Source organism: Actinomadura syzygii (genome assembly GCF_008085905.1).
Taxonomy (GTDB): domain Bacteria; phylum Actinomycetota; class Actinomycetes; order Streptosporangiales; family Streptosporangiaceae; genus Spirillospora; species Spirillospora syzygii.
In genome coordinates this window covers 335588-393030 of sequence record NZ_VSFF01000001.1, presented here as the reverse complement: position 1 = coordinate 393030, position 57443 = coordinate 335588, and the positions used below count along the sequence as shown (strand labels likewise).

At 69.1% G+C, this 57443-nt stretch carries 51 protein-coding genes and 2 tRNA genes (2 of these 53 running past the window's edge); 14 read left to right on the top strand and 39 right to left on the bottom strand.

Annotated elements, in window-relative coordinates:
• A protein-coding gene (locus FXF65_RS02000; protein ID WP_148347873.1) for a carboxylesterase/lipase family protein crosses the window boundary here: on the top strand, positions 1 to 244 show its 3' end. The gene continues 1421 nt to the left of window position 1, outside the view; only the last 244 of its 1665 coding nucleotides appear in the window; its start codon lies off the left edge, out of view; the stop codon is at positions 242 to 244.
• 113 nt (positions 245 to 357) lie between these two features.
• Here the strand turns inward: FXF65_RS02000 and FXF65_RS01995 are convergent, their stop codons facing one another.
• Positions 358 to 897, bottom strand: coding sequence for a methyltransferase family protein (locus FXF65_RS01995; protein WP_148347872.1), 540 nt, complete (start codon positions 895 to 897; stop codon positions 358 to 360).
• A 4-nt stretch (positions 898 to 901) separates the two neighbouring features.
• Positions 902 to 2182: a glycosyltransferase gene (locus FXF65_RS01990; protein WP_148347870.1), complete on the bottom strand. Its 1281-nt coding sequence runs from the start codon at positions 2180 to 2182 to the stop codon at positions 902 to 904.
• A 54-nt stretch (positions 2183 to 2236) separates the two neighbouring features.
• On the opposite strand from FXF65_RS01990, the gene FXF65_RS01985 reads away from it, so the two are divergent.
• Positions 2237 to 2710, top strand: coding sequence for a MarR family winged helix-turn-helix transcriptional regulator (locus tag FXF65_RS01985; RefSeq protein ID WP_187412031.1), 474 nt, complete (start codon positions 2237 to 2239; stop codon positions 2708 to 2710).
• Positions 2711 to 2912: 202 nt separating this feature from the next.
• Here FXF65_RS01985 and FXF65_RS01980 read toward each other — a convergent pair whose 3' ends face one another.
• The 8 genes from FXF65_RS01980 to FXF65_RS01945 all read right to left on the bottom strand — a co-directional run bounded on the left by FXF65_RS01980 (position 2913) and on the right by FXF65_RS01945 (position 10569).
• A complete protein-coding gene (locus tag FXF65_RS01980; RefSeq protein WP_222868321.1) occupies positions 2913 to 3968 on the bottom strand; it encodes a TIGR03118 family protein in 1056 nt (351 codons plus the stop codon).
• Positions 3969 to 5041: 1073 nt separating this feature from the next.
• Positions 5042 to 5371 carry a helix-turn-helix domain-containing protein gene (locus FXF65_RS01975; protein ID WP_148347865.1) on the bottom strand — a complete coding sequence of 110 codons (330 nt, stop codon included), beginning with the start codon at positions 5369 to 5371 and terminating at the stop codon, positions 5042 to 5044.
• On the bottom strand, positions 5368 to 5676 hold the full coding sequence (locus FXF65_RS01970) for a type II toxin-antitoxin system RelE/ParE family toxin (protein WP_342787270.1): 309 nt from the start codon (positions 5674 to 5676) through the stop codon (positions 5368 to 5370). Before FXF65_RS01970 ends, FXF65_RS01975 begins: the two co-directional genes overlap by 4 nt.
• A gap of 818 nt (positions 5677 to 6494) precedes the next feature.
• Complete coding sequence (locus FXF65_RS01965; RefSeq protein ID WP_187412030.1) at positions 6495 to 8690, bottom strand: tetratricopeptide repeat protein; 2196 nt, start codon at positions 8688 to 8690, stop codon at positions 6495 to 6497.
• An 846-nt stretch (positions 8691 to 9536) separates the two neighbouring features.
• Positions 9537 to 9836 (bottom strand): helix-turn-helix domain-containing protein, encoded by a 300-nt coding sequence (locus FXF65_RS01960; RefSeq protein WP_148347860.1) that lies wholly within the window; start codon positions 9834 to 9836, stop codon positions 9537 to 9539.
• Positions 9836 to 10204, bottom strand: a complete 369-nt coding sequence (locus FXF65_RS01955; RefSeq protein WP_148347858.1) for a type II toxin-antitoxin system RelE/ParE family toxin — start codon at positions 10202 to 10204, stop codon at positions 9836 to 9838. The genes FXF65_RS01960 and FXF65_RS01955 overlap by 1 nt, the downstream gene beginning before the upstream one ends.
• Before the next feature lie 193 nt (positions 10205 to 10397).
• Positions 10398 to 10471 (bottom strand) — tRNA-Phe (locus FXF65_RS01950).
• A 20-nt stretch (positions 10472 to 10491) separates the two neighbouring features.
• Positions 10492 to 10569 (bottom strand) — tRNA-Asp (locus tag FXF65_RS01945).
• 252 nt (positions 10570 to 10821) lie between these two features.
• Between FXF65_RS01945 and FXF65_RS01940 the strand changes: the two genes are divergently transcribed.
• The 3 genes from FXF65_RS01940 (at position 10822) to FXF65_RS01930 (ending at position 15333) form a co-directional block, all read left to right on the top strand.
• Entirely contained in the window at positions 10822 to 12246 is a 1425-nt protein-coding gene (locus FXF65_RS01940; protein ID WP_222868320.1) for an amino acid permease, read from the top strand.
• Between the two features lie 112 nt (positions 12247 to 12358).
• Positions 12359 to 14119, top strand: a complete 1761-nt coding sequence (locus FXF65_RS01935; RefSeq protein ID WP_246198301.1) for an adenylate/guanylate cyclase domain-containing protein — start codon at positions 12359 to 12361, stop codon at positions 14117 to 14119.
• Positions 14120 to 14319: 200 nt separating this feature from the next.
• Positions 14320 to 15333 carry a glycerophosphodiester phosphodiesterase gene (locus tag FXF65_RS01930; RefSeq protein ID WP_148347853.1) on the top strand — a complete coding sequence of 338 codons (1014 nt, stop codon included), beginning with the start codon at positions 14320 to 14322 and terminating at the stop codon, positions 15331 to 15333.
• 33 nt (positions 15334 to 15366) lie between these two features.
• On the opposite strand, the gene FXF65_RS01925 is transcribed toward FXF65_RS01930, so the two are convergent.
• A complete protein-coding gene (locus FXF65_RS01925; protein ID WP_148347851.1) occupies positions 15367 to 16269 on the bottom strand; it encodes a LysR family transcriptional regulator in 903 nt (300 codons plus the stop codon).
• Positions 16270 to 16461: 192 nt separating this feature from the next.
• Between FXF65_RS01925 and FXF65_RS01920 the strand changes: the two genes are divergently transcribed.
• A complete protein-coding gene (locus tag FXF65_RS01920; RefSeq protein WP_148348331.1) occupies positions 16462 to 17793 on the top strand; it encodes a sensor histidine kinase in 1332 nt (443 codons plus the stop codon).
• A 100-nt stretch (positions 17794 to 17893) separates the two neighbouring features.
• Here FXF65_RS01920 and FXF65_RS01915 read toward each other — a convergent pair whose 3' ends face one another.
• Positions 17894 to 19636: a cyclic nucleotide-binding domain-containing protein gene (locus FXF65_RS01915; RefSeq protein ID WP_148347849.1), complete on the bottom strand. Its 1743-nt coding sequence runs from the start codon at positions 19634 to 19636 to the stop codon at positions 17894 to 17896.
• A gap of 801 nt (positions 19637 to 20437) precedes the next feature.
• Between FXF65_RS01915 and FXF65_RS01910 the strand changes: the two genes are divergently transcribed.
• Together FXF65_RS01910 and FXF65_RS01905 are read left to right on the top strand one after the other, a co-directional pair.
• Entirely contained in the window at positions 20438 to 21310 is an 873-nt protein-coding gene (locus FXF65_RS01910) for a helix-turn-helix domain-containing protein (RefSeq protein ID WP_148347847.1), read from the top strand.
• A gap of 394 nt (positions 21311 to 21704) precedes the next feature.
• On the top strand, positions 21705 to 21914 hold the full coding sequence (locus FXF65_RS01905) for a DUF397 domain-containing protein (RefSeq protein WP_246198300.1): 210 nt from the start codon (positions 21705 to 21707) through the stop codon (positions 21912 to 21914).
• Between the two features lie 148 nt (positions 21915 to 22062).
• Here the strand turns inward: FXF65_RS01905 and FXF65_RS01900 are convergent, their stop codons facing one another.
• The 9 genes from FXF65_RS01900 to FXF65_RS01860 all read right to left on the bottom strand — a co-directional run bounded on the left by FXF65_RS01900 (position 22063) and on the right by FXF65_RS01860 (position 35198).
• Positions 22063 to 22755: a maleylpyruvate isomerase family mycothiol-dependent enzyme gene (locus FXF65_RS01900; protein WP_148347844.1), complete on the bottom strand. Its 693-nt coding sequence runs from the start codon at positions 22753 to 22755 to the stop codon at positions 22063 to 22065.
• A complete protein-coding gene (locus tag FXF65_RS01895; RefSeq protein WP_246198299.1) occupies positions 22752 to 25706 on the bottom strand; it encodes a right-handed parallel beta-helix repeat-containing protein in 2955 nt (984 codons plus the stop codon). The genes FXF65_RS01900 and FXF65_RS01895 overlap by 4 nt, the downstream gene beginning before the upstream one ends.
• Before the next feature lie 140 nt (positions 25707 to 25846).
• Complete coding sequence (locus FXF65_RS01890) at positions 25847 to 26464, bottom strand: alpha-ketoglutarate-dependent dioxygenase AlkB (protein ID WP_148347840.1); 618 nt, start codon at positions 26462 to 26464, stop codon at positions 25847 to 25849.
• Between the two features lie 52 nt (positions 26465 to 26516).
• Positions 26517 to 27383: a helix-turn-helix domain-containing protein gene (locus FXF65_RS01885; protein WP_246198298.1), complete on the bottom strand. Its 867-nt coding sequence runs from the start codon at positions 27381 to 27383 to the stop codon at positions 26517 to 26519.
• Positions 27384 to 27881: 498 nt separating this feature from the next.
• Positions 27882 to 28946 carry an XRE family transcriptional regulator gene (locus FXF65_RS01880; RefSeq protein ID WP_246198297.1) on the bottom strand — a complete coding sequence of 355 codons (1065 nt, stop codon included), beginning with the start codon at positions 28944 to 28946 and terminating at the stop codon, positions 27882 to 27884.
• A gap of 188 nt (positions 28947 to 29134) precedes the next feature.
• Positions 29135 to 29794, bottom strand: coding sequence for a hypothetical protein (locus FXF65_RS01875; protein ID WP_148347836.1), 660 nt, complete (start codon positions 29792 to 29794; stop codon positions 29135 to 29137).
• Positions 29795 to 29846: 52 nt separating this feature from the next.
• A complete protein-coding gene (locus tag FXF65_RS01870; protein WP_148347834.1) occupies positions 29847 to 30614 on the bottom strand; it encodes a glutamate ABC transporter substrate-binding protein in 768 nt (255 codons plus the stop codon).
• A 577-nt stretch (positions 30615 to 31191) separates the two neighbouring features.
• The gene (locus FXF65_RS01865; protein WP_148347832.1) at positions 31192 to 34284 is read right to left on the bottom strand and encodes a DEAD/DEAH box helicase; all 3093 of its coding nucleotides are present in this window, start codon (positions 34282 to 34284) and stop codon (positions 31192 to 31194) included.
• A gap of 83 nt (positions 34285 to 34367) precedes the next feature.
• A complete protein-coding gene (locus tag FXF65_RS01860) occupies positions 34368 to 35198 on the bottom strand; it encodes a nucleic acid/nucleotide deaminase domain-containing protein (RefSeq protein ID WP_148347830.1) in 831 nt (276 codons plus the stop codon).
• Positions 35199 to 35264: 66 nt separating this feature from the next.
• On the opposite strand from FXF65_RS01860, the gene FXF65_RS01855 reads away from it, so the two are divergent.
• The gene (locus FXF65_RS01855; protein ID WP_246198296.1) at positions 35265 to 35669 is read left to right on the top strand and encodes a YbaB/EbfC family nucleoid-associated protein; all 405 of its coding nucleotides are present in this window, start codon (positions 35265 to 35267) and stop codon (positions 35667 to 35669) included.
• Here the strand turns inward: FXF65_RS01855 and FXF65_RS01850 are convergent.
• From FXF65_RS01850 to FXF65_RS01820, 7 genes are read right to left on the bottom strand one after another with little or no spacing between them, the layout of a single operon-like run.
• Entirely contained in the window at positions 35635 to 37728 is a 2094-nt protein-coding gene (locus FXF65_RS01850) for a hypothetical protein (RefSeq protein ID WP_148347828.1), read from the bottom strand. The genes FXF65_RS01855 and FXF65_RS01850 overlap by 35 nt on opposite strands.
• Positions 37728 to 38573, bottom strand: a complete 846-nt coding sequence (locus tag FXF65_RS01845) for a nucleic acid/nucleotide deaminase domain-containing protein (RefSeq protein ID WP_148347827.1) — start codon at positions 38571 to 38573, stop codon at positions 37728 to 37730. The genes FXF65_RS01850 and FXF65_RS01845 overlap by 1 nt, the downstream gene beginning before the upstream one ends.
• The gene (locus FXF65_RS01840; RefSeq protein WP_148347825.1) at positions 38563 to 40473 is read right to left on the bottom strand and encodes a hypothetical protein; all 1911 of its coding nucleotides are present in this window, start codon (positions 40471 to 40473) and stop codon (positions 38563 to 38565) included. The genes FXF65_RS01845 and FXF65_RS01840 overlap by 11 nt, the downstream gene beginning before the upstream one ends.
• A 27-nt stretch (positions 40474 to 40500) precedes the next feature.
• Positions 40501 to 41145 carry a nucleic acid/nucleotide deaminase domain-containing protein gene (locus FXF65_RS01835; protein WP_148347823.1) on the bottom strand — a complete coding sequence of 215 codons (645 nt, stop codon included), beginning with the start codon at positions 41143 to 41145 and terminating at the stop codon, positions 40501 to 40503.
• Complete coding sequence (locus FXF65_RS01830; protein ID WP_148347821.1) at positions 41138 to 41632, bottom strand: WXG100-like domain-containing protein; 495 nt, start codon at positions 41630 to 41632, stop codon at positions 41138 to 41140. The genes FXF65_RS01835 and FXF65_RS01830 overlap by 8 nt, the downstream gene beginning before the upstream one ends.
• A 3-nt stretch (positions 41633 to 41635) precedes the next feature.
• Positions 41636 to 41962 carry a WXG100 family type VII secretion target gene (locus FXF65_RS01825; protein ID WP_148347819.1) on the bottom strand — a complete coding sequence of 109 codons (327 nt, stop codon included), beginning with the start codon at positions 41960 to 41962 and terminating at the stop codon, positions 41636 to 41638.
• Positions 41959 to 42384 carry a YbaB/EbfC family nucleoid-associated protein gene (locus FXF65_RS01820; protein ID WP_148347817.1) on the bottom strand — a complete coding sequence of 142 codons (426 nt, stop codon included), beginning with the start codon at positions 42382 to 42384 and terminating at the stop codon, positions 41959 to 41961. Before FXF65_RS01820 ends, FXF65_RS01825 begins: the two co-directional genes overlap by 4 nt.
• A gap of 241 nt (positions 42385 to 42625) precedes the next feature.
• Between FXF65_RS01820 and FXF65_RS01815 the strand changes: the two genes are divergently transcribed.
• The 4 genes from FXF65_RS01815 (at position 42626) to FXF65_RS01800 (ending at position 46403) form a co-directional block, all read left to right on the top strand.
• Positions 42626 to 43132 carry a nuclear transport factor 2 family protein gene (locus FXF65_RS01815; RefSeq protein ID WP_148347815.1) on the top strand — a complete coding sequence of 169 codons (507 nt, stop codon included), beginning with the start codon at positions 42626 to 42628 and terminating at the stop codon, positions 43130 to 43132.
• Positions 43133 to 43242: 110 nt separating this feature from the next.
• On the top strand, positions 43243 to 44460 hold the full coding sequence (locus FXF65_RS01810; RefSeq protein WP_148347813.1) for a hypothetical protein: 1218 nt from the start codon (positions 43243 to 43245) through the stop codon (positions 44458 to 44460).
• Entirely contained in the window at positions 44460 to 45248 is a 789-nt protein-coding gene (locus tag FXF65_RS01805) for an SDR family oxidoreductase (protein ID WP_148347811.1), read from the top strand. Before FXF65_RS01810 ends, FXF65_RS01805 begins: the two co-directional genes overlap by 1 nt.
• A gap of 12 nt (positions 45249 to 45260) precedes the next feature.
• Entirely contained in the window at positions 45261 to 46403 is a 1143-nt protein-coding gene (locus FXF65_RS01800) for a sulfotransferase family protein (protein ID WP_148347810.1), read from the top strand.
• Positions 46404 to 46417: 14 nt separating this feature from the next.
• Here the strand turns inward: FXF65_RS01800 and FXF65_RS46170 are convergent, their stop codons facing one another.
• The 3 genes from FXF65_RS46170 to FXF65_RS43430 all read right to left on the bottom strand — a co-directional run bounded on the left by FXF65_RS46170 (position 46418) and on the right by FXF65_RS43430 (position 47416).
• Entirely contained in the window at positions 46418 to 46627 is a 210-nt protein-coding gene (locus FXF65_RS46170; RefSeq protein WP_378233049.1) for a phosphotransferase, read from the bottom strand.
• The gene (locus FXF65_RS01790; protein ID WP_187412029.1) at positions 46545 to 47078 is read right to left on the bottom strand and encodes a phosphotransferase family protein; all 534 of its coding nucleotides are present in this window, start codon (positions 47076 to 47078) and stop codon (positions 46545 to 46547) included. Before FXF65_RS01790 ends, FXF65_RS46170 begins: the two co-directional genes overlap by 83 nt.
• A gap of 74 nt (positions 47079 to 47152) precedes the next feature.
• Positions 47153 to 47416, bottom strand: a complete 264-nt coding sequence (locus tag FXF65_RS43430; protein ID WP_187412084.1) for a hypothetical protein — start codon at positions 47414 to 47416, stop codon at positions 47153 to 47155.
• 190 nt (positions 47417 to 47606) lie between these two features.
• Between FXF65_RS43430 and FXF65_RS01785 the strand changes: the two genes are divergently transcribed.
• Positions 47607 to 48107 carry an STAS domain-containing protein gene (locus tag FXF65_RS01785; RefSeq protein WP_187412028.1) on the top strand — a complete coding sequence of 167 codons (501 nt, stop codon included), beginning with the start codon at positions 47607 to 47609 and terminating at the stop codon, positions 48105 to 48107.
• A 51-nt stretch (positions 48108 to 48158) separates the two neighbouring features.
• On the opposite strand, the gene FXF65_RS01780 is transcribed toward FXF65_RS01785, so the two are convergent.
• From FXF65_RS01780 to FXF65_RS01745, 8 genes are all read right to left on the bottom strand, one after another.
• On the bottom strand, positions 48159 to 51734 hold the full coding sequence (locus FXF65_RS01780; RefSeq protein WP_148347803.1) for a CHAT domain-containing protein: 3576 nt from the start codon (positions 51732 to 51734) through the stop codon (positions 48159 to 48161).
• A gap of 151 nt (positions 51735 to 51885) precedes the next feature.
• Positions 51886 to 52377, bottom strand: a complete 492-nt coding sequence (locus tag FXF65_RS01775; protein WP_222868319.1) for an Ohr family peroxiredoxin — start codon at positions 52375 to 52377, stop codon at positions 51886 to 51888.
• Positions 52378 to 52394: 17 nt separating this feature from the next.
• Positions 52395 to 53132, bottom strand: a complete 738-nt coding sequence (locus FXF65_RS44335) for a sigma-70 family RNA polymerase sigma factor family protein (RefSeq protein ID WP_148347799.1) — start codon at positions 53130 to 53132, stop codon at positions 52395 to 52397.
• On the bottom strand, positions 53129 to 54040 hold the full coding sequence (locus FXF65_RS01765; RefSeq protein ID WP_148347797.1) for an RNA polymerase sigma-70 factor: 912 nt from the start codon (positions 54038 to 54040) through the stop codon (positions 53129 to 53131). Before FXF65_RS01765 ends, FXF65_RS44335 begins: the two co-directional genes overlap by 4 nt.
• The gene (locus FXF65_RS01760) at positions 54030 to 54911 is read right to left on the bottom strand and encodes a sigma-70 family RNA polymerase sigma factor (protein WP_246198295.1); all 882 of its coding nucleotides are present in this window, start codon (positions 54909 to 54911) and stop codon (positions 54030 to 54032) included. Before FXF65_RS01760 ends, FXF65_RS01765 begins: the two co-directional genes overlap by 11 nt.
• Before the next feature lie 5 nt (positions 54912 to 54916).
• The gene (locus FXF65_RS01755) at positions 54917 to 55639 is read right to left on the bottom strand and encodes an alpha/beta fold hydrolase (RefSeq protein WP_148347795.1); all 723 of its coding nucleotides are present in this window, start codon (positions 55637 to 55639) and stop codon (positions 54917 to 54919) included.
• Positions 55636 to 57402 carry a ferritin-like domain-containing protein gene (locus FXF65_RS01750; protein WP_222868318.1) on the bottom strand — a complete coding sequence of 589 codons (1767 nt, stop codon included), beginning with the start codon at positions 57400 to 57402 and terminating at the stop codon, positions 55636 to 55638. Before FXF65_RS01750 ends, FXF65_RS01755 begins: the two co-directional genes overlap by 4 nt.
• A protein-coding gene (locus FXF65_RS01745) for a class I SAM-dependent methyltransferase (protein ID WP_222868317.1) crosses the window boundary here: on the bottom strand, positions 57399 to 57443 show its end. The gene runs 975 nt beyond the window's last position; 45 of the gene's 1020 nt are visible here — the last part of the coding sequence; its start codon lies beyond the right edge, outside the window — the gene reads right to left on this strand; the stop codon is at positions 57399 to 57401. Before FXF65_RS01745 ends, FXF65_RS01750 begins: the two co-directional genes overlap by 4 nt.

The following is a 57443-nucleotide window of genomic DNA, read 5'->3' as shown; positions in this document are numbered from 1 at the left end:
ACTGCAATACCAGTTCGACACCGACTATTTCAACGAAGGCCAACTGAGCCCCGCCCAGCGGCGCCTGGCCGCCCAGATGACGGATTACTGGACGAGGTTCGCCCGCACAGGCGACCCCAACGGCAAGGGCGCGCCAACCTGGCAGGAGGGAAACATCACCCAGGTCCTCGCGCCCGGCAAGGGAGGCATCCAGCGAATCGATTTCGCAAAAGAGCACAAGTACGCCTTCTGGAAGGCCCTTTGACCAGGGGAGCGGCGTAAACGGTCGATGCTTCACCCCGCGGCCGACGGCAGACCGACTGCCGTCGGCCGTACCGAACGAACCCGTCCGAGAACAGGTGCACATCGTGGGTGATTTCAGTCTGCGGCAGGGTGACCGGGGTGGCCGGGGTGATCGTCCGGGTGGAATGGGCGGAGCCTGGGCAGCCAGCCTGGTACGGCTTGGGCGTACTGCTCGTATTGGGTGCCAAAACGGGCCCGGAGCGCGCGCTGCTCGTACAAATGCACGAAGGCGACCATGACGGCGGTCGCGGTGGCGAGATACCACAGGAGTATGCCGCGCTGGAGGATGAGCGTCTGTCCGGCGATCGTGGTGATGACCGCCAGGTACATGGGGTTGCGTACATGCCGATAGAGCCCGCCGACGACCAAATGTCGGGTCGGGGCGATAGGGGCGGGCGTGCCGAGTCCTTCGGTCACGAACCGGACGAAGGCGTGGACGAGTACGAGACTGCCCGCCGTGACCAGGACGATCCCGATGATGCCCAGCGGCACCGGCCACAGGAGATGGTGTCGCGGTCGCCAGCCGGTCAGCCACAAGGGCGTCAGGCCGGCCACGACACCCGGGGCGGCGGCGAAGAACAGGGCGCTGCCCAGCGTTGCGGACGGTGTGCGCATGCGGTCACCGTCCCTGAATCGGGGAGGGTGCCGTGGCGAGTTGCAAAATGGCTTCGGCGGCGCGTGCGGGGCCGTCGACGTCATCGTAGAGCCGCTGGATTCGCTGCGCCGCTTGCCGGTAGCGGTCGTCGGCGAGCATCAGCCGTGCCAGTGTGGCCAGCTTGGCGGTTCCGGCGTGACGTGGCGGGATCCGGTGGGCGGCGCCGTGGCGTTCCAACAATGCGACGTTGAGGTCCTGCTCGGAATGGAGTGGGATGCCCAGGGCAGGCGTCCCGGAGGCCATCGCGGTCTGCATGCTGCCCTGCCCGCCGGTCACGACCGCGAGGTCCACATGGGGCATGACCAGGTGGCTGGGCAGGACGGACTCGACCATCACCCGGTCGGAGGCGAGGTCTGCCAGGTCGTGGACGGTCGCCGCGACCAGGATGCGCGCGTCCACCCCGGCCAGAGCACCGATGACATCGCGGATCAGCTCAGGTCCGGTCGAAGTGAGCGCGACGTAGATGACCGGACCGGGCAGGTGGAGGGACGAGGCGACCCGCTCTGGTACCGGGATATCAAGATGGGCGTACAGCGGGCCGGTGTAGCGCAGCGTGGTGCCTTGCCGATAACGGGACCTGCCGCGCGGGCGCCAGGCCGCCATATCCGGCGCGGAAATCCCCACGACTTGCGGGATCTCCGGAACCAGCGTCAGGTCACCCAACAACAGCGCGAGCAGGCTGGGCACACCCTCGACGCCCAACTCGGCGGCGATCCGGTTGAAGCCCGCGCAGTGGTACCGCAGTCGCGGGATCGCGCAGTTAATGGCCCAGCGTGGCAGCGTCCCACCGAGCAGCCGCGGCAAACTACCCGGGGCGGGCACCAGGCCGCGCTCGAATACCGGGGGCACGAAACTGCCCGCGTGCTCGGTGACGAGCGGTATGCCGGCCAGCCGCGTTGAAAGCAACGCGGTCAACGTGAAGCCGGTCACCGCTACGGTGACGCGGTTAGCGCTGAAGTAGTCCGCCTCGGCGAGCACGTAAGACCGCAGCTCATCGTCGGTGTACATGCTCTGGTCGACGGGTCCGAGCCCTACGGCGGAACGGACGAACGCGGCGCTGCGCTCGGCGTTCATCGGCTGCCCGACCAAGTCGTACTCGACGCCCGCCGCCCGCAGCGCGCTCTCGTGCACGCCGCCGTGCGTGGCGATCCGGACCGCCGCACCGCGCTCGCGCAGCGCCCGGTGGATCTCCAGCATCCGCGTGGTCTCTGACAGGTACGCGCAGTTGGGAAGCAGACAGATCACGGCTCTCCGACCTCCGCAATATATTGGATGACGCAATCAGGTAATATATTGCACATGGACGTGCCAGGGAAGTCCGTGTTCGACATCGGGCCCGACTCGGACCTTGAGCCGTCGGTGCGCGCCTTCCGGATACTGCTGCTGGCGGGACAGCGGCTGCACCGTCTGATGGACCAGCGGCTACGCGCCGACGGGCTCACCACTCAGCAGGCCGCGCTGCTCACCGTGGTGACCGCGCTCGGGCAACCGTCTCTCAGCGAGGCCGCCGACGCCATGGGCACCACCCACCAGAACGCCGCCCAACTGGTAGCGGCCCTGACCCGCAAAGAGTTCCTGCGCGTCGAACCCGACCCGTCCGACCGCCGCCGCCGTCGCCTCATCGCCACCGAGACCAACGACCAGTACTGGCGCGGCCGCGACGCCGCAGACCACAACGCGGTCGCCGACTGGTTCTCCACCCTGACCGACACCGAACTCCAGACCCTCAACACCCTGGTCGAACGCCTACTCAAGTCCCTACCGGCCAACTGAAGACAACACCCCACGCGGTCGCACACCGCGCATTCCCATGCCGCGGACCGGCCACCCGATGACAGCTTGAGAGACCAGTGCCGTTGGAGACCGACGTCGCCGTCACTGATCCCCCCGTCGTCCCGACCTTCGGACCGCTGGACGGGCCGCTCGAAAGTGGGGACGGACCAGCGGCCGGTTCGGCCGCTGGTCGCGCCCGTGTTCAGTGCAGGCGGGCCTTGCGCAGCAGGCCGACGAGGCCGTGCGTCTCGTCGTTCGGGCCGGACGAGAACCAGACGGCGTCGGTGCCACCGGTCGTCTGCGTCCCGCGCAGAAGCGCCCACAGGCCGTCGATCTCGATCGGGCGGCCGCTCGGCCCGCGCAGCGCGCCCCGCCAACGGCCATGCGGGGTGAAGGCGTTGATCCGGCCGTCACCGAAGTTGCCGACGAGGACTTCCCCGGCGAAGTCCCCGAACGATCGGGGCGCGATCACCAGCCCCCACGGCGCGTTCAGCGGACCGCGCGAGGCGAAGCGGTGATGGGAGCGGCCGAACTGCCGGTACTTCACGACGAAGCCGAGCCCGGGGCCGGGGACGTCGTCCTCGGCGTCCGCGTCCTGCTTGGCGTAGGTGACGAACACGGAGTCGCCGAGGACGGCGACGTTGAACGGTGCGAAGCCCCGTGGGATCGACGGGTCGTCGAAGCTCCCACTGGGCAGCCTGAGGCGCCGGAACTTACCGTCGAAGACATCGATACGTCTGTTGTGGAAGTCGGTCGCCAGCAGGAACGCTCCATGGCGGGTGCGCAGCAGCGCCAGTCCCTTGTAGATGGCGCCGGGCGCCCCCGCCACGCGGACCGCGGTGGTCCCCGTGTTGCGGTTCCATGCGGTGATCGCGCCGCTCTCACTGCTGAAGATGAAGATGGCCGGCGCGCCGTTCACCGCGAAGTCGGCGGTGTCGTTGAAGACCTCTCCGGTGGGCGCGCCGCCCTCGACGGTGACCTCCAGCGCCTGCTTCGTCACGCCACCCGCGCCGCCGGCGTACACGGTGGCGACACCGGTGCCGTTGTTGGCGGCCCACAACGGCCCGGTCGGGCTAAGCGCCAGACCCCACGGGTTGACGAGCTTGGGATCCTGAAGACGCGCCCGCCCCGGAATGTCGGAGACCAGATCGGTCTGTGTGAACCGGGTGCGCCAGCCCGATCCGTCGGCGCGGTCCGGGGTCCCGGCGGACGCGGGACCGGTCGGGGCCATTCCTGCCAGCAGGGCAAGAGCGGCCATGAGAATACCTATGGTTTTTCGCATTCAGATCTCCACTGAATCGATCAGCCGGTCTGGACGGACCGCGGCGATCATTACCCCGGCCATGTTCGGCGAACCCGCCTGCCACCCCACGCGACGAAACCCTGACCAACAACAACGGCCGCTTTACGTTCGGACCGATCGGCACACCCGGGCCCGGACACCCAACCTCATGAGGCGGAACAACCACCTCGGCCCACCCAGACACCCAACCCGCGAGCTGGCTGCAGGAAGTCAGGGCAAGAAACCCGGAGCACAGGCCCGTCCAAGGTCAGAGCACCGGAAGCCCCGCGGTAGCGATCGCACCGCTTTCGCCCGCCCAACCACGTACGGCGACCGTCCCGGGCCCTAGTAATCGTGTCGGCATATGGGATCGGCCGCGAGCCAGGAGATTGATGACCGCCCCTCAACGGCGGCGTCAGACCCCTACACCTTTACATCAAACCGCCCCAAATTAGATTGGCTGGACACCGCGACCCGCTCTCGGCCATGAATCTCATGAGCTAGATCAGCCTCATGCAAAAGGTGCATGCCTCGGCAGCATTCCATCCTCGGCATCCACTAATGCGACCTTGTCAAGGAATGCCCAGCCTGAATATCGCCGATAAAGCGTGTGAGGGTCAGCACGCCTCCACCGTCCCCGATGCCGGACAACGCAGCCTGTGTGATGCCTGCGAGCTCGACCACCTCTGCATGGGTGGTTCCCGGCGGCGCCCGCAGACCATGTCGCCGAGCGGATGCCGTCGCGCAATGCTTTGGTGTGATCTTCATCGAGCATGGGGCCCTGGTCGGGGGCGAGCCAGCTTCGGTGGGCTCCCGAGCGTCCGCTGCGGTCCAACGTCCGTCGCAGTCAAGATGAAAGCCCCGGGCCACATGGCTCCGGGGCTTTTGCGCTGTTCAGGAGGTGGGTAGGGGCGGGGTCGAACCGCCGACCTTCGTTTTCAGAAGTGGCAACCGCCCTGCGGGTACCCCGTCAACCGAGGTCAAACGGTGCCCGATGTGCGCCCGTGGTGCTGCTTGGTTGGTGTCGGTGCCGTCAGCGGGCGGTGCTGTCAGGCGACCTTGATGGAGTGGGGGCCGACGCTGATGGTGATGTCCACGTGTCCGCCGAGGGCGGTGGCGTAGGCGCGAAGAGTCTCCAGCTCCATGGCTTCGAGGTTGCCGTTCTCGATCTGTGAGACGCGAGATTGGCTGACGCCGAGAATCTGGGCGACTTCGGCTTGTGTCTTGCCGATGGCTTTGCGGAGTTCCTTGAGGTGGTGGCCTGCGACGTAGGCGTCCAGCTCGGCGCGTGCCTGGGCCTGACGTTCGGGAGCGGCCAGTTCGGGGTTGCGACGGTGTGCTTCGGCCTTGATGTCCTGCCAGCGGCGTCCGGTGCTCATCGCCCCGCCTCCTTGTCCTTCGCTGCCCGGTACTCGGTGTAACGGGCTTCGGCCAGCGGGATCGCGTCGTCGTACCAGCGGGACCACTGCCCAGCCTTGTCTCCGGCTACCAGGAAGATCGCGGCGCGGTCCGGATCGAAGACGAACAGCATGCGGATCTCCGATCTCCCTCGGCTGCCAGGGCGCAGTTCCTTGAGGTTGCGCAGCCCGCTGTGTCCCAGAGTGTCGACGAGCGGCCGTCCCAGTGTCGGCCCAACCTCAGCCAGCCTGTCGATGGCTTGCTCGATCAACGCTTCGGTGTCCACTTCGGACTCACACAACGTTGAGGAACCAGCTCTCGACCGGTTCGAGAAGGACGGCGTCCCAGGACACCTCATCAATATAACCTTTAACTCATACTGAGGGTCGACTGTCCGCTTCTTGACGATGGATGTTGCCGTCGAACACAACGGCCCCGGGCCATGTGGCTCCGGGGTGTTTCGACTGGTCAGATGGTGTGGGCAGGGGCGGGGTCGAACCGCCGACCGTCCGCTTTTCAGAAGTAACAACCACACTGCCGTCGTTTCGTCCGCCGAGGTGGGACGGTGCCTGACAAGCACCCGTTATGCCGATGATGGCCGGCATTGCCGTCAACGTTGCCGTCATCCTCAGCACCCTCTACCAGGTAAAAGGTGCTCTGGACATGCGGAATCTCAGGGCAGAGCCAAAATGAATTATGGCCGTCTCCGCTGAGATGCCGATGGGGTGTGCCGCGTCCTAGCCCTCCGTTTGTCTACGAGCCTGGCGTCTTCGTGAGCGGAGCTCTTCGCCGGGTCGCGTCTTAGGTGACCCTTAGCAATGGCTGGCAACTCAGGCAAGCCTCGATGTTCCCGTCGATCGTGGCCCCCTGGTTCGAAGGCGCTTGGCTATCTGAGGATGCTGACTCGGTGACCGGTTCTTTGGCCAGGCAAACCAACTGATGCCCTGGACTCTCCAGGCTCAGCTTCTGCTGTGCGATGCTGCGATTCCCGATTCCAAGGACTGCTAGATCTGGCTGGCCGGATGCCGCTTCAGTTCGCCCGCATCGCATTCACTTTCTATTTCGTGCATCATGGTCCCGCGGTGAATTTTCTACCAAACGGATCTACTCTTGTTCAGCCTTTTTTTGCCAATATGCAAGGGCGTTGCGAATAGAGGCGACGTCGCGCTTGGGACCGGGGAGCTTCATCACCTCGGTCAGCAACTCTTCGAAAGCGGCGGCCGCCCCTATCGCATCTCCTGCTTCACCCCGCCAGCCTGCCAGACAATATCGAGTGGTTATGGTTTTGATATGTGCGGGGCCCAGGACTCGCATCTCGTCAGCTAACAAGCTTGCGAAAGTGGCGGCAGCTCCGGTCGCATCCCGTGACACTCCCCGCCAATGTGCCAGGTTGTGGCGAGTATCAAAGGTGTCGGGATGGTCGGGCCCCAAAACCCGCAGTCGATCGGCTAACAAATCCTTAAATGAGGCAACGGCCCTCGCCGTGTCACCTGTCTGGCCGATCAAAACCGCCATGCTGTGGCGGACCGCCAGGGTATTGGGATCATTGGGGCCCAGCACCCGGTCTATTTCGATCAGTAAATCTTCAGTAGCAGCTAGCCCACCCACCGCATCACCCGCCAGCCCACGCCACTGTGCCAGGACCCCACGGCTCGTAAGAGTGTCGCGATGGTCGGGACCTAACAGGCGCTCCATATCAACCAGTATCTCCTCCAATGCAGCAACAGCGCTCGCCACATCGCCACTTCTCCCCATCAAATCCGCCAGGTTGTGGCGAACGGACAGGAAATGGTGGTCGTCAGGATCCAACACTCGCCGCATATCGACTAGCAGCTCCTCGAATGCAACTGTAGCGCTCGCCATATCACCCGCTTTCCCCTGCCAATATGCCAACGCGTGGCGAAGAGACAAGGTGCCTATGTCGTTGGCGCCTAGGTGCCGGGTAGCAGAAAGGAGGAGGTCGGTGTGAGCGGTAACGGCGGCGGCGACCTGACCTCTCTTACCCAAACTGCTAGCAGCGTACCCAAGTACGTTGTAGGCGCCGATGGTGGAACTCCAGAGAACGCTGTCGGTATTCTGATGGAGAGCAGCTGTGTTTGCGCGCAGGACCTGGCCAAGTTGGTCACGCTCCACAGAGGGCCACACCGACAACAAGGAATAGGCGGCGACGTCGACTATGTTGGCGAATAGTTTGGAGCCGAAGCCGACCTGCGCAGCTATATTGTCGCGAGTGGCGCGCTGTACCAATTGGTGAACGCGGACCTCGCGATAGGTCGATGTGCGATCGTGATCGATCAGGCAGTGGCGGTGCAGCACCCGCAGCGCCTCATCAACTAATTCGCCGCTCATGCTATTTGTCTGCGGAATGTGGGGCATGTAGTCGGCCAGGTACTCCAGGGCAGGAGGGCTTGCCAAGACAAACTGAGGAATGGCGCCAGAATCCAGGACGCTGAGAAGATAGAGAACTGGCCGGGCCAGCCCGGCTGGTTCAGCCCTATTGGCTTGATCAATGGACAATTCCCAGGTGGCCGCAACGATTCGCTCGTGATCATCAGGCAGGAACATTTCGCTCGGCAACGCACCGGACAGCAGTCGAGTCGCTAGCAGTCGACGGTATGTTGCAAAGTCGATGTCAGCGTTGCAGATATACGTGGCGGCTTGTGCCAACGCTAGCGGCAGATAGCCCAAATCTCGTGCGAGAGCGCTGACCTGAACAGTGTCGATAGCTTGCTCTTCGAGCTTCGCCGACAGATACGAGCAGGCCTCCTTCTCAGTAAAGGTGCCGATCTCGACCATGCTCCGCTCAACGGCCGCAAGAGCGGAGTCGCGGAGCCGGGTGGTGACCACTACCTGCCCAACGGCCAGTGAGGTGGCGGCCGCTGGCCACAAGCCCCGCAGGGCACCTGGGCTGCGCACATCGTCCAGCACCACCAGCCATCGTTGTGTCGTGGTCTCCGTCCACGTCATGAACTCCCGCGCCGCCCGTTCAGGATCGTCGCGGTCCGCCAACGGCAGGCGAAGGCGCAGTGCAGCATCCGCATAGGTAGATATCACGTCGTCGCGGGTTGCGGCATTTACCCATAACAGAACTTCTACCCCCCGTTGCAAGGCGCTGCGGGCGTGGGCAGCAGCCAGCTGAGTCTTCCCGACCCCGCCCATCCCCACCAGCACGTAGGTCGCGGCTTGTGTCAGGGCCACCGGGCCGTTCTCATCCGGCGTTGCGTTCAGCCGGATGGCCGCTTGCCGATCCTGATAACAATCCGCTGGTCGCGGAACAACTCCGACCCGGACTTGCTCCACGACCGCCTGCGACCGTGCAGGATGAGCCGCGGTCGATCGGCCACCCCTTCGCCTCTGCCGTTCGGCCCTAGCTCGCCGCCACGCCATATCCCACCAACCATCAGGCTCCGTCACATACTCCGGTGTCTCATGGTTCGCTCGGTCGCGCAGAAACCTCACCAGCCACCGCGCGGTCCTGACCTCCGAGGGAACGTTCTTGCCGTTTAGCCAGTCACTCCACGACGAAGACGTCACCTTAATCAGCGGAACCTGGGCAGCGCCCAGCCGCCCTATTGTCGCGCTGGTCGGTTTGCCCGCTGCCGTATACAGCGCTCGCAAAGCCCGCGCCCACGTGTCGGTCGCGTCCAGCGGCTCACCCACGGATCTGTACCTCCTGCATCTGCGGTGATCCGGACCAGAGTTGTCGGGAAAGGCCTGATTCGTGCCTCCGCCCGAACTCATCAGCCTGCCTTGCTTCACCACCAGCATGGGATGAAATCGGAAACCTTCCAGCCCGGCCCCATCAACGGCGAACGGACGTGTCACCGAATCTTGGCCTCGCTTTCGGCAACCGCGGGGCCGACCGTAGGCCGCTGGCGACAGCTGGGGCATGCCTGGGACAGACAAGAACGGCCTCTGACCATGAACAGGCCAGTCAGGGGCCGTTCTGCTGTTTGGTGAGGTGGGCGGGGGGTAAAACCGCCGACCTTCTGCTCTACAACTATGGCAACGCTCCCGCTGGGGGAGCGTTGGTCAAGGTTGGACGGTTGGCGACGTGCGCTGATGACGGGCTGGTTCCCGCTGCTGCAGGCAGCTGACCTGGCCTGCGACACCGGGTCGACTCGGAGCCGCCCGAGGTTCTTGGGGTCAGGCTGCTACGTGTTCTCCAACGGTGATGGTGAATGTGGTGTGCATGGCCTTGGCGATTCGGTCCAGCATCGCCAGGGTCGGCACGCCTCCACCGCCCTCGATACGGGACAACGCAGGCTGTGTGATGCCTGCGAGTTCGGCTACCTCTGCTTGGGTGAGTCCCAGTTCCCGGCGGCGCTCGCGGACCATGTCGCCGAGCCGGAGGTCAAGGCCAGCCAGGTCGTACTCGGGGTGGATGGGTGCTCCTTCGCGCAGTCGCCGCTCACGGTCGAGCTTCCACTTGCTGTGCCCGGCCATCACTCGCTCCTCTCATAGACATGGTCTGGCGGTCCTGCGTGGGACGTCTCGCAGACCCGTCGTGCGTTCACCGCTCGCTCCACGTCCCGTGGTTGCGCGTCGTTGCGGACCTTTTGGAAAACCGTTAGTAACACGATCAAGCGGTCGGGGCCGGTCGGTAGCCAGTAGGTGATCCGCCAGGCGGTGTCCTCCAGATGGAAGCGCAGTTCGCGGACGCCGTCGCGTAGTGCTTTGGTGTGGTCTCCATCGAGCATGTCACCTCGGTCGACCAGGTAGTCGTCCACGTTGCGCATGACGCGCTGATACTGAGCGAACGTCAAGGTGTCCAGCCACGTGGCGACCTCAGGCTCCATCTCGATCTCGAACATATGGTTGATGATATATGCCATCGACGGTAAGTCTTGAAACTGAGTCTGTCCAGTCTTGAATCCTTGGGGACCTGGTCGAGGGCGAGCTAGATCCTGTGAGCTTCCGACCGTCCGCCGTGGTCCATCGTCTGTTGCCGTCAAGACGAAAACCCCGGACCGTGTGGCTCCGGGGTCTTTGTGGTGGTCAGTGAGGTGGGCAGGGGCGGGGTCGAACCGCCGACCTTCCGCTTTTCAGGCGGACGCTCGTACCGACTGAGCTACCTGCCCAGGACGTGCGAACGCACGTCTGGCGGTCCTGACGGGATTTGAACCCGCGGCCTCCACCTTGACAGGGTGGCGAGCACTCCTAGCTGCTCCACAGGACCTTGCGTTTCCGAGCCTGGCTGGCCTCGAAGGGGTGTCTTGACGACGTCCGAGAGCATACGCGATGGCCCAACGGTGCGCCAACTCGTTATCGCCGGAGAGGCGTAACGGTGAGATACCGGGCAGATACCGGTTGGCGGGGTGTGTTTCGTGTTGTGGCGTGGACTCCTAGTCTGTCCGGGTTGCGCGCAGCGGCGCGTGACCGGAGGGTTGCGCCGCTCCCGAGGGGCGGCCGGAGATGTGAGGGAGGCCGCGTGGTCGCAAAGCTCCCAGACCAGAGCGCGGAAGGCTACCAGCGAGGGCTCGGGACCCGGCAGATCCAGATGCTCGCGATCGGCGGGACGATCGGGACCGGGTTGTTCCTCGGGGCCGGGGAGAACATCGCCAAGGCCGGGCCCAGCCTGATCCTGACGTACGCGGTGGCCGGGCTCGCGCTGTTCTTCGTCATGCGGGCGCTCGGCGAGTTGCTGACGTACCGGCGGGCGGAAGGGGGGTTCGCGGGTTACGCCCGGGAGTTCCTCGGTCCGTTCTGGGGTTATGCCACGACCTGGACTTACTGGATCATCTGGGTGACGACCGGGATGGCGGAGCTGACGGCGGCCGGCACCTACATCCAGAAGTGGTGGCCGGGCGTCGAGCAGTGGCAGACGGCGCTGGTAGCGCTGCTGGTCCTGTTCGTGGTGAACCTGATCTCGGTGAAGCTGTTCGGCGAGCTGGAGTTCTGGTTCGCCATGATCAAGGTCGCCGCGATCGTGATGATGATCCTGGTCGGGCTCGGGGTGCTGGTCTTCGGGTTCAGCGACGCCGGGGACACGGCCGCGGTGAGCAACCTGTGGTCGCACGGCGGCGTGTTCCCCGAGGGCGGCAGCGCGACGATCATGACGTTGCAGATGGTGATGTTCGCCTATCTGGGTGTCGAGCTGGTCGGGGTGACGGCGAGCGAGGCGAAGGACCCGGAGAAGAACATCCCGCGGGCGATCAACGCGCTGCCGCTCCGGTTCGCGCTGTTCTACCTCGGGTCGCTGCTGGTCATCCTGGCCGTCGTGCCGTGGACGGCGTTCAAGGGCGGCGCGAGCCCGTTCGTCCTGGCGTTCGACAAGATCGGCATTCCGGGCGGCGGGGACATCGTCAACTTCGTGGTGCTGACGGCGGCGCTGTCGTCCTGCAACGCGGGCGGGCTGTACTCGACGTCCCGGATGCTGCGGACGGCGGGCGTGAACGGCGACGGTCCGAAGGCGCTCGGACGCCTGAACGGGCGGGGCGTCCCGGTGCTGACGGTGGTGATCTCGACGCTGGTCATGGGCATCGGCGTCGTGGTCAACGCGGTGGTGCCGGAGAAGGCGTTCGAGTACATCACCTCGGTGTCGACCGGCGGCGCGATCGCGGTGTGGACGGTCATCCTGGTCGCGCACATGGTCTACCGGCGGCGGGCGGCGTCCGGGGCGCTGCCGAAGGCGCCGTACCGGATGCCGTGGGCGCCGTACACCAACTGGGCCGTGCTGGCGTTCTTCGTGTTCGTCACCGTGACGATCGCGTGGGAGCACGACACGCGGATCGCACTGTACGTGATGGCCGCGTGGGTGGCGCTCATCCTGGCCGCGTGGCCGTTCGTCCGGCGGGCCTCGCAGGCGGCCCCGGAGGTCGAGGTCGCCGTGGCAGAGGAGGGCTCGCACGCCTGAGCGCGTGGCGAAATGCCCCGACGGTGATCACCGCCGGGGCATTTCGCGTCGTGGGATGATCCGTGCTGAGCGGTTCCATCCCCCCGGAGGCGCGCAGGTGACCAGCCGAAGCATGCTCGAGATCCGCGTGCGGTGGGTGCTGCTCGTGGTCGTGGGCGTGGCCAACGCGGTCGGGTCGCTGGTCGTGCTGCTGTTCGCGACGTTCGTCGTCCCGGACCCGCCGCTGGACGACCGCGACCACGCGCATCTCGTGAACGCGGCGGCGTTCTTCGGATATCCGGTGGTGGCGGTGCCGGTGGCGCTGTTGCTCGGGTTGCGGCTGTGGCGGCCGGTGGTCCGGCTCGTCCGGGACGGCGGGACGCCCGACCGGCGGCAGCGGCGCGCCGTCCTGCTGGGGCCGCTGCGGCTGACCCAGCTCATCGGCGCGCTGTGGACGGTCGGCGCCCTCGGCTGGGCGGTGCTCGACCTCCTCCTGTTCACCGGACGGCTGGCGATCAAGACCGGCCTGACCTGCCTGCTCGGCGCGGCGACCACCTGCACGATCGTCTACCTGCTGTCGGAGCGGCTGCTGCGTCCGGCGGCGGCGCTGGTGCTCGCCGCGGAGCGGCCGCGGGCGGTCCGGCTGCCGGGGGTGACGACGCGGGTGATGCTGGCCTGGACGCTCGGGACGGCGATCCCGGTGTCCGGGCTGATCTGCGTCGCCGTCGCCGCGCTCGCCGCGCCGGACATCAACGTCACCCAGCTCGCGATCACGATCCTCGGCGTGGGCGGCGCGGCGCTGGCCGCGGGCGGCTGCGTCACCTACATGGCGACGCGGGCGATCGCCGATCCGATCAGGGCCGTCCGGACGGGGATGGCGCGGGTCGAGCGGGGCGACCTCGACACCGAGGTCGACGTGTACGACGCGAGCGAGGTCGGGCAGTTGCAGGCCGGGTTCAACCACATGGTCGCCGGGCTCCGCGACCACGAGCGGCTCCGCGACCTGTTCGGACGCCACGTCGGCGAGGAGGTCGCCGACCTGGCGCTGGAGCACGGCGACATCACGCTCGGCGGCGAGACCCGCGAGGTCGCCGTCCTGTTCGTCGACCTGACCGGGTCCACGCGGCTCGCCGACACGCGGAGCCCGAACGAGGTCGTCGGCCTGCTCAACCGGTTCTTCGGCGTCGTGGTGAGCGTGGTCGCGCGGCACGGCGGCTGGATCAACAAGTTCGAGGGGGACGCGGCGCTCGCCATCTTCGGCGCGCCCACCCGGCTGGAGGACTCGGCGGGCGCGGCGCTCGGCGCGGCCCGCGAGCTGGCGCTGCGGCTGCGCGCCGAGGTCCCGACGCTGGACGCGGGGATCGGCGTGTCCGCCGGACCGGTCGTCGCCGGGTACATCGGCGCGGAGGAGCGGTTCGAGTACACGGTGATCGGCGACCCGGTGAACGAGGCGGCCCGGCTGTGCGACCTCGCGAAGGGCGAGGACGCGCGGGTGCTGGCCTCGGCGGCCGTCCTGGAGCTGGCGCATCTTTGCGAGTCGGGCAGGTGGGAGCTCGGCCGGTCGGAGACCTTGCGCGGACGGAGCCGTCCGACGCGGCTGGGGACGCCCCTGATGTCCCGGTCGTCACGGATGCCTCGGTCGGCTGGTACGCCTCGGTCGTCGTGGGCGCCTCGCCCGCGCCGGATGTCCCGGTCGAGGCGGGCCGTCCCGGCTCCGGCCTCGTCCCCGGAATCGGCTACCGACGCGGCTACCGAGGCGAAACGTGCGGAACGCCGGGTCAGCGTGCCGCGGGCGCTGCGGCGAAGCCGGAAGGTGCTCTTCGGAGTCCTTCTTCTGGCGAGGTCGGCGAAGGAGAGCCGTCCCGAGGACGACGCCGCCGACGGCGGGGCGTAGCGCGAACCCGGGACGGCGGCGGGGCCGTACATGGCCATGGCGGGTTCCTGATCCGGCCAAGACGCCGTGTCCGGGCGGAGTCGCGCGGACACGTTGCGTATCGTCGCCGGTAGTACACGGTCCGCTACCGGCCCGTAACTCCGGCGTCACTGGACGCCCGGATGGTGGGGGCGTCAAGCCCCGGCTCCCGAGAGGTGAAGATGCACCGTCGGAATCGTCTCGCGCTGTTCGCCGTGACCGCCTCGGCGGCGGTCGTCGTCCCGGCGACGCCCGCCACCGCCGGTCCCGTCTCCGTTTCCGCCCCGCTCCGGTCCTCGCCCCAGGGGGCGCCTGAGCCGCCCCCGCCCGGCGCTCCCGAACTGACCCTGCCCGGCGCGCCGGAACCGCGTCCGCGCACGGTGGCCGCGCTCACCGCGCTGTCCGCCGGTGTTACGGACGTTGCGCACCGCGGTGCGTCCGCCTACGCGCCGGAGAACACGCTCGCCGCGTTCCGCCTCGCCAAGGACAAGAAGGCGGACGTGTTCGAGTTCGACGTCCAGGAGTCCAAAGACCACAAGCTCGTCATCATGCACGACACGACCCTGACCCGGACGACCAACGTGGAGCAGGTGTTCCCCGGCCGGAAGTCCTGGAAGGTCTCGGCGTTCACGCTCGCCGAGATCAGGAAGCTGGACGCCGGCTCCTGGTTCGGGAAGAAGTTCAAGGGCGAGCGCGTCCCCACGCTCGACCAGGTGCTGAGCGAGATGGACGGCGGCGGCCTCGGCCTGCTGCTGGAGATCAAGAGCCCGGAGCTGTACCCGGGCATCGAGAAGCGGATCGCCGCGTCGCTGCGGGGCGCGCCGTCCTGGCTGCGGACGGACCCGGCCGAGCGGCGCCTCGTCGTCCAGTCGTTCGACTGGGAGTCGGTGCGCCGGTTCCACGCCGAGCTGCCCAAGGTCCCGACCGGGCTGATCGGCACGCCCAAGACCGCCGACCTGCCGAAACTCGCCGCCTACGCCGACCAGATCAACCCGCCGTACGGCGACCTGACTGCGTCCTACGTGAAGAAGGTCCACGCGGCCAAGATGGACCTCCAGACCTGGACCGTCGACGACCCCGCCGCGATGCGCAAGGCGATCGGGCTCGGCGTCGACGGCGTCATCTCCAACAAGCCGGACGTGCTCCGCCGCGTCCTCCAGGAGTCCGCCCGCAAGACGGCCCGCAAGGCCGCCTGACCCGCGCGACCTGCCAAGCCCGGCGTCAGGGCGTCAGGGCGCCGGGTGGGGGAGCAGGTCGCGGGCGCGTGCGAGGAGGGCCCGCGCGGCAGGTCCGCGCGGGCCTTCGGCGCGCCAGGCGAGCGCGATCCGCCCGGTCAGCCGCGGCCGGACGATCGGCAGCGCGTGCAGCTCGCCCGCCCCGCCCGTCCCGCCCACGGCGGCGGACTCGGGCAGCACGGCGACGCCGAGCCCGTGTGCGGCGAGCTGCGCCAGCACCGGCGGCTCGCCCGCCTCGAACGCGACGCGCGGACGGAGCCCGGCGTCGGCGCACGCCTCGTCCAGGACGGCCCGCACCCCCGTCCCCTGCGGCAGGCAGATGAGGTCGTGCTCGGCGAGCGTCCGCAACGCGACCGTGGACCGCCGCGCCAGCGGATGATCGGACCGGACGGCGGCGTACAGGTCCTGCTCGATGACGGCCCGGATCGCGATGCCGTCCGGCGGGGTCGCGCCGAGGCTGAGGAAGGCGAGGTCGATCCGGCCGTCGCGCAGCCCGGCGGTCAGCGCGGCCGCCTGCTCCTGGACGACGGTGATCTCCACGCCGGGATGGTCGCGGTGGAAGCCGGCGAGGAGTCCGGGCAGGTCAAGGGACCTGATCCAGTCGATGGTGCCGATCGTGACGTGTCCGCGGAGCAGGCCCGTCAGCTCGTCCACCGCCAGCCGCGCGCCCGCGACCGCGGCGAGCGCCGCCCGCGCGTACGGGAGGACGGCCTCCCCGGCCTCGGTCAGCCGGACGGTCCGTCCCGACCGGTCGAACAGCGGCTGCCCGAGCTCCCGTTCGAGCTGCCGGATCTGCGCGCTCACCCCGGGCTGTGCGACGTGCAGCCGGGCCGCGGCCCGGGTGAAGCCCGCCTCTTCCGTCACCGCCACGAAATACTCAAGCTGGCGCAGCTCCATAACCAGAAATGCTAACAGCGGTGTAGTTCAGCGCTGGAGCTTCTGGGACGGCCGCAACCCCGCGCACCATTTCTTTGATCTTTCTTGGGTGCTGCGCTGCTGTTCGGAGGACTGTTTTCGATCTGGGCGGTGATTACCTCACCAGCGGGAGGTCGGGTGTACGGACGGCGCATATGGTCCATACGGGTGCGGATGACCGTGATGGCCGGGACGGTCGCCGCCCTGATCTGCGCCATCCTCAGCACCCTGGTCATCGTCGGGTTGCACGGCCGGGCGGGCGACTACAGGCGCAACCAGGCGATCACCGCGGCGGTCCGGATCGCCTACGAGGTGCGGCGCGAGCCGCTGACGGGGCCGCTCAAGGTGCCGGACGGGGTCATCGTGCAGCTCCTCGACGGCGACCGCCGGGTGATCGCCGGGACGCGCCGGGATCTGGGCGGCTCGCCCATCGCCGGGTTCCGTCCGGCGGAGGCGAACATCTACAGCACCCGCGTCCTCTGCCCGCCGCGCGGGCTGAGGGGCTGCATGTGGGTGTTCGCGTACCGCGTCTACCAGCCGGGCGGGGACTGGTTCATCTACGCGGCCATCCCCAACACCCCCTGGTATGTCAGCGGGGCGCTCCTGCTCGTCGTGATCTGCGTCTCGCTGCTGGTCGTCCTGCTGGTGAGCCTGCGCGCCTGGGGGACGGTCGACCAGACCCTGGCCCCGGTGGACGCGATCCGCCGCGAGCTGGCGGAGATCACCGCGAGCGAGTCGGGCCGCCGTGTGACCGTGCCGGAGAACCGGGACGAGATCAGGCGCCTCGCCGAGGCCGCGAACGCGACCCTCGACCGGCTCGACAGCGCCCTGGAGCGGCAGCGGAGCTTCACCTCGGACGCCTCCCACGACCTGCGCAGCCCGATCGCCGCCGCGCGCGCCCAGCTCGAGGAGGCGCTGCTCGCCCCGGACGACGTCGAATGGCCGACGGTGGCGCGGGCCGTCCTGCAGAGCCTGGAACGGCTCCAGGCGATCGTGACGGACCTGCTGCAGCTCGCCCGCCTCGACGCCGCCGCCTGGCACGGGACGGAGACGATCGACCTCGCCGCGCTCGTCACGATCGAGGTGGCACGGTCCGACCGGACGAAGCGGATCGTCCCGCACCTGCAGGACGGCGTGACGGTGCACGGCGACCGGCTCCGGCTCGTCCGGCTGCTGACGAACCTGCTGGACAACGCCGAGCGGCACGCCGAGTCCCGGATCGACATCACGGTGTGGCGGGAGGACTCGGTGGCCGTCCTGGAGGTCCTCGACGACGGGACGGGCATCCAGGAGAAGAACCGCGACCTCGTCTTCCAGCGGTTCGCGCGGCTCGCGGACAGCAAGGAGCGCGACCCGGCGGGCACCGGGCTCGGCCTGCCCATCGCCCGCGAGATCGCGAAGATGCACGGCGGGACGCTCACCATCGAGGACAGCGACTCGGGCGCCCGGTTCGTCCTCCGCATCCCACGCGGCCAGGACGACGGCCCGGGCGCCGTGGGCCCTTGAGAAGCGGAAAACCCCGCGTCGCGGGGGCACGCGGGGCATCTGGTCGGGGCCGAGGGCGGCCCGTGCGGGGGGACGGGCCGACGTCAGGCCGGGGACGGGTTCACACGGCGGACTGCGCGCGCACTCCGCACAGATGGATCCACCCTTCGGTCTTGAGCTTCTTCACCCTGCAGCTGATGGGCTCGTACTCGGCGCGGTTCACGTAGCCGGGGCCGTGGGCGATGACGGACTCGTAGACGAAGGTGGAGGCGATGAAGCCGAGGTCGGCTCCGGACGCGGCGAGGCGGTCCTTGAGCGGACGCGCGTCGAGCAGCCGGGCGGTGCGGATCAGCGCCCAGCCCGACACGCCGGGCGGATCGGGCATGACGGGCCCGACGTGCACCGCGACCCGCAACTGGAACCGGACCGGCGCGCTCGCCTTCTCGTTGTGCCGGCGCAGCCGCCGCGCCAGCGACGCGATCACGGCGTCGACGACGGCGGCGGTCGGAACCTCGGGCGGGACGACGATCAGCGCGCCGTCGCCGCGGTCCTCCAGGTGGCAGACGCCCCAGGGCACCCCGGCCTCCTCGAACGCCTCGCGCAGCAGCGTATACATGGCACGCCGCATGTCGAGACGGTCGCGGTCGTTGCGGTGGGACTCGCTGAAGCCCGCGATGTCGGTGTAGGCGATGGTGCAGTTCCGGCCCGTCCAGGAGGGTCCGGCTTGGGGGGACGGGGTGAGGACCATGGGCTGGGTCGCCTTGTCCTCGTCGTCATCCTCGTCTTCGTACGGGATGCTCGAAGCCGGGACGAGGTGCGCTCCCTGACCATTCTGGTGCGCTGGGGGTAGGGCCATGGGCACGGTCGCATAGGAATGCTGCTGCCCGTACAGGCTCGGCGGGCCGTCGTTCTCGGCCTCGGGCTGCGCCGCGTAACTGCTCTGTTCTCCTTGGCTGTTCTGGCCTGCGTAACCGTTCTGTCCCGCGTATCCGGGTTGGACGGTGTATCCGGCCGCCGTTTCGTAGCCGTGCAGTGTGCCGGGCGCGTACTGCATCCCGGACCCGTTCTGGGGACCGCCGTACCCGTACTGGGCGGCGGGCCCGTACGGCGGCGGCGCCGTCCGCCTCCGGCCGGACTGCTCGGTCAGCCGGTCGTACAGCTCCCTTTCGAGGACGTCGACCACCCGCGGATGGTCGCTCAGGTACGCGGCGAAGGGCAGCGTCGTCATCCGCAGGCCGCGGACGGTCCCCATGGCGACGATCGTGGCCGACCGGCGCCGCATCAGCAGCGCGGCGCGCTCGCCGATGATGTCGCCCGGACGGCGGAACGCGATGATGCGCTCGTGGCCGTCCCGGTTCACCGAGACCCTGACCGACCCGGCCTGGATCACGACGGCCTGGTCGGCGGCCTGGCCCTCCGCCCACAGGATCGTGCCGACCGGGTAGACGACCTCTTGGGCGATGGCGAGCAGCGCGTCCTGCTCGGTCTCGGTCAGAGCGCCCCAGAAACCCTGGAGCGGAGGCATCAGGCCCGGCCGGACGGCCGACGCGCCGCCCGCCGGAACCGGCGGCCCGGCCCGGCGTGCGACAACCTGACTCCCGGTCCCAGGCCAGACATGCGCCTGCTCCCGGCCGGGCTGCCCTCCTTCGAGATGACTCGTGCTCGGCTGGCCAGGGCCCGGACGTGCGGTCCGGGGGTGTGCGGCTCCGGTGCGGGTGCCGCCTGGGGTGGGGGTCTGGTGGTCGGTGGCGTCCGCCTGGTGCTCGGCGGGGCTCGCCGGTCGGACGGAGTGCCGGTCGGCGGCGGCGTCGAGTTCGGACGGGACGATCTGGTCCGGGTCGTGATGGCGGGTGTGCTCGTCCATCACCGCACCCGACTGGCGTCCGGCCGGGGGGCGGACGCCGGGTTCGCGGGGCGGCCGGCGCCCGCAGGGCGGATGGAGCTCGAAGGGCCGATGTTCCTAGTGGGGTGGATGCCAAAGATAGGGGGATGAAACAGTTGTCCTGACATAACGAGAACCCCATGCTTCGAATTGCGCCTCGCACGCCCTCGGATCGGTCGGCCGAATTGTCGGCCGGGGATCGTCCGGAGTGCCGAAGTCGCCTTCACCTACTAGCCCGAAGCGCGTGATCGCGGCTAGACTGGTGAGGTCCGCAGAGAACGTTTTGGCAGGTCAAGCCCAGGTCCTTCTGCGTTTTCACAGGGTGCCGGTAAAGGCCCGCCGCCACGGTCTACGCGGTCCCGAGGAGTCGCTCTCCGCTTTCCCTCCGATCGGCCTGGCTCGCGACCGGTGATCGTCGGAAGGCGGTGGGCGACTCTATTCTCTGTTTCCGGTGATGCCGAAAAGTCGCTGTCGCGTCGCGTGCCTCCCCGTCCGGGCGTCACCCTGAGTGAGAGCCGCCCCGCCCTCTGGTAGCAGCGCGCCCGCTGTCATACCGGAGTCTGGTAGTTTGCTACCTAGCACATTACAACATGGCCTACGGGCATGCAGCAGTCTGGAAGCTTCAGACCGGAGTTATGGGCGATATGACGGGGTCTGTTTCTTGAGTAGGGGCTCGCGGGGGCGACGTCAGGTGGCCTTATGGCGTGACGTACCATGCGAGGTAGCGAGCTGCCAGATTGCACGCGGCCTGGTGGCATCGACTACATAGAGTGAGCGATTGAGATGACCAGTGACCAGGGGCCGATCGTCCAGAGCGCACTTCTGCGGGCCGAACTCGTCCGACTGCGGAAAGAGAAGGGCCTGACGCAGGAGTACGTCGCCGGTGAACTCGAATGGTCCCCGTCGAAGCTCATTCGGGTCGAGGGAGGTAAGAACTCCATCACCCGCACCGATCTGCAGGCATTGCTGAGGGTGTACGGCGTCACCTCGGAGGAACGGCAGGAACGGCTGCAGGCCCTCGCCCGCGGCGCGCGTGAGCCCGCCTGGTGGAACGAGTACAAGGGCGAGCTCAATCCCAGCTTCCTCAACTACGTGGGCTATTCGGCCGGCGCGGCCTACATCCGGCAATTCCACGGCACGGTGGTCCCCGGGCTCATGCAGACACCCGAATACGCGGAGGTGCTGGCCACCGGCAGGGCGTCCGAGCGGGCCCGGGTCCTCGCGGTGAGGCTCCGTATCCAGCGGCAGAAGGAGCTCGCCGAGCGCCGGAACCCGCCGCGGCAGCACTACATCATCGACGAGGCGGTCATCCGCCGCCACGTGGGCATCGGCACCGATCCGGCGATCATGCCCAACCAGCTGAACCGCATCGCCGACGTCGCCGAACGAGACGATCTGGTGACCGTGAGGGTCCTTCCGTTCGCCGTCGGTGCGCATCCCGGGCTCGACGGGCCGTTCAGCCTGCTCGAGTTCGACGGCGACCTCGATGACGTCCTCTACCTGGAGGGTCGGCCCGGCGCCAGCGTGATGCTCTCAGGTGACGACGAGGCGATTCCCGAGTATCGCGATGCCTTCGAAGAACTTCGCGAAACGGCGCTGTCGGCCGACGAGTCGATCACGCTCCTCCGGCAGGCCGCCGAAGACCTGATGGGCTGACCGACCCGAAGCCCGACGGCCCCGCAAGACCGATGGCCCTCCTCGAAACCGAGGCCCTCCTCGAAGACCTGACGGTCCGACTCATCGAGCCGATGGCCTGACTCGACCGCCGTAACTCCGTTTCACCGCGAAATCGTCGTATCACTCCTCCCCGACGCCACCGGAGGTGACAGCCGCGCAAGGCACCTACAAGGCGAGTGGCCCGCATAGCACGCAGCGTGATCTTGTGGTCCCGTGTAGGCGGAATAACAGGAACCGTTTACACTCGTGATCGGGAAATTATCCACAAGGTCGTGGTTTGTTGTGCCCTGCTTGGTGCTCGCCCGGCGGGTGTTCTTGCCCGATCGGATGGCGAGACGGCACCCGCCGACATCGGATGGAGGGTTGCTGGATCGTGAACCTGTCGAAACAAGTGGCGTCGCTGACCTGGCGCAAGGGCAGCCAGAGCGGTGGGGCGAACGAATGCGTCGAGGTGGCGGCCCTCGGCCGAGTGGCCCTGGTCCGTGATTCGCGCGATACCGCGGCGGGCGTCCTGACGCTCGATTCTGCACAGTGGAATGCGCTGGTGTCGGCGATCCGGAGCGGCGAACTGGACGCCCGTTGAGTCCCGCGACGCATTTACGGGACCGTCTTGGAAAACTGTGGACATAAACCGTCGCGCGACGGCTTGACTGTGCACTCCTGACAATCGGCGCCGAAAACGCGCGAATGAGCAGGGGCGCGGCGGAGGCGGCGGAAGGCGGGCCGCCGCCTCAGTAGAGGAACGGGACCGAGATCCCCTCGACGCCAGTGAGGTCGTCGCCGGAGGAGCGTCCCATCAGCCAGGCGAGCAGGGACGCCTCAGTGCCCGCGACGACGCGGGCACCGTCGCCGAGGTCGCATCCCGTGTCGGTGGCGCGTAGCCGCAGGTCGGGCGCGTCGTCCCGGCGGGCGAACGCGGCGACCACGGTGCCGAGCATCCGGGCCGTGAAGTCGGCGGGCCAGTCGCGGGGCGTGAACCCGGCGTCCAGGTCGACGTGGTGGACGAGCACCTCGGTCAGCCGAGCGTCCGACGCCCGCGCGGCGGGATGCCGGATGCCCGACGTCCACTGGACGACCCGATCCCAAGCCTCCTCGGACATCAGCGTGTAGGCGTCGGCGAACCGGCGGGCGCTCTCCCGCACGTCCGCGACGAGGGTGGCGGCGGGACGTCCCGCACCGTCCTCGATCTCGGCGGCGCGGGCCTCCACGCTCGGGTACTCGTAGGACTCGACGCCCGTCCGCGCCCAGGTCAGCAGGCGCGTGCCGCCGTCGGCGTTGCGCGCGACGTGGGTGAGGACGTGCCCGCGCGTCCAGCCGGGCAGCGGGGACGGCGCGCGGCACGCCGCGTCGTCGAGCCGCCCCGCCGTGACGAGCAGGGCCCGCGTCGCGGCCGTGATCGTGGCGAGCGGCTCGACTCTGCTCACGGCGCGATGTCTGCGGGGAGGAGGGTGGAGAGTTGTTCGGTCGTCAGTTCGGTGCCGCCGCCCGCGAGTTGCTCGGTGCGGCGGGCGTGCGCGGTGACCGCCGTCCGGAACAGCTTGTCGACCTCGCGGCCGTTGCCCTCCAGGTACCGCTCGCGATGCGCTTCGAGGTGCGCGACGAGGGCCTCCCGCGTCGGCTCCGGGACGAGGTAGTCCGCCGCCTCCGCCTTGCCGAGGAAGATCGACACGAGCCCGTCGACGTCGTAGGGGCGGAAGGTCAGCGTCCGCGCGAACCGGGAGGCGAGGCCCGGGTTCGCGGCGAGGAAGCCGTCCATCTCCGACGAGTACCCGGCGGCGATCACGATCACCTCGTCGCGGTGGTCCTCCATCAGCTTGACCAGGGTGTCGATCGCCTCCAGCCCGAAGTCGTGCCCGCTGTCGACGGGCCGCGACAGCGAGTACGCCTCGTCCACGAACAGGACGCCGCCGCGCGCCCGCTCGAACACCTCCGCCGTCTTCTGCGCGGTGTGCCCGACGTACTGCCCGACGAGGTCGACCCGCGCCGCCTCGACGACCTGCCCCTGCGCGAGGACGCCGAGCGCCGCCAGCAGCTCCCCGTACAGCCGCGCGACCGTCGTCTTGCCCGTTCCCGGCGGACCGGCGAAGACCAGGTGCCCGGTGAACGGCTCGGCTTCGAGACCGGCCTCGCGGCGGCGGCGGGACGAGGCGAGCAGGTCCAGCAGGTCGCTGATCTCCTGCTTGACCTCGGTGAGCCCGGTCATCCCGATCAGCCGGCCGAGGACGTGCGCGACCTGGTCGGAGTCGCGGGCCTCGCCGAACCGGGCGGCGAGGCCCGTCTCGACGTCGAGGTCCTCGGCGAGGAGCAGGCTCAGCTCGTCGCCGGACGGCAGTTCGGCGAGATCGGCGAGGCGCTGCGCCTGCCGTTCCACCGCCGCCTCGAACACCCGGCGCGCGGCCCGCCCGTTGCCGAACGTCGCGTCCCGCCGGACGGACTTGAAATGGTCGAGGATCGCGTCGCGCGCGTCGTCGGACAGCCGGTAGCCGTCCTTCTCCGCCTGCGTCGCCGTGATCTGGAGGAGCTCGGCGGGGCTGTAGTTCTCGAACTCCACCGTCCGGGAGATCCGCGATTTCAGGCCCGGGTTCGCGCTGAGGAACTCGCGCATCTCCGCCGAGTATCCGGCGGCGATGACGACGACCTCGTCGCGGTGGTCCTCCATGAGCTTGACGAGGGTGTCGATGGCCTCCTGCCCGAAGTCGGTGCCCGACGTCTTGCGGGACAGCGCGTACGCCTCGTCCAGGAACAGCACCCCGCCGCGCGCCCGGTCGAACGCGGCGGACGTCTTCAACGCCGTGCCGCCCACGTTCTCCGACACGAGGTCGGCCCGGCTCACCTCCACGACCTCGCCGTTCTCGACGACGCCTAGCGCCGCGAGGATGCGCCCGTACAGGCGCGCGACGGTCGTCTTGCCCGTGCCCGGCGGTCCGGCGAACACCATGTGGCGGCCGATCGCCGGGCCCGGCGGCAGCCCGGCGAGGCGCCGCTGCTCGGCCACCTTCTGCAGGTTCGTCAGCTTCCTGATCTCGCGTTTCACCCCGGCGAGGCCGACCATCGCGTCCAGTTCGGCGAGCAGCGCGTCGGCCGTGCCTCCTCCGCCGCCGCCGTCCGGGCCCGCGCCCGGCGTGCGGCGCGCGCCCTTCGGCGGGACGGGGCCCGCGCCGGGCGCCGCCTCCGGTTCCCGCACCTGCGCGGTGGGCGGCTCCTCCGGCTCGAAGTCGAAGGCGTCCGGGACGGCGTTCCCCTCGCTCGTCACCCGCTCCATCTGCACGCGCGCCGACGGGGCCGCGAGGACGCCCGACCCGCCGCTGTTCAGGATCGAGCAGTCGCGGAGGAGCACGTCCGAGCCGGGGTCGGCGTTCACCCCGCACGTCGTGCTGCCCGTGACGGTGGTGCGGTCGAACGTCCCGTCGCCGTCCGTGCCCACCAGGACGCCGGTCGTCGCGCGCTCCACCCGGCCGCGCAGGAACGTGGCGCGGGCACGCGCGCCGACGTACACGCCGTTCAGCGCCGCTTCGACGACCTCGCAGTCCTCGAAGGTGGCGGTGGCCTCCTCGACGGCGATGCCGGTGCGGAGCGGCGACTCAGCCCGGACGCGCTTCGCGGTCAGCGTCGCGCCCGCCGTCACCCACACGGCCTCCAGCGCCGCGTCCGCGATCAGGCAGTCCTCGGCGAGCGCGTTCGCGTTGTCGCGGACGACGAGCGAGCACTGCCCGGACCCGTGCAGCGCCGAGTTGCGGACGGCCGCGTCCGCGCGATCGTCCACCAGGACGGCCGCCGCCCCGGCGCCCGTCACCGTGCACTGCTCGATCAGCGGCCTGGAGCCCTCCGTGACCCAGATCCCGCTGCCGCCCGGGTCCTCGATCCGGCAGGACCGGACCGTGACCGCGCTGCCCATCCGGATCGCGACCGCGTTGCCGTCCGGCCCGGAGACGTCGGTGGACTCCATGATCCCGGACGCGGCCGAGTACACGACGGCGCCGTCCTGCACCCGGCAGTTCTTCAGCGCGAGCCGTCCGCCGTTCCACGCCCGCACGGCCACCGCCTCGGACCGGCTCACGAACTGGCACTGCTCGGCGAGGACGCTGCCCTCGGAGACGTCCAGCGCGGCGCCCTCCGCGCTCCAGTTCCGGATGACGAGGCCCTGCAGCGTCACGTTGCCGGTCAGCTCGATCGTGGCGTCCGTGGCGCCGTCCAGCGTGACCGACCCTGGACCGCCGACGGCCGTCAGCACGAAGTCGCCCGAACTGCGGAACCCGGTGTTCGGATACTGGCCGGGCTCGATCAGGATGTGCCGCCCGGCGGGCGTGAACGGCGGGACCGGCGCCTGCAGCGCGTCCAGTACCGTCCGATACGCCCCCGGAGAGGTCTGAGACACGACCAGACGAAGCAACGGGCCTCCTCCCGAATCACCGTTATGGTGCCATGAGGTGACCTGTTCCTGCGGCCCGATGGCGCTCGCTCAACCCCCTTCCGTGTGCCTGCCTGAACTCCTGGCCGGTGGCTTGGTGGTGATGGTCAGCGGACTCCGCGGGGCCTGAACTGCACGCTGATCCGCGGGCCGGTCACGCGAGCGCTCTTCGGGATGGCGTGTTCCCACGTGCGCTGGCAGCTTCCGCCCATCACGATCAGGTCGCCGTGCCCCAGCTCGTGGCGGACGGTCGCGCCGCCGCCGCGAGGCCGGAGGAGCAGGCTCCGGGGAGTTCCCACTGACAGGATCGCGACCATGGTGTCTTCAGTTGCGCCCCTCCCTATCCGGTCGCCGTGCCAGGCGACGCTGTCGCGTCCGTCCCGGTAGAGGCAGAGCCCCGCCGTACGGAACGGTTCGTTCAGTTCGCTTGCGTAGTGGTCGTCCAGCGCGGACTTCGCCTCGTCCAGGACGGGGTCGGGCAGGGGAGCGCCCTCGTCGTAGAAGGCGAGCAGGCGCGGGACGTCCACGACCCGGTCGTACATGTGCCGCCGCTCCGCCCGCCACGGCACGGTCTCCAGCAGCCGCTCGAACAGCGCGTCCGCCCCGGGGATCCAGCCGGGCAGGACGTCGACCCAGGCGCCCCCGGACAGCCGCGTCCGCCGCGCGTCGCTCAGGGGACGTGGACCGCGCTCGTCCGTGTCGTCCAGCAGTGAAGCCTGGAACATGCCACCACTGTACCCGCTGAATCAAACATGTGTTCGATCGGCGGCGCCGGACTCAGAATTCCTTCACCAGCTCCTTGAGGAGCGTGACGCTGCGCGCGGGCGGCGCGGCCCGGATCGCGAGCAGGTCCATGATGTGCTGGTAGCGCTCGGCCTCGCGGCCCTCCGGGTAGCGGGCGCTGGTGAGCTGTTCGAGGTAGACGACGTCGTCCAGCTCGTCCTCCCCGAACCGGATGATCGTGACCGGCCCGCCGAGCGCGAGGTGCCCGCCCGCCGCGAACGGCAGGATCTGGATGTTCACGTTCGGCAGCGCCTCCGCGACGGCGATCAGGTGCTCGACCTGGGCGCGCATCGTCGCCGTCCCGCCGATCGGCCTGCGCAGCGCCGCCTCGTCGATGACCGCCCACAGCCGGACAGGCGTGACCGAGCGAAACAGGATCTTCTGCCGCGTCAACCGCACCGTGAGCCGCCGGTCGAGCCCGTCGTAGCCCGCGTCGAAATGCTCAAGCCCGATGACGGCCCGCGCGTACTCCTGCGTCTGGAGCAGCCCCGGGACGTACTGCACCTCGTAGGAGCGGATCGTCGTCGCCGACTGCTCAAGGCCGACATACTGCTCGAACCAGCTCGGCACGACGTCGCCGTAGCTCTGCCACCAGCCCGGCTTCTTCGCCTCCTGGACGAGTTCGACGAAGCTCTCCCGCTCGTCCTCGTCCTCGATGCCGTAGAGGTCCAGCAGGTCCAGGACGTCGCGGACCTTGAAGCCGTGCCGGCCCAGTTCGAGGCGGCACATCTTGGACTCCGAGCCGCGGATCGCCGCACCGGCCTCGGCCCGCCCGATGCCCCTGTCCTCCCGCATCCGACGCAGCCGCGCGCCGATCTGCATGCGCAGCGCGGTCGGACCGGCCTCCCGATTGTCCAGCACTCTTTCTCCAGTGCTCGTAGGCCACGACGACCCTCGGAGGGTCTCACAGGCATTGCCGGACGCGCAGGAGACCTCGCGTCAGAGATATGTCACTCTCGTCCCGGCTTTACAAATCTCATCATCAGCATGATTGGCAAGAACCCCCATTGCCTGCCCGCCGCCGACCCGCCCCGCACCCTTTCCTGCGTCCGTGTCCTGGCTGACCTCCGTCCCGCTGCGGGCGGACTGGGGTGTCCTTCCCCTTTCCCGTATTTGTGGCCGGGCGCTCCGGGTTGGGCTGGCCTCGTTCGGGGTGGCGGGGGTTCGGTCGGCTGTGTCAGCTGTGGCCGGGGCGCTCCGGGGTGGCGGGCTTGTTCTGGCGCCGTGGGACTCGGGTCCGGCGTGTCAGCTGCGGACGGGACGCTCCGGGTTGGCTGCCGGGCTCGTTCTGGCGCCGTGGGGTTCGGTCGGGGTGCCGTGGGGTTCGGTCGAGGGTCCCGTGGGGTTCGGTCGGCCGTGTCAGTTGTCGTTGGGGACGGTGGTGTGGCGGCGGTGGGGGACGAGTAGGTCCAGGTCGGCTCTGGTCACGTGGGCAAGGGCGGCGACTCGGTCGCGGTCGGTGCCCGCCGTGGCGACGATCTCCAGGGCTCGGGTCAGCATCGTCGGCTGTTCGAGCGGGCGCGCCGGGCCCGGCTCCTGGCGCCGCCAGCCCCGCGAACTCAGCGCGGACATCGCCGTCCGGTACGCGGTCTCCGTCATCACGCCGAGCGTGCGCGCCCGGTAGAGGAGCGCCGCCATGCTGACGCCCCACGCCGCTTTCAACTCGGCGAGCCGTTCCCAGTCGGCCTGAGCCGGCAGTTCATCGCCGATCTCGTCGGCGGGCATGAGGAATTCCGCCGCGAACCGGTGCGCCTGATCTTCGACGATCTTCTCGCCGGGTTCGGCGTCGGCGTGCATCACCAAATGGCCCAGCTCGTGCGCGCCGTCGAAACGGTTACGCCAGTAATCGCCTTTGGCCGGATTGAAGAAGACCATCGGGCGCGGATGGACGCCGACGCTGAACGCGTCCACCCGTTCCGCCGCGTCCGGCAGCACGAGCACGACCACGCCGTGGGCCTCCAGCAGGCGCACCACGTGCGGCACCGGTCCGGGCTCGGCGACCAGCGCCTTGCGCGTCAGCCTGGCCGCCTCGACGGGACCGCTCCCGGCGATCTCGTCCGGCGGGACGACGTACTCCGGCAGCTCCACCTCGGGAAGGTCGACGAGCTCCTCAAGGGCGGCGACGACGTCCGTGGCGATGCGCCCGTAGGCGAGCGCCTGGTCGCGCTCGATCTGGCTGGTCGAGCGCAGCGAGCGGAAATGCGCGCCGTCCAGCGACACCGGGCTCCGTCCGGCGCCGAAGAACGTCACGGGCACGCCCAGCGTGATCGCCAGGCGTCTGACGGTCGGCTCGTCGGGCCGCTGCACCCCGGCCTCGTACCGCCCGATCGCCTTCGGCGTCGTCCCGACGGCCTCCGCGAGCTGGTTCTTGCGCAGTCCCCTGAGCCGCCTGGCGAGCGTCAGCCGCTCGCAGTCGAACAGCACCCGCGCCACCCTTTGCTAACCCGATCTCCGTTGCCGACCCGATCCTGCCGCCAAGCCGACCTGATCGCCAGGCCAACCTCTGCTCCAGGCTGGTCTCATCGCCGGGTCAACCTCATCGCCAGGCTGACGCCGTCGCCAGGCCGACCCCGCCGGTAAGCCCGATCCGGTTCGTCAGGCCGATGCCGTCATCAGGCCGATCTCGTCTCCCTGCGGAGCCGCATGGGGACGTCGTCGGTGTCGTCCTTGCCGTCGGCGTCGTCCCAGAGCGGCATGGTCCGCTCGACGAGCTTACGACGTGGATCAGGTCCGATGGCGTCGTCGATCTCCCGTATCCAGTGCCAGGCCGTACCTCCATCCGCGTTCCACCTGGGACGTCCCAGGAAAAGCTCCATTTCCAGCGGTTCCTCGCTGGCGCTGTGCGCGAGGACCAGCGTGATCACCCCGGGCGTGTCGCGCTGGATCCCGAGCGGCAGCTCCAACTGCGGATCGTCGACGTACCCCTGCCGCGCCACGGCCTGCTTGGTGGGACTGGCCCGGTCCCAGCGGATCGCCCGGACGTTGCCGAACTCATGCCGTTTCAGCAGCACCCGGTAGGGCCCGTACCGCCACCCGGGGGACCCGTTCAGGTCGTCCCGGACGACCGTCTCCGCCAGGTCGCGCTTGAAGACGCGGTCGAGATGGCTCTCCAACAACTCGAACGCGCCGACCCCGTACGTCCGCTCCTTGAACCCCGCCGCCCGGCTCAGCCCCCCGAACAGGACCAGCGTGGCCTCCCGGTGCGCGTCCCGCAGGGCATGCAGGAAGCCCGCCGTGCGGAGTTCGTCCCAAACGACCCTGTCCTCAGCCACGCCGCCACCCTAGGCGGCGCCTCCGACATTCCGAGCCGCCTCCCCCGAGCCCCTACGAGCAGCCCTCGAACTGCGGGACCTCCTCGACGAGCGGGATGCGGCTCTTCCCGAACCACTTGCGCAGGAGCTTGGCGGCCGTCCCGTCCTGGTACATGGTGGTGATGGCCCGGTTGACCTTCTCGCACCTGTCGATCTCGCCCTTGCGCATCCCGACGCCGTAACTTTCGTCGGTGAACGGCTGGTTGAGGATGTGCAGGTCGTTCGCCGCGAATCCGGCCAGCACCAGATCACCGGTGGAAACGGCGTCGACCGCCCCGGCGCGCAACTTCGCCACACAGTCGCTATAGGACGACCCCGGGACGAGCTTCGCCGGAATGCTCAGCCCCGTGACGACCCGAGCCGTCGAAACCGAACCGCTCGCCTGGCACATCCGCCGTCCCGTCAGGTCGCGCACACTGCGAATCGTGGTCTCACCGCTACGCACCATCACGTCCTGATGCGCCACGTAATAGGCGCCACCGAACGTCACCAGCTTCGCCCGATCGGGCGTGATCGAGTACGACGCCAGCACGAGGTCGACGGAATGGTCGTTCAGCTTCTGTTCCCGGTTGTCCGACCGCACTTCCCGGAACCGCACCCGCGACGCCCCGAGTCGACGCGCGATATAGGTCCCGACATCGACCTCGAACCCGCGGAACACCCCTTGCTCCCGGTAACCGAGACCAGGTTGATCGGCCTTGACGCCGACGACGATGACCTCGTCCCCCGAAACCGAAGCCTGCGCCACGGTGCACCCGACCAGCGCGACGCTCAAAACCATGACCCCGAATACGGAACGCACCCGCCATGGCTACAACCACGACGCGATCAACAGATGAACGCCACATGTTCTGCCCGCGACCGCAACATGTCACCTACCAAAAGGCCACACTTCACAGGGCCGAACCCGGCACCGCCATCAGCCCTTACGCCGCTTCTGCTTCTGCCGCTGCTTCCGCTTCTGCTCCCGCTCCCGACTGCTCCGCACAGGCGCGGCCTTCCCCTCCGCCACGTAACTCTCGTGCTGCTGCCACCCCTGTAGCCATTTCCACCCGGCCCCCAACGCGGCCGTAGTCCCCGCAATCATGAACGCGGTCACCTGCCCCTCGTCCAGATGAGCCTCAGGCACAGCCTGCGCCACAACCCCCGCCAACCACCCAGCAGCCACAGCGAACACAGGAGTCAACAAAGCAACCCCCCGCCCCAACCACGACCCTTCCCCATCCGGCCCCTGCTCCTCCGGATTCCCCTCATCCGCCACTACCTACCACCAACTCCCTTGCAGAGCGACGTGTCTACCTCGGCGCGCTAAGCGTGATGGACCAACTACAGACCGGGCATCCGACCTGGCGCAAGTGTCAGCCGGTATTCACTTTGGCGTAGTGAAAGACATCTGCCGGAAGCGGATAGGACAGCTCCCAGACGATGCGCATCGGCCGCTCACTTTCGTGTGAGAGGTACGTCATGGGCCCGGCGTAGTCGTAGGCGTCTTCCTTCTCTTCACGCAGGAACAGGTGGACCGTCGAGCCACGGGCAGCATGGTTGATGTAGCGCCGCCCGGTCTCCGAGTGCTCCCGCGTCCGGCCCTGGGATTCCCACTGGAAGAGCGTCTGGCTGATCGCCCTGTCGTTGTACATCGTGGACGGAGTGAACTGTGCCTCGGTCTTGTTGATCGTGACCAGGAAGACGTCCGCATGCAGGTCAGGGAACCACTGGACGCCAGCGACCATGTAGCCCGAGATCTCCAACCCGAACGCGGCCAGGGCCTCGCCTCGGGTATAGCGACCGTGAAGCCGTAGCGGCATGTCAGAGAGCTCGGGTACGACCGGCGTGAGGCGGTCGATTCTCGCATAGAGCACGTCGATCACTTCGAGAAGCTCTTCGCGGCGCGCGGAGTTGATCCACAACCGAGCCAGATGCTGCTCCACTGCGCTGAGCCCCTTACGGGCATCGAAAGCCGTGTTCAGCATTGACAGCAACAGCTGTTCCCGAAGGCTCGCCTCAGCAAGGCTCGGTGGAGTTGGTCGGCTGAGAAGATCGCGAAGAAAGTTGAGGCGTTCTGGGTCGTTGATGTGGAGCAACCGGCCGATCATTTTGCGTTGGCTCGTGTCGTCCTCCGCAGACAGAATCGGGCGCGGATCGAGATTCGCATCTCGGCGCAGCGCCGCCCATCCGCCTCTGGTGCCGCGGTAGAGATCCTCAACTTCCCGTCCGCTGTGGTCGAGGAAGTCGCCCAGCGACACATCGCCTTGTTCTTTCAGCTCGGAAGTAAGGTCCTTCCAGCGAAGGCTTAGGGTCTGCTTAATGTTGGCCAAAACGATCTTGCTGACTTCGCGATCCAGATCGATGGAGCAGCCAGCGGGCAGGGTGGGGAAACCAGCCTCTATCTCATGCCCTAGCTGCCCACGACGCTTCCCGGTCAGCGCGGTGAACCGTCTATCGAACCGGAACTCCTTGCGCTGCAGACCAACGAAATCTAGAACAGTGAGGACGGGCTTGTTGCTGGTCAGCCTGAGACCCCGACCCAGTTGTTGAAGGAAGACGGTAGCGCTCTCAGTTGGCCTGAGGAACAAGACGGTATTGATGTCAGGAACGTCCACGCCCTCGTTGAACAGGTCGACGGTGAAGACTATCTTGCTCTCGCCGCTGCGGAGTTTCTGTAGGGCGGTGGCGCGCTCCTGAGCCGTCATCTTTGACGTGACGGCCAGGGCGGGGATCCCTCGCTGAGTGAACCGGGAAGCCATGAATTCCGCATGGGCGATGCTCACGCAGAAGCCGACGGCCTTCATCGCTACCAGGTCATCGAGCTTTCTCTCCAAAGCTTCGACGACCATGGAGACGCGGGCATCATGGCGGGTGTAGAGCTCAGTCAGCTCATGAGCGTCGTAGTGACCGCTTCGCCAGGAGACGTGTGAGAGATCTACGTCGTCGTGGATGCCGAAGTAGTGGAATGGCACGAGCATGCCGCGTTCCAGCGCTTCCCACAGGCGAAGCTCGGCAGTGGGACGCCCCCCGTCGAACCAATGCAAAATGTCTTCGCCATCGGCGCGCTCGGGTGTTGCGGTGAGGCCGAGCAAAGCAACAGGGGTGATGTCGTCGAGAAGCTCACCGTAGGAGCGTGCCGCTGCATGGTGGAATTCGTCAACGATCACCATATCGAAACGATCAGGCGCGAGATGAGGAAGCGACCTGAGTGATTGAATGGACGCGAACACATGTCGCCACTGCGAAGGACGGTCCCCGTCCACCAGTAGTTCGCCGAAGGTCGCGTCCTTCAGCACGGTACGGAACATGGCGAGGCTCTGCGCCAAGATCTCCTTGCGATGGGCAACAAAGAGAAGTGACTCCACCTTCCCGGTTTCGCGAAGACGCTTATAGTCAAGAGCGGCCACTATGGTCTTGCCAGTGCCCGTTGCCATGACGACAAGGTTGCGCCAGTGGCCACGGTTCTCCCGTGCCGCCTGGAGCACGTCGAGAACTTCTTGCTGGTAGGGCCGCGGCACAACATCGATGTTGGCTACTTGGAGCGGAAGGTTCCGCTGGTCGCCCCGCTCGCTGGCGAGTGCGGTCGCGAGCCGCTGGTGGTCGCGGTCGGGGTCGTAGAGTTCGAAGGCGGGGTCGTTCCAGTAATCTTCGAAGGTCGCCGCGAACGTATCGACAAGGTGTGGCTGCTCGGCCCGGGCGAGCCGCACATTCCATTCCACCCCGTCCAGCATCGCCGTCCGCGACAGATTGGACGAGCCGACATAGGCGGTATCCAACCCGGAGTTCCGGTGGAACAGCCAAGCCTTGGCGTGTAGTCGGGTGCGGTGCGTCTCGTATGAGACAGCCACGTCGGCACCCATGGAGACGAGCCTTTCGACCGCGCGGAGTTCCGTTGCGCCCATGTAGGTCGTTGTGATGACCCGCAATTTTCCGCCGCGGGAGAGGAAGTCCCGCAGGGCGTCCTCGATGAGTCGAAGGCCGTGCCACTTGACGAAAGCGATGAGGAGATCGACCCGATCGGCGGACGCCAACTCCTTGACGACCTCACGCCCGATCTGCGGCTGCTCGCGCCCGTTGACAAGCAGGGCGCTGGAGGTCAGAGGGACGTCCGGCCGTTCCGGGAAGGCGACGGCACCGTCCGGCAAGCGACCTTCGGCAATGGCGAGCAACACGTCCTGGCTCGAAGCGAGGAGGTCGTCGCCGCTCGCCGCCTCTGGGACCACGGACGCGATCGCATGGCTGATGCGGTTGGCGGCGCCTACCTGGTCGGCGATGTCCGCCTGCTGCCCTCCGGCGATCCTGAGCGCGCGACGGATTTGGGTCGCCAGATGTCGGACGAGCAACTCCTCGGCGTCGACTCTTTTCAAGTCATCGCGATGGACGAGGTCGCTGTCGACTGCCTCCAGACGCCGCTGTAGCTCGGCGGTGACGACCTGCTCATAGATGCCGGGGGCAAGCTCAGCCATGGGCTAACGGTAGAGGAGGCCCCGGACAGAAACGCCGATAACTGGAGAGTCGGCTAGGGGCGGCTAGGGGCGGCTAGGGGCGGTTAGGCGGTGGTGGATTGGATTAGGTCTAGGAGGCCCTCTTCTCGGTTTTGGGCGGTGGGGCCGTAGTCGTGGCTGTAGGTGAAGTCGGCGTTGGGGAAGAGGTTCAGCCACATGGCGCAGTAGTTGCCGGGCATGAAGCAGGGTTCTAGTTCGGTGTAGACGCGGGTCACCTGGTCGGGGTGGACGCCCTGGGCGGAGAGGCGTGCCCAGAGGGTGTGTTCGGGGTGTTCTACGCCGACGCGGGTTTCTTCGGTCTCTATGTGTTTGGTGCCGTCGGGTTCTTCTATTTCGAAGGCGACGGAGGCGGGGAAGCTCAGGGCGTGGCGGATGAGTTCCAGGACGCGGGGCCACCATGATTCGTCGTCGTCCAGGGCTGGGGCGTCTGTTTGCAGGAGGCGGGTGCGGAGGGTGCGGAAGACTTCGACGGGGTCCTTGGAGCCGGGGGAGCGGAGGGTGGGGAGCGCCTCGTCCAGGGCTAGGAGCGATTCTAGGAAGGCTGCTGCGTCGGCGTTTACGTGCATTGGGGCTACGTCGGCTACTACGAAGACTGCTTCGATCGCGCCGGTGGGAGTTATGCAGAATTCGGCGCCCTGGTCTGTGCCCAGGCGGCACCATGTGGCCTTTTCGGGCGGGAGGTGCGGGGCGTCTATTGAGGCCGCGTATTCGCCGAGCGTGAGGGGTTCGTCGTCCGTGGCGTAGAAGTACGGCGGGACTTGGACGGGTAGTCCGGCGGCGAGGGCGGGGCGGGCCGCCTCGGGGACGGATGCCGGGTCGATGGGGCGCAGGGCGCCGAAGTGCTCGGTTAGGCGGGTGGCCAGGTCTTCCCTCATCGGTCCAGTCTGGCAGTCGGACGTGGGCGTTAGGCTCCTGTGGGGCGATCGTGAAAGGCGGGCGTGGTGGAGCCGGACGAGTTCGAGCGCGTGCTGGCGCAGGCGCGCAAGACGCTGGAGTCGATGCGGCGTGGCGGGCCGGCGGACGAGGGCGAACCCGTCGAAGGGGTCGGTGAGGCGGCCGAGGGGCGGGTCAAGGTGACCGCGGTGTCGGGCGGACGGCTCAAGAACGTCGAGATCAACCCGCGTGCCATGCGGCTGTCGCCGGAGGAGCTCGGCGGGCATCTGACGGCGGCGGCGAACGCGGCGCTCAAGGATCTGCGCGGCAAGCTGGCGGACGCGGCGGGCGACACCGTGGACGCCGGGGCGCTCGCCCGGCAGGTCGACGAGATCCAGACGGAGGGGCTGCGTCAGCTCGGCGAGTTCAACACGGCGATCAATGACGTGCTGGGGAAGATCCGGGGCGGCTGATCCGCAGGGTCGCGGTTCCGTGCGGGCCCGCGACGGCGAGGAGGCCCTCAGGGGTCAGGGCCAGCGCGTTGACGGTGAGGCCGGGGTTCATGATCTGCTCTTCGCCGTCGAGGAGGTCCCAGATGCGCAGGTGGCCGTCCGTCCAGGCGACGGCGGCGACCGGGCCGGACGGGAGCACCGCGAAGGCCGCCGCGGTGACGCCGGTGTTGCGGCGGATCATCGGCTCGTCGATCGGGGCCTCGGCGACCGGCCAGAGGCGGACGGTCCCGTCGGCGCCGCCGCTGATCACGCTGAGCCGTCCGCTGCGGCCGTGCACGCCCGCGACGGCGGTCACCGGGCCCTGGTGCAGGCGGTGGGACCGGACCTGTTGCGGAGCGTTCGCGGGCCACACGTGCACCTGGCCGGAGGTGTCCCCGGCGACGAAATGGCTCAGGTCGGCGGAGGCGCCCAGCGCGGTCAGGCCCGTCCAGCCTTTGAGGGTGTCGCGGACGGTGCCCGCCGTCACGGGGCCCGCGTCGTTGAGCAGGCCGCTGATGCGGTCGGCGCGGCTCTCCGACTTCGTGACGGCGGACGCGCGGACGGCGCGGTGCGCGTCCAGGTGCAGGACGCTGCCGTCCGAGAGCCAGAGGAGGCCCCATATGTCCGGTGTGCCGCCGGTGATGCGTCCAACGGGGGCGCCGGTGGCCGCGTCGAGGATGTGCAGGGCGCCGTCGGCGGTGGCGACGAGCAGGGCGCCGTCGCGGTGGACGAGGGCGGAGACCGGGCCCGTCCAGGTGTCGCCGCCGACGTCGCACCAGCCGGGGTGCCAGGAGGCATGGGGAGCGAACCGTCCGGCCAGAGAATCGTCACCTCTGAGGCGGGCGGAGAGGGTCAGGAGCGACGCGCGTTCGGAAGGGGCGGACGACGCCATGAGCCCGCGTCCGACCGCGCGCCACATCGGCCACAGGGGTGTTTCGAGTGTTTCGAGGACGGCCGTCGCCGCCCGCGGATCGGCGTGCACGAGCTGCCCCGCGTCCTCGACCAGGCGGTCCGCGACGCCGGTCGCGGCGGCGTGCCGGAGCAGGTGCGTGGTCGTGTACGGGTCGCTCCGCGCCCACTGCGGGACGCCGCCGGAGTCCTTCGGGACCTGCTCGTAGAGGGCGCGGCCGAGCGCGTGCTCGATCTGCGCGGCGAGCTGCGGCGTCCGGGTGCGCAGGATCGCCTCGCGCAACGGGCGCAACGCGATCTGGAAGCCGTCGTCGACGCGGGTGACGAGCGGCGCGGCCTGCGCGACGGACGCCTGGGCGCGTTGGACGTCGCCGGTCAGCGCAGCGGTCAGCGCCGTCCAACGGGTGCCCTCGACCAGCCCGTATGCGGAGGCCAGCACTTGAATCGCCGGGACGGCGTCCGGCGGGACCTGGGCCAGCCACCGTTCCGGGACGTTCTCCGACGCGCCCGCCGCGAGTGCCAGTTCGGCGAGGCCCACGTTCGGGAACAGCGCCTCGGCGGGCGCTGTTTCGCGGCCGTTCGCGCGTAGCCACGCCGTGAACGCCGCCCGATCGGTCATCGCGGGATCGTCGAGGTGGACGACCTCCGCGGGCACCGTGAACGCGGCGAGCGACTCGGCGCGTCCCTCGGTGAGGAGCCTGACGTGCTGGGTGTCCAGCAGCGGGTTGAGAAGTTCGGTGATGATCGCGGCGGCGGAGGCGCCGTCGCAGGCGGGGCCGGACTCGTCCAGCTCACTGATCACGATCGTGGCGGGACGGCGGTCCGCCGCGATGTTCGCGACGATCGTCTCCGGCGACCGGCCGGGCACCGACAACTGCTCCGCCAGCGCCCACGCCAGCCCGTGCGGGGTCATCCCGCGCGCGCTCAGCATGGCGTGAACTACCCGCACCGGACCCGTGTCGGTGAGCGCGACCCATGCCGTGAGGTGGCTCTTTCCGCTGCCGGGCGCGCCGGTGGCGACGCAGAGCTTTGGCCGAAGGATGTCCGTGAGCCAGGCGCGGACGGCCCGTGTCGCCGGGTCTCGGCCCGCGCCGATCGACGGCGCCTGGCTCATCTCGACCGGTGTGTTCATCACGATTCCTGGACCGCCTGCTGCATGAGTTCGAGGAAACCGCGCTCGCGTTCGTCCGCCGTCGCGCCGTAGTCGAAGCTGTAGGTGAATTCGGCGTTCGCGTAGCGGGCGAGCCGCAACTGGCAGTAGTTACCGGGTAGGAAGCACGGTTCCAGTTCCGTGTAAACGCGGGTGACCTGCTTTGGGGCGATTCCCTTGGCGTCGAGCCGTTCCCAGAGCAGACGCTCGGGATGGGGCAGGCCCACGCGCGCCTCTTCCGTCTCGACGTATTTGCCGCCGGAAGCGTCCTGATATTCGATGGCGGCGGCGAACGGGTAGCTCAGCGCATGCCGGATCTGTTCGAGGACGCGCGGCCACCACGCTTCGTCGTCCTCCAACGCGGGTTCGTCAATGCGCAGCAGGGCGGCGCGTAGTTCGCGGAAGAACTCGACGGGGTCTTTGTCGCCGGGCGATCCGAGCAGCGGGAGGTACCGGTCGAGGGCCAGCAGGGACGCGGCGAAGCGGGGCGCGTCGCCGTTGACGGTCATCGGCGGTGCGTCGACGGCCACGAACACGGCCTGGACGTCCCCGGCCTCGGTCACGCAGATCTCCGCGCCCTGATCGGTGCCGAGGCGGCACAATTCCGCGAGATCGGGCGGCGGGTCGGGATGGCCGACGGACGCGGCGTATTCGCCGAGCGCCAGCGGCTCGCCCGTGGAGGCGGTGAAATACGGGCCGACTTGGAGCGGCAGGCCCGGATCGGCGAGTGCGTCCGCCGCGCCGGGCGGCAACGGGCCCGGCAGTTCTTCGCCGGGAAAGCGCCGCAGCCCACGCGGGCCGAAATGCGCGACCAATTCATCGCTCATCGGCGGCCTTTCCGGTGATGCGAGCGAGGGCGTCGGCGGCAATGACCTGGTAGGCGCGGTCGGTGGCGACGACCTCGGTGCTCGGACCGTCCGCCAGAACGTGTGGGCTTTCGGCGATTTCCTGGATGTCGGGGGCGGCGGCCGCCGCGTCCGCGCCGATGTCGCCGAGGCAGCGGACGGCGAGCATCCCGGTCGGGGTCGCGGCGACCGCGTCGACCAGATGGGGGAGCGTCCGGGCTGTGTCGCCTGTTGCGTGCTGGACGATGGCGGCACCCGCGGGCGTGGTCTCGTCCAGCAGGGGCAGGGCGGGCTCGGCGGCGGGGCCGAGGGCGAAGAGGCGCTCGGCGTCCTCGTCGTCGGGGCCGTCGCGGAGCGTCCCGGACAGGAAGCGCAGCGGCTCCTCGCCGTCGCCCGTGATTCGCCAGATCGCCCAGGCGGCGTTCTCGCTGTTCTGCGGGCCGTGCTTGCGTCCGAGATAACGGCGCAGGACGGGCACCGCGTCCGCGGCGGACGGGCCGAGCGCGGCCAGCGCGCGCGCGGCGAACGGAACGCCCTTGCGACGCTCCAGCAAGGAAATCAGATCGGGCAACAGCGGCAACGCGCGGTCGCCCCACGCGGCGAGCCCCGCCAGGACGCTGTTCAGATAATTGCCCCCGAACCCGGTGCCCTTCTTAGGGTCGCTCAGGAATTCGCGGACGGAATCGAGCAGCACGTCGGCGTGCGCGCTCATCCCGCCGAGCGCGGCGGACGGGTGGAACGACAGGCGCGGTTCGGCGAGATCGGCGGCGAGGGCGGCGACGCAGCGCGGGTCGCCGACGCGCCCGAGCGCCTCCAGGGCACTGCCCGCGATCAGGTCGTGCGTGTGGCCGAGCAGCGGGACGAGCGCGTCGGCGACGAGCGCGATGTCCGGTCCGCCCTGTTTGATCTCCCAGACGGCGTCCTTGACGACCTCGGTCTCGCCGTTCCCGAGCAGCCCGGCGAGGGCGGGGAGCAGCTCCGCCGGACCGGCCCGCCACGCCCGCATGACCTGGCCCGCGCGGTGGACGGCCGCCGTGTCGGGGACGGCGAGCGCGTCGCGCGCCAGGCCGATCTGCGCGCCGGGGTGCAGGTCGAGCGCCGAGGTGAAGAAGCCGACGCGGCCGCCGTCGAGCACCCAGAGCTGGTCGTCGAGCGCCGAGTCGGGGGCCTGGATCTCGTCGGAGACGGCGCGGAGCAGGTCGTCGTCGAGGTCGTCCACCTCGCACCAGAGCAGGGCGACGGCGGCGGCGGCGCGCACCTCGCGCCGCCGGTCGGCGCCGCGCTCGCGCAGCCAGCCGAGCGGGCGTTCGTCGCGTTCGCAGCACATGTCGCCGACGGCGAGGACCATGCTGGCGGCGGCGCCCGCGTCGTCCTCCGCGACGGCGGCCGACTGGAGGCGCGGGACGAGGTCCGGATCGTGGTCCGGGAAGTCGGCGACGACGACCGGCGCGGCGGCGCGGACGGCAGGATCGCCGTCGTCGAGCAGGCTCGACAGCGTCGGGACGCCCTCCTCGACGGCGGCCCGCGCCTCCCGCGCCCAGGTCAGGACGGTCGCGAGGTCGGGTTCGTCGTACTCGTCCTCGTCATGCTCCTCGAGCTCCCAGACGGCGCCCGCGATGTCGGAAAGCAGCCGGAGGATCCCGGGGCGGTGGTGCGTGCCCGGGTCGGAGACCAGCTCGTAGAGGACGCCGACCGCCGGCACCGTCGCCGGATACACCCATCCCTGGTGGTAAATGCTCCCGGACAGGTCGTAGAGGGCGCGTTCGACGACCGCCGCGTCGTCGGACGCGACGCGCTCCAGCGTGTCGGGCAGGTCGGCGGCGGGACCGTAGGCGTGGACGAGCCCGGCCCAGTCGGCGACGTCGCTGAACCGTCCGCTCATCGCGGCTCAGCCTTGGCCGTGGGGCGGTCAGAGTTTTCCGGCATGTCTCTTGACGGCCGAGTTCGCGGTGGACTTGGAACCAGGTATGTCATTGTCATAAGGATAGCTGTAGGTCACGTCGACCTTGTTCTTGAAGTATCTGGGTATCCATTCCTCGCACCACGCGCCCGGGACGTCGCACGGCTGCCGCTCGGTATAGACCTCTTTGAGCTTTCCGCCGCGTTCGAGGATCTCCATCCCGGCGCGCTTCTCCGAGTGGCGGCCGTCGCTGCGCGCGACCATGATGCGCTCTTCGCCGTTCTTGTCGATGTAGCGGAAGGCGGCGAAGTTGCGTCCCGACTTGTCGCCGGTGGCTTTGCGGGCGTCGTCGACGGCGCGGGCGAGGTCGTTGCTGTCGCGGCCGACCTTGCGGGTTCGCACATTTGGACCGGTATTGCCCTGCTCGCCGGGCTTCCGGTCTTTCATGTGGTATTTCTTGGAGAGTTCGCCCTCCCGCGCCTTGTTCGGGTGGATCAGCTCGTATTCGCGGGTCTTTCCGCTGCGGCTGTGGAAGGTGCGGGTCTCCGAGAGGACCTTGGAGATGACCTTCGCCCCGGCCGCGCCCGGCTTGCCTCCCGGTTTGCCGCCGGGCTTGCCGCCCGCCTTGTGCCCGCCGCCCTTGTGCTTAGCCATTGAGCAGCGCCTCCACCGCCATGTTGAGGAGCTGGTCGATGATCGCCTGGCTGATGATCTTGAAGATCGGGATCTCCGCGAGGGACGCGCCGAAGGTGGCGACGGCGGTCGCGATGGCCTGCGCGATCTGAATGGCGAGAATGATGAGCTGGACGATCACGTTGATCTTCAAGGCGAGCACCACGACGCCCGCGATGAGGAGTCCGGCGCCGACGAGCATGCAGTCGGTTCCGGCGCCGCGGATGTTCGCGGACGCGGCCTCCTCACCCGTCCAGTCCTTCTGGAAGGCCTCGAAGTCTTCGCCTTTGTTGGACGTCCAGACGCCCTGCGCCACCTGGTCGGCATTGGCGGAGGTGGATTGGAGCGTCCCGCCGAAGGAGATCCACTTGCCGCCCATCTCCATCAGCTTCGTCTCGTCGGCCTCCGGCCAGGAGAAGCCGAGCATTCCGAGCAGACTGATGAGCTCACCGGGCAGTTGCAGGCCCATCGATCACCCCAATGCCTTGGCGACGGAATTGACGCTCTGCACGTTCGACTCTTCCATCTTGGTGTAGTTCTTCGCGACCGCTTTCAGCGCCTCGGCGCGCTCCCCGAGTTCCTCGGAGTTCTCCTCGAAGCATTTCATTGCGGCCTCGAAGCACGCGGCGTGCGCGATCCCGATGAGCATTCCCATGTCGTCGCCGCCCCACGGCTCGCCGAATCCGGTGATCTCCGACTGGAACTGCGACACCTGCTGGGAGAACTCGTCCGCCACCTGCTTGAGCCGTTCGGCGGACGCGGTGATCTGGTCGGGTGAAACCTGGAAACTCTCGGTCATCGCCGCCCTCCGTGCAACTGAGCCATCAGATCCGAGATCGACTGCGCCATCTGCCGCATCTGACGCATGCTCATGTCCTGGAGTTCGCGGGCCTGGGCGGCGAGTCGCTCGGTCGCGGCGGCGTCGAGCGGCGCGGCGGGGCCCGCCCGCAGGTCGCCGAAGGCCGCGTTGACCGCGGTGGCGACGTGCTCGCCGATCTCCTCGGACGACATCCGCATCGCGCGCGGGGCGAGGTCGATGGACTTGATCTCCCCGTCCGCCGAGACCGTCGCGCGGATCAGGCCGTCGGCCGCCTCGCCGCGTCCCTCGGCCTTCGGCCCGCCCGGCTGGTCGGGTTTCGCGGCGCCCTGCGGCTCGGTTCCCAGTGCGGCCCGCGTCAGGTTGAGCAGATGTTCGAGCTCGCTCCCCGCCATCCCCGTCATCGAGAGCCTCCCGGTTTAGGTCATCTGGGAGATCATAATCAATCGGACCGAATGTGGCGAGCGTTGGGAAAGGCGTCTGAACTGCGGGAATGGCGAAGTTTGCCGTATCGGCCCGGTGATAATGATCACTCGTGCGAGAACGCCCAGAACGGCGGGCCGCGGCGGGCGCGGCGGGGGCCGTCCCGGCATCGAAGTAGAACCTGTTCTTGTCTCGGCGGGCCCGACACGTCAGGGTGGGCGCATGGACCTGATCGCCCTGGAAGAGATCCGCCGCCTGAAACACCGCTACCTGCGCTGCGTCGACCTGAAGCTGTGGGACGAGTTCGCCGAGCTCTTCACGGGCGACGCCGTCGCCGAGTACGACACCCCGGTGCTCGGCCGGACCCTCACGCTGGAGGGACGGGACGCCATCATCGGCTACATGCGCGCCAACCTCGGCCCCGGGATGATCTCCGCGCACACCGCCGGCTGCCCGGAGATCGACGTGGAGGGCGACCGGGCGACCGGCGTCTGGTCCCTGGACGACACGATCATCATCCCGGAGAGTCGCCTGCTCATCCGGGGCGCCGCGTTCTATCGCGACGTGTACCGGCGCGGCGCGGACGGCCGCTGGCGTGTCGCGCGGACCGGACACCGCCGCACCTATGAGTACACGGTGTCGCTGGACGACGTCCCGAGCCTGAAGTTCACGACGACCGGCGACCACGCGCCCGGCGGTCGGGAAGACGGCGGGGGCGGCTCCCGGTGACCGGGATGGCGCCTTGACTACGCCCTAGAACGAGTTCTAGCGTCCCGCGCAGTGACTCGGCCGCGACCGGCGCACCGTGCGGTCCGGCGCCGCGATTCCAGGGGAGCCCGGTGGCCAACGACCCAGCACCAAGCCCTGCGGGTGACGGCGATGTCACCCGGACGTTCGCCGAAGCCATCGTGGAGGCGGAGCGGATCATCCGCGGCGCGCCGTACGTCAAGACCGACCAGGATCTCGCCGAAGGGCTGGACTACCTGGCCGGAAGCATCAAGGCGTGCCTGCACATGGTGGGCGCCTACCAGCGCGACCACCCCTATTTCGCGTCGTCGACCGGCCCGTACACCAAACTGGGGCTCGATAATCCGGACACGCTCTATTTCCACGCCTACATCCGGGACGACGCCGAGTACGTCGTCACGGGCCGCCGCGGCACCACCGCCGACCTGAGCTTCCAGGTGATGAACGGCGACTACTCGCCCGCCCGGTCGCCGGACAGCCTCGCCGCGTTCGACGACCGCGAGTTGGACATCGCCGCGGACGGGACGTTCCAGCTCCGTTTCGGCCCGCCGAAACCGGACGCGGGACCGGGGTACGTCACGCTCGCCCCCGGGTCGGCGATGCTGATCGTCCGGGAGGTGTTCAGCGACTGGACGGGCGAGCGACCCGGCGAGATCCGCATACATCGCGCCGACACGCTCGGGACGCCGCCGCCGCCCGTCCCGGCCGACCGGATGGCGGGACGCTACGCGGTGGCCGGGAAGATGCTTCTCGCCAGGCTGCGCACTTTCCTTGCCTTTCCCGAATGGCATTACCTGCAATTGCCGGTGAACACGCTGACGGAGCCACGGCCGACTCCCGGCGGCCTTTCGACGCAGTTCTCGTCCGTCGGCCACTACGACCTGGACGACGACGAGGTTATGGTGATCACCGTCCCGGCCGCCGACCGCGCGGTCGCGCCCTACCAGGGCTTCCAGCTCGGCAGCATGTGGTACGTCTCGCTCGACTACATCAACCACCAGACGAGCCTGACCGCCGACCAGGCCCGCGTGGACGAGGACGGCATGATCCGCTACATCGTCGGCGAGCGCGACCCTGGCCTCGCCAACTGGGTCGAGCGCACTGGGCACCACCGCGGCTACCTGCAGTTTCGGTGGCAGCGACTCGCCCGCGACCTCACCCCGGAGGACGGTCCGACCGCCGAGGTGATGCCGTTCGACGACCTGCCGCGCCGCCTGCCGTTCCACGATCGGCAACGAGTCACGCGCGCGGAATGGGCGGACCGGATCGCCGCCCGGCAGGTCGCCGTCGCGCGCAGGATGCTCGGCTGATGGGCGCCGCCGGGTTGCTGGCCGGAAAGGTCATCGTCATCTCCGGAGTCGGGCCCGGCCTCGGGCGCGGGCTCGCCGTGCAGTGCGCGAAGGCCGGGGCGGACGTGGTGCTCGCCGCGCGAAATGAAAAGCGGCTCGCTGAGGTGGCGGCGGAGGTCGAGAAACTGGGGCAACACGCGGTGACCGTCCCGACCGACATCACGGACGCGGCGGCCTGCGAACGGCTGGCGGACACCGCGACGGAGTCGTGCGGGCGCGTGGACGGCCTCGTCAACAATGCCTTCGCGACGCCTCCCCTGAAGGACCTCACAAAGGTCGACCTCGACGCGGTGCGAGCGGGCTTCGAGACGAACGTGCTGGCGGCGTTGCGGCTCACGAGGCTTTTCGTACCCGCGCTCGAAACGCGCGGCGGCTCGGTCGTCATGGTGAACTCGGCGGTGCTGCGCCATTCCCGGCGGACGTTCGGCGCGTACAAGATGGCCAAGGCGGCGCTGCTGGCGATGGCGCAGAACCTGTCGACGGAACTGGGGCCGCGCGGCGTCCGCGTGAACACGATCGCGCCGGGCTACATCTGGGCCGACAACCTCAAGTGGTACTTCGAGCATCTGGCGAAGAAGCGCGGGATCACAGCCCAGCAGGTGTACGACGAGAACGCCGCGACCACCGACCTGCGCAGGCTGCCCGAACCGGACGAGGTCGCCGACGCCGTGGTGTTCATGCTGTCCCCGCTGGCCCGCGCGATCACCGGGCAATGCCTGGACGTCAATTCCGGTGAATGGCACCACTAGAAGGGCGCACCGATGAGCGCGGGACGCGAGAACGTCGGGACGGTCGAGGATCTGCACGCCTCGGCCCGCAAGATCACCGGACTGGACGACTTCGGCGACGACGCCTATCTCGACGGGCTGGAAGTCCTGCTGGAATCGTATGAGAGGGACGCTGGGCTCACGCCGTTCGGGAACAAGGCACAGCGGGCGATGCTGCGCGGGGGACTCACGGCCCGGCAGTTCTCGGAGGCGGCGTGGCGGCGGTTCCCCGAGCACTCCGGCGTCCCGGTCGAGCGTCCGATCTTCGTGACCGGGCTGCCGCGCACCGGGACGACCGCGCTGCACCGGCTGCTCACCGCCGACCCCGCCCACCAGGGTCTCGACCTGTGGCTGGCGGAGGTCCCGCAACCGCGCCCGCCGCGCGGCACGTGGGCGGAGAACCCGGTCTTCCAGGCGATCGACGCCGGTTATCGGCGGCACCACGTCGAGAACCCGGAGTTCATGGGCGTCCATTACATCTCGGCGGACACGGTCGAGGAATGCTGGCAACTGCTGCGGCAGAGCATGCTGTCGATCTCCTTCGAATGCCTGGCGCATCTGCCGACCTATTCGTCCTGGCTCGCCGGGCAGGACTGGACGCCCGCCTACCGCAGGCACCGCGGCAATCTGCAACTGATCGGGCTGAACGACGCCGGGCAACGCTGGGTGTTGAAAAATCCCAGCCATTTGTTCGCCCTGGACGCGCTGCTTGTGGTGTATCCGGACGCGCTGATCGTCCAGACGCACCGGGCGCCGCGCACGGCGATGGCGTCGATGTGCAGCCTCGCCGCGCACGCCACCGCTGGATGGTCGGACGTGTTCACCGGCGCGACGATCGGACGCGACCAACTCGAATTGTGGGCTCGGGGGCTTGAGTTGTTCCGGGCCGAGCGGGAGAAGCACGATCCGGCGCGGTTCGCGGATGTCGACTACGACGACTTCGTCCGCGACCCGATCGGGTCGGTGGAAGGCGTCTACAGCCGCTTCGGGCTGCCGTTCACAGAGGAGGCGAGAACGGCGATGGCGGACCTGCACCGCGAAAGCGCGTCCGGCGCCGCCAAACCGACACACCGGTACTCGCTCTCGGATTTCGGCCTGACGCCCGAACAGATCGACGAACGCTTCCCCGGATACTGACGCCTTCCCGCGTTCTACCGCTGGGTGTTCAGTTGGTTCCAGCGCCGAAGGCCGCGCTGTGTCCAGGATGTGTGAAGGGTGCGCAGGGCCTGCGGGGTGAGATCGGTGCGGCCGAGGTCGTGGTAGTTCGGCCACCAGGTCTCAACCGCCCAGTCGATCACACCGGTGAGCGCGTCGCCGTCCCACAGGACGTTGCCCGACCAGAAGTCGAAATGGGTCAGCACGCGCTTCGCCGTCGAGCACGGCGAAATGCGCGTCGACGATGGCGGAGGCGGGGCCCGGCTCGCCGCGCCGGGCGGCCGTCGCATCCGCCTGCGCGACGCCGTCGCGGAAGCCCGCCGGGGCGTCGACGGAGTGCAGGCGGGCGAGGGCGCGTCCCAGACTCACGGCGGCGCGGTTCGGATCGTCCGGGCGGATATCGCCGCGGCCGGGCAGCACCGTGATGAGCGTGGACGGACGTCCGGCCGAAGCGCCATGGGGATCGGCGGCGAGCAGGCGCGGCGCGAACCCGGAAAGGCCGTCGAGCGCGGTCAGCACTTTGGCCTCGTTGGCCGCCGCGTCGTCCCCTTCGGGAAAACACCGCAACACCATTCGGCGCGAGGCGTCGCGCAGCAGGAACGTGCCCGCGTGGGTGCCTCCGGCCAGCGCGGCGACCACCTCGACGTCCTGCCCCATCGCACGTGATGCCCACGCGATCGCCTCAGCCGGTGGGACCTTCACGTGGGCGATTCTAGTGATCGCCAGAGGGGTTACATGACGGCTGAGCCGGCGGCGTAGTGGTGTTCGGTTTCGGTTGTTTCGTGGTGGCGGCCGTGCGTGGTCGTGTCGCGCATCTCCTCCAATTGCAGGGCGATGCCCATGGCGAAGAACGTCGGGGCCCATTCGCCGATGAAGATGCCCCAGCGGTCGGCGCGGTCGAGTCCGGCGGTCTCGAACAGGCCGGACGCCGCCCAGGACGCGAACGCGAGCCCGATCGAGGCGATCCCCGCCTTGTACATGAGACCGGAGCTCACCCCCCGCCGATGCAATGTCTTGATCACGTTTCCCCCTTTGATCGGTCGGCTGCCTACCCGCCGTCCAGGGACGCAAGCCGTCCTTGCGGGAATTTTGCGTCCGGCGGACCGATATGCGGTCGAAACGAGTGGACGGCCGGGTGATGGTGGTGCTGACGGTGCTGATCATGGCCACCTGACGGCCACCCGCGTGTTGGACGCCGTTTCGGTGTTCAACCGACTTCATGGACAGGCTCGCGGCAACCGCGGCACGTCCAAGAAATTCCGACCACCCCCGTGGAGGCGCTTTGTGTCCTCTCCGGACCAGCCGGATCATGCGTCCGGCCCGCTTATGCTGGCCATTACCGTCCGAAAGGACGGTTCCACGACAGAACTTCTCCTGAACGGTGAGCTCGACATCGCCACCGCCGAGGAGTTGCGTCGGCACATCGCCGAGGTGATCGCCGCGCACGATCCGGATCGGATCCTGCTGGACCTTTCCGAACTCAGTTTCGCGGACTCCACCGGACTGGCGGTGATGGTGTGGGCGCATCAGCTCATGTCGGGCCGGGGACGCCAATTGCGGCTGTGGCGCCCGCAGTCGCGGGTGCTGCGCATCCTGAACATCTCCGGCCTGCACCGGCGCCTGCACATCATCCCGTCGGGCCCGGCCGGGCGTCCGGCCCGGCGCCGTCCGGGACGCCGCCGCTGACCTCGCCGAGTATCCGTCCGGACGCCGGGTACCGGGCCTGATCGGCTGGCTCTACTCGCCTACGTGGATGTGGGACGCCCAGATCGACGGGTGGTCGGGCCAGCGGTCGCGCATTTCGCGGGTCGCGTCGTGCACGGCGGCGGCGACATGGGAACCGGCGCTGACGAACGAATAGATCAGGTCAGCCAGGTCTGCGGAATGCCGGTCGTCGACCGGCCAGAGAGTGCCGATGACGTGCCGGTACCCGGCGAGTTGGAATGCAGATGCGAGATGAATGGCTTCGTCCGCCGGTCGAGCTCCCGGACGTGCCGTCGAACAGGCCGACAGGAATGCCAGTTCGGCGCTGTCCAGGCGGAGGCGGGCCAGATCGGCCACGGTCATCGTGTGGTCGGACAGCAGCAGGTGGCTTGACGACGGGTCCGCCAGATCGGTGTGGCCGTGGCAGGCGAAATGCGCCCATCGTGCCTCGGGGAGCGCGGCGAGCACCGCCTCTCGGGTGGCGGCCGTTCCGGTAAGGGTGCTGGCCTCTCCGGGGAAATGGCGCTGGAGCCGGGACGCCTCCGCCTCCGCGCCTGGCAGTTCGGGACGGTTTCCCGGCGTTCGCGGCATCGCGACCGCCAACGCCCGGTGGGCGTCCCCGGCCGTCCGTCCGGCGAGCGCTCGGATGGTCGGGATGGTGGAGCACACGACCCGGTCGATCATCGTCGCGCCGGACGTCCCGCCGTGGTAGCCCGCCGCGTGCAGCGGAAGGATCGACATGAACCCGGACGGACACCACCACAGCCTGGGCCAGAGGTCGTCCTCCCCGGGCGGGCCGATGATCCCGAGGTGGTGGAGCACCGGGCCGGCCACCGCGTCCCACAGCCATTCGAGCGTCCGCGTCATGCGGCGCTGGCCGTCCGCCCAGGTGCGCGTCGCGGAGAGCGCGCCGACCGCGTCCAGGAACGCGCCCGCCTCCGCCCGCACGACGCCGGGGGTGAGCTCGGGCAGCGGCACCGTCGACGCCTCCCCGCCCGCGGAGAGGATCAGCGCGTCCGACCGGAACTCCGACACGTTGACGATCACGACATGGCCCTCCGCGGGCGCGAGGTCGCGCACCCGGAGTGAGCGGAGGAAACACTCGAATCCCGGCAGTTCCCGGATCGCGTGGACGATCCCGTCGAGTTCGGCGACGGCGGCTCGGCATTCTTCAGGCGTGGCCGCCGAAACAGGCGAATCAGCGGGGTCCGGGTCGAGTCCTATGCAGAGGACGCGGAAGCGTTCCGCCAGTTTCGGGTGCCGTGCCGTCAACGCGCTGAGGTCGTTGCGGGTGTTGAGCGCCCGGCCGAGCAGCAGCCCGCGACCGCGCTCGAACAACTCGACGGCGTCTCCGGCCCGGCCCGCGCGGACACAGCACGCGGCGGCGTCCGATCCGACATTGAGCCTCCCGTCGAGCGGGAAGTCCTGGTCACGGCGTTCGGGGCTGTGCGGAACGGTCCGTCCGAGCAGGTCGACCGTCGCGGTGAAGCCCGACACGGCGTCCTCCCAACGGCCGCCCTTCGCGGCGAGCCGTCCCCACAGCGCGGCCGCCGCCGCGCGGATCCGGGTCGGCGCGAGATCATCCGCCGCCCCCGCCTGGCAGGCCGCGAGTGCCTCGTCCAGGTCGGTCTTCTCGCCGAGCCGTGCGTACCGGGCGCCGAGGCCCCGCGCCAGGTTCGCCAGGTATCCGGCGTGGTCGGGATGGTCGGGGGCGAGGGCCTCCACCGCCGTCCGGGCGGAGTCGACCGCTTCGTCGAGGTCTGCGAGGTGGCCGGTGTGGTCGTACCGGGTCTGGAGCGCGAGCGCGCGGTCGTTCAGGACCGGTGCCCGGCGCGGGTGGCCGGGCGGGACGGCCTCGGCCGCGTCCCGCGCGACCTCGACCGCCTCGTCGACGTCGGCCTGGTCGTCGCTGATCGCGAACCGCGTTCGGAGAGCCGCGCCCAGGTCGGACAGGCGGGCCACGCGGTTCGCGTGGCCGGACGGAGTGGCGAACACCGCCTTCCGGCAGGCGTCGACCGAGGCGTCGATGTCCTCGCGGCGGCGCGCCGCGTCGTAACGAAACCGGAGGGCGGTGCCGAGTTTCGCTAGTTTCGCGCCATGGTCGGGGCTCGTCTCCGGCGTCGCGTCGACCGCCCGCTGGAAGGCGTCGACCGAGGCGTCAAGGTCCGGCCGTCCGCCCGTGGAGCGGAACCGGCACAGCAGGGCCGCGCCGAGATCGCCCAGGTGGGAGGGGAGATTCGGGTGACGGGCGGCGGCCACGGCCTCGCGTCCGGCGTCGATGGCGGCTTCGAGGTCGGCCGCGTCTCCGCCGCGCTCGAACGACCGGCGCAGGACGCAACACAGGTTCGACAGGTAGGAGGCACGGCCGGGATCGTCGGACGGGCAGTCGGCGACGGCGTCCCGGGCCAGCGCGACCGCTTCGTCTATCTGGCCGCCGTCGCGCAGCGCGGACAGTGTTCTGGCCAGGATGGACCGCTGTTCACACAGGTCAGGGTGGTTGTCCGGGGTCGCCGCCAACCCGGCCCGGCCGGTCTCGACCGCCTCCAGCAGGTCCTGTTCTCCTCCTGTCCGGACGAACCGGAGCCGCAGGGCGTCGCTCAGTTTCGCCAGATGCTCGGCGGCGCACGCAGGATCGACCGAGGCGACCGTGTTGCGGAGGGCTTGGACGGCGTTGTCCAGGTCGGTTGGGTCTCCGGAGTGCTGGAACCGGGCCATCAGCAACTCGCCGAATTCGGAAAGGCGTGCGGCGTCTCCGGGGGACGCGGCGACTGAGTCGCGGCGCGCGGCGATCCGTTTGTCCAGGTCGGAGGCGCGGTCGGTGTACGCGGCCTTCGCCCGGAGCGCGCGGTCGAGGTCGGATGCCATCGCCGCGTGGTCCGGATGGTCGGGCCAGTCGGTCACCGCCGCGAGCCCGGCCTCCACCGCGGCGTCGAGGTCCGCCGGGTCGCCGCCGAAACGCTCGAATCGGGTCAGCAGCGCATTCCCGAGATTGGACAGGTAAGTCGCCCGGTCGGGGTCGTCGGACGCGGTCGAGTCCACCGCCGCGCGGCCGAATTCGGCCGCCTCCCGCAGATCCGCCGGGGATTCCGTCCACTCGAAACGGGTCAGCAGGGAACTGCTCAAACCGGCCAGGCACCGACCGTATTCGGGATGACCTGTTTCGGTAATCACGACGCCTCGCCGAAAAAGGACGATGGCCTGATCGAGGGCGGAGGCGTCGTCCGAGCGCGAAGCCTCCCGGCGGAGTGAGCGGCCGAGGCGCGTGAGCAGTCCTGGGCCGTCCGGCACGTGCCGCGGCTCGTCCTCGAACAGGTCGCGGATCAGCGTCGGGATCCCCTCCGGGCTCAGCCGGTGGACGGGCGTGAGCAGCGCCAACGCGATGTCGAGATCCGCTTCGCCGTCGATCGGCCCGCGTGCCGCGAAGCGCAGCCAGAACAGCCAGCCGGTGGCGTGCGCGACCTCGATGTCGGCCGTCGCGTCCGGGACCGCGCAGATCAGGGCCACCGCGTCCGTCACGGCCTCCGGGGCGAGGACGGCGCCCGCGTCCCGCGCGGAGTTGTACCGGTCCACCCGGTCCCGGACCCGCGCCAACCGATCCGTCCGCCCCACCCAAGCTCCAACCCCGTCACCGACATGGCAGCAGTCACGCACGATATCGGCAGTACTGCCGCGATCACCGGATGAACGGTATTCGGGTCGGCGTCGATTTCCCCGGGTGCCGTCCGGAATACCGAACGGAATCGCCATTAATGAAAAAGGCTCACTTCTCGGCGGCGAGGGTGATCGTGACGGGGATTCCCCGCCGGGCCATCCTGGAATACGGGCACAGCTCGGCCGCTTTTGCGACCAACACGGCGGCCGTTTCCCGCGCCACGCCCGGCCAGCGCACCACGAGGTCGGCGCGCAGCTCGTAGCCGTCGCCGGCGGGGGCGCGGCCGAGCGCGACGGCCGCGTCCACGGTGATCGGCGCGGGGTCGAGCGCGTGCTGCCGCGCGAGCAGGGCGAGCACGCCGTGCAGGGACGCGGCGAACCCGGCCGCGAAGAGTTGCTCGGGGTTCGGGCCCGATGCGTCGCCGCCCAGTTCTTTGGGCGTGCGCAGAGCCAGGTCGAGTGCGCCGTCCGAGGAGAGGGCTCGCCCGGTCGCGCGGCCGTGCGCGGAATCGCCGCCGGTCACCGTGACCCGCGCTGTGTAGATCGGTGCGACAGCGGCGCCGCCGTTGTCGTGCGACGTGGTCGGCGGCGGGTCGTCCACCGGTCCGTCCTCCCTGGTCATTGACGGTGCCAGCGCCGCAGCTTGTCGGGGTTCAGCACGATCCACACGGCGGTGACGCGGGCGTCGGCGACGCTGACGCCGACCACCGCGATCGCCTGCCCGGCCCGGCGCAGCACCAGCCCGGCGCGCCCGTTCACCGACTCGACCGTGACGTCGGTGCCGGACTCACCTGGGTCGGGCTGTCCGGTCCTGGGCTGACAGGCCAGCAGGTTCGTGACGAAACGGGCGACCGCGTCCGCGCCGTGCGTCGGGTGGACGGGGGCGCGCACCTTCCCGCCGCCGTCGCTGACCACCATCGCGTCGGCGGCGAGAAGCGCGCGCAACGCCGCCGCGTCCCCACCGCGGCAGGCCGCCGCGAAACGCCGCGCAACATGGTCGTGCCGCGCGAGCAGCGCCGGATCGGACGGATCCTGCCGGGGGAACCGGCTCATCCAGTCGCGCGTGCCGTCCTCGGGCCTCGGCCGGGGGACCGGGCCTTCGGGGACGAGCGGCTCGCCGGTGCCGGAGGCGAGCAGGTCCAGGCAGATGCCGCCCGCGACGCGCGTCAGCCAGGCGCGGGGGACGGTGATCCGCGCGCGTTCGGCGTCGTCCAGGGCGTACCAGCGCCGGTAGGTCTGCTGGACGACCCGGTCCGCGGCGTCCGGCCCGAACATCCAGACGGCGATGTCGAGGAGGTGGCGCCGCTCGTCCAGCATCTCCGCCAGCGAGCCCGGCACGGGCGACGGGCTCGTCATGGCCGCCCCTCCCCGCCCGACGAGGCCCCGCCGGACGCGGCGGCGAGCTTGCCGGGGTTCATCATCCACAGCACCTTGTCGATGCCCTGATCGGAAGCGTCGACGGTGAGCACGGCGAACACCTCCCCGTCGCGGCGCAACAAGGCGGCGGTCTGGCCGTTGACGTCGGCCCAGGCCACGTCCACCCCCAGCCAGAACCGCGCCGCGAAAGCTCGGTGGTACTTGGCGACGCGGTCCGCGCCGACCACCGGGAAACGGGACGCCCGCACACCGCCGCCGCCGTCCGAGTAGCTGACGACGTCGGCGGCGAGGATCTCCTCCAGCGCGGCGAGGTCTCCGGCGCGGGCGGCCGCGACGAACGCGGTCAGCAAGCGGCGCTGCTCGGCGCCGGTCACCGGAGTCCGGCGCTCGGAGCGCAGGTGCTTGCGCGCCCGGCTGACGAGCTGCCGCGCCGCCGCCTCGTTCACCTGGACGATCTCGGCGATCTGCGGATACGGGTAGTCGAACGCCTCCCGCAGCACGTACGCGGCGCGCTCGTTCGGCGTGAGCTTCTCCAGCAGGAACAGCACGGCGAGTTCGAGCGCCTCGCCGCGCTCGGCCCCGAGGTGCGGGTCCGCGCCGGTGTCGACGGGCTCGGGCAGCCACGGGCCGACATATGTTTCGCGGCGGACCCGCGCCGACTGCAGGACGTTGATCGCGAGCCGGGTCGTCGCCGTCGCGAGGAACGCGGCCGGTCGGGTCACGGCGGCGCGGTCGGCGGTCTGCCAGCGGAGCCACACGTCCTGCACCAGGTCCTCGGCCTCGGTGGCGCTGCCGAGCATCCGGTAGGCGATGCCGAAGAGGCGCGGCCGCGCCTCGGCGAAGACGGCCGACGCGCGGTCGAGGTCGGTCGGCCTTTCATCGTCCAAGTTCCGCCCCCAGAAAGGCTTCGAGTTTGACGGGAGTGACGATCCACATGAGGTGGTGGATGCCCTTCGGCGAGCCGTCGATGGCGAGCAGCGTGACCTTGTTTCCCGGACGGGGAACGAGCACCGCCGCGCGCCCGTTCGCCTCGACCCACGCGAGGTCGGCGCCCGGCCAGAAACGCGGCGCGTACGCGGCGACGAACTTCGCCACCCGCGCGATCCCCAGCAGCGGAAAGCGCGCCGATCCGCGCATGCCGTTCCCGTCGGACGAGCTCACGACGTCTTCGGCGAAAAGCTCCTCCAGCGCGTTGACATTTCCTGTCTGGGCGGCGGCGATGAAGACCGTGAGCAGGCGCCGGTGCTCGACCTTGTCGATGGACTCGTGCCGTTCGGCGGTCAGATGCTTGCGCGACCGGCTCACCAGTTGCCGGACGTTCGCCGGGCTGAGCCGCAGAATCTCCGCGATCTCCGGATACGAATAGAGGAATGCCTCGCGGAGGATATAGGCGGCCCGCTGGGTCGGAGTGAGCCGTTCCAGCAGCAGGAGGACGGCGAGTTCCAGCGCCTCTTCCCGCTCCGCGCCCACGGTCGGGTCATTGCTGGTGTCGATCGGCTCGGGCAGCCACGGGCCGATATAGGTCTCGCGCCGCGACCGCGCGGATTCGGCGACGTTGATGGCCAGCCTGGTGGTGATCAGGGCCAGGAAAGCCGCCGGGTTCACGACGGCCGAATGGTCTGCCTTCTGCCAGCGCAGCCAGGTCTCCTGGACGACGTCCTCCGCCTCCGCCGCGCTGCTCAGCATCCGGTACGCGATGCCGAACAGGCGGGGACGCGCCGCGACGAAGGCGGAGGTCGCCTGCTCAAGCGATGTCACCTGAACTATCGGTCGTCGTTGGCGGCATCGACGATTAGAGCGGCGACCGCGTCCGGCTGGGAAACGGCGACCGCGTGCGAGGCACCGGCAATCTCCCGGGTGTCCACGGAGGAAGCCCTCTCGGCCATGAAACGCTGTGCCGCCACTGGAATGTTGCGGTCGAGTTCGGCGAGGACGAACCGGGACGGCTTCTCGCGCCAGGCAGGCTCGCGCACGGTCAGGTTGTCGGTGAGCGCGCGTTCCGTCACCGGACGCTGGGTCGCCGCCATAAGCGCGGCCGTGTCCGCGTCGACGTCCGCGCAGAACTGCTGGTGAAACTTCTCGTTGGCGATACGAAACTCGTTGCCGCCGGACGACACCGGATAGGGCACCAGCGCGTCACCCAGCGTGCTGCCCTCGAACTTGCTGGACAGCAGCAAGGCGCTTTCTTCGAGGTCGGGCGCGAACGCGGCGACATAGACCAGGGAGCGGACGGCCTCATTCCCCGCCGCCGCCTGCGTGATCACCATTCCGGCGTAGGAGTGGCCGACCAGCACGACGGGCCGTCCGATCCCCGCGATGACGTCGCGCACATAGGCGGCGTCGTCCGCGAGACCGCGCAGCGGATTCCCCACGGCGATGGCGGGCAGACCATTCCCGTCCAGGCGCTCGATGACGCCGTTCCAACTCGCCGATTCGGCGAACGCGCCGTGGACGAGGATGGCGACGGACTTCTCTGGCGTATTCATGATCCTGCTCCTTCGGTTGTCGGTTCCTCGCGGAAGCCGATCTCACGGTGGGTTCCGTCGCACAGCGGTTTGCCGGACGAATGGCCGCAGCGGCACAGCGTCATGCGATTCCGGGTCTCCAAGGGCTCGCCGTCCGCGCGCAGCACGGGCACGCCGCCCGTGACCCACAGCGCGCTGGCCAGCCCGCCCTCCTCCTCCAGGACGGAAACGGCCTGGGGAAGGTCGGGCTCGATGGTCTCCCCGCCCCGTTCCAGCGCGTAGCTGTACGACCCGGACGGGCAGTGGTCGATGCGGCCCATGATGTTCGAGCGGACGTCGCTGTCCGCCGTATCGTCGAGCATTTTCGCGATGGGCCGGGTGCGTCCGATACAGAACGCGGCGTGGATGCACAGTTCGCCGACGCGCTGCGCCGAAATACCCACCCCGTCGTGCACGTGCTGCAATTCCGAGTACGGTCGGACGTCGGCGGACTCGGTGCCGTCGAACCCGTTCACGGCGTGTGTCCCGTCGCAGAACGGTTTGCTGCCCGAGCCTCCGCAGCGGCACAACGCGTAAGTGCCCTCGGTCGGGATGTCCTCATCCGTCTTCCAGGTCAGCGCGTCGTTCTCAGCGGACACGATCTTGCGTTTCCGCCTCAGCGGAACCCCGCCGTACACGAGATACGGGCCGTTCCGCAGCACGACGATCCGCTTCCGGTCGCCGACGCTCCATCGGCGGAGTTCGGGGTCGACGTATTCAAAGGTGGGGCCCGCCGTGGTGCCTTCTCCGTCCGGCATCCGCATGAGGGCCTGGGCCTGCGCCTTCAGCCCGTACATGGTTCCGGTGGCGACGGCGAGCATTCGCGGGCTGCCGTTGAACGCCTGCTCCAGCAGATGAAGCACCGCGCAATAGGTGTGGTTGAACTCGTCCTGCGCCGTCCGGATCGCGCTGCCCTTCGGATGGTCGGCAAGGCGCGGGTTGCGCCTCATCGGAAGGGCGCCCTCGAAGTCCACCCCGATCGCCCCGCCCGTGGGCCCGGATTCCGGGGTGTCGCCGCGCTGGTAACGGCGGCCGATCCGCAGTTCCTGGAAGCGGTAGTAGTGCGCGACTTCGTCCCGCTCGGGATGGTGGACGTCGCGGTCGCCGTCCCAGACCTCGCCCCGGGACGTCCCTTCGCCCTCCTCGACGATCTCCTCAAGCGCCGCCAACGCCGACGCCAGATCGGTGACGGCGATGAGCCGTCCACCCGTGTGCCGGAAATGGCCGCCGTGCACCTGGCGGGCCGGGTCGCCGCCGAACACCGCCCGTTCGCCGAGCGTGTCGCAAAGGCGGCGCAGGCCGACCTCTATCGCGTCGTAGAACTGCCCGATCGTCTCGTAGTCCTCCGCCTCCGGCGGAGCGCCGGGCGGGGCCGGACGTTCGAGGCGCAGGAACATGTCGAGCGCCTCTTCCCCGAACGGCAGCAGCGACAGTTCCAATGAACGGTCGCCGTGCGGCAGCGGCCGGGGATGCGCGGGCAGCATTCGCGGAATGTCGAGCCGCGGCCGCCCGCCGACCGCGTTCAGCAGGTTCGCGGCCAGCGCCAGATGGAGCATCTCCTCGATGAAGACGCCCGCGACCAGCTCCACGGCTTCGGGATTCCGTTCGGGGTCGAGCGAATAGAGCGCGCAGAGATACGGCGGCAGCGTAGCGTGCTCCAGCTCGATCGCCCATTGCAGGTGCTCGCGCAGATCGTCCAACGTCGCGATCCCCGAAGCGGCCTGCCGTTCCGCTGAGAGGGTCACGGGAGTTCCGTTTCGCCGCGCCGGAGCCCGCCGAGTTCCTC

Bases quoted from the DNA above. Each gene is read 5' to 3' on its own strand.
- FXF65_RS01995 (WP_148347872.1), bottom strand. From the start codon at position 897: ATGCGCACACCGTCCGCAACGCTGGGCAGCGCCCTGTTCTTCGCCGCC.
- FXF65_RS01985 (WP_187412031.1), top strand. From the start codon at position 2,237: ATGGACGTGCCAGGGAAGTCCGTGTTCGACATCGGGCCCGACTCGGAC.
- FXF65_RS01980 (WP_222868321.1), bottom strand. From the start codon at position 3,968: ATGGCCGCTCTTGCCCTGCTGGCAGGAATGGCCCCGACCGGTCCCGCG.
- FXF65_RS01975 (WP_148347865.1), bottom strand. From the start codon at position 5,371: ATGAGCACCGGACGCCGCTGGCAGGACATCAAGGCCGAAGCACACCGT.
- FXF65_RS01960 (WP_148347860.1), bottom strand. From the start codon at position 9,836: ATGGCCGGGCACAGCAAGTGGAAGCTCGACCGTGAGCGGCGACTGCGC.
- FXF65_RS01955 (WP_148347858.1), bottom strand. From the start codon at position 10,204: ATGTTCGAGATCGAGATGGAGCCTGAGGTCGCCACGTGGCTGGACACC.
- FXF65_RS01935 (WP_246198301.1), top strand. From the start codon at position 12,359: ATGCTCGAGATCCGCGTGCGGTGGGTGCTGCTCGTGGTCGTGGGCGTG.
- FXF65_RS01930 (WP_148347853.1), top strand. From the start codon at position 14,320: ATGCACCGTCGGAATCGTCTCGCGCTGTTCGCCGTGACCGCCTCGGCG.
- FXF65_RS01925 (WP_148347851.1), bottom strand. From the start codon at position 16,269: ATGGAGCTGCGCCAGCTTGAGTATTTCGTGGCGGTGACGGAAGAGGCG.
- FXF65_RS01920 (WP_148348331.1), top strand. From the start codon at position 16,462: ATGACCGTGATGGCCGGGACGGTCGCCGCCCTGATCTGCGCCATCCTC.
- FXF65_RS01915 (WP_148347849.1), bottom strand. From the start codon at position 19,636: ATGGACGAGCACACCCGCCATCACGACCCGGACCAGATCGTCCCGTCC.
- FXF65_RS01910 (WP_148347847.1), top strand. From the start codon at position 20,438: ATGACCAGTGACCAGGGGCCGATCGTCCAGAGCGCACTTCTGCGGGCC.
- FXF65_RS01890 (WP_148347840.1), bottom strand. From the start codon at position 26,464: ATGTTCCAGGCTTCACTGCTGGACGACACGGACGAGCGCGGTCCACGT.
- FXF65_RS01870 (WP_148347834.1), bottom strand. From the start codon at position 30,614: ATGGTTTTGAGCGTCGCGCTGGTCGGGTGCACCGTGGCGCAGGCTTCG.
- FXF65_RS01865 (WP_148347832.1), bottom strand. From the start codon at position 34,284: ATGGCTGAGCTTGCCCCCGGCATCTATGAGCAGGTCGTCACCGCCGAG.
- FXF65_RS01860 (WP_148347830.1), bottom strand. From the start codon at position 35,198: ATGAGGGAAGACCTGGCCACCCGCCTAACCGAGCACTTCGGCGCCCTG.
- FXF65_RS01850 (WP_148347828.1), bottom strand. From the start codon at position 37,728: ATGAACACACCGGTCGAGATGAGCCAGGCGCCGTCGATCGGCGCGGGC.
- FXF65_RS01845 (WP_148347827.1), bottom strand. From the start codon at position 38,573: ATGAGCGATGAATTGGTCGCGCATTTCGGCCCGCGTGGGCTGCGGCGC.
- FXF65_RS01840 (WP_148347825.1), bottom strand. From the start codon at position 40,473: ATGAGCGGACGGTTCAGCGACGTCGCCGACTGGGCCGGGCTCGTCCAC.
- FXF65_RS01835 (WP_148347823.1), bottom strand. From the start codon at position 41,145: ATGGCTAAGCACAAGGGCGGCGGGCACAAGGCGGGCGGCAAGCCCGGC.
- FXF65_RS01830 (WP_148347821.1), bottom strand. From the start codon at position 41,632: ATGGGCCTGCAACTGCCCGGTGAGCTCATCAGTCTGCTCGGAATGCTC.
- FXF65_RS01825 (WP_148347819.1), bottom strand. From the start codon at position 41,962: ATGACCGAGAGTTTCCAGGTTTCACCCGACCAGATCACCGCGTCCGCC.
- FXF65_RS01820 (WP_148347817.1), bottom strand. From the start codon at position 42,384: ATGACGGGGATGGCGGGGAGCGAGCTCGAACATCTGCTCAACCTGACG.
- FXF65_RS01815 (WP_148347815.1), top strand. From the start codon at position 42,626: ATGGACCTGATCGCCCTGGAAGAGATCCGCCGCCTGAAACACCGCTAC.
- FXF65_RS01805 (WP_148347811.1), top strand. From the start codon at position 44,460: ATGGGCGCCGCCGGGTTGCTGGCCGGAAAGGTCATCGTCATCTCCGGA.
- FXF65_RS01800 (WP_148347810.1), top strand. From the start codon at position 45,261: ATGAGCGCGGGACGCGAGAACGTCGGGACGGTCGAGGATCTGCACGCC.
- FXF65_RS01790 (WP_187412029.1), bottom strand. From the start codon at position 47,078: ATGGGGCAGGACGTCGAGGTGGTCGCCGCGCTGGCCGGAGGCACCCAC.
- FXF65_RS44335 (WP_148347799.1), bottom strand. From the start codon at position 53,132: ATGACGAGCCCGTCGCCCGTGCCGGGCTCGCTGGCGGAGATGCTGGAC.
- FXF65_RS01755 (WP_148347795.1), bottom strand. From the start codon at position 55,639: ATGAATACGCCAGAGAAGTCCGTCGCCATCCTCGTCCACGGCGCGTTC.